Annotated in this window: 57 protein-coding genes, 1 tRNA gene and 3 pseudogenes (2 of these 61 running past the window's edge); 29 read left to right on the forward strand and 32 right to left on the reverse strand. The window is 67.5% G+C overall.

Annotation, left to right across the window (positions count from 1 at the left end):
• Both FXF75_RS13795 and FXF75_RS13800 read right to left on the reverse strand, forming a co-directional pair.
• Positions 1-784 carry the 5' portion of a branched-chain amino acid ABC transporter permease gene (locus tag FXF75_RS13795; protein WP_163522440.1) on the reverse strand. It extends 380 nt beyond the left edge of the window, so 784 of the gene's 1,164 nt are visible here — the first part of the coding sequence; its start codon is at positions 782-784; its stop codon lies off the left edge, out of view.
• A gap of 39 nt (positions 785-823) precedes the next feature.
• Positions 824-2,173 carry an ABC transporter substrate-binding protein gene (locus tag FXF75_RS13800; protein WP_163522657.1) on the reverse strand — a complete coding sequence of 450 codons (1,350 nt, stop codon included), beginning with the start codon at positions 2,171-2,173 and terminating at the stop codon, positions 824-826.
• Between the two features lie 217 nt (positions 2,174-2,390).
• Here FXF75_RS13800 and FXF75_RS13805 point away from each other — a divergent pair, with 217 nt between their 5' ends.
• From FXF75_RS13805 to FXF75_RS13820, 4 genes are all read left to right on the forward strand, one after another.
• Positions 2,391-3,302 carry a branched-chain amino acid ABC transporter permease gene (locus FXF75_RS13805; protein ID WP_163522441.1) on the forward strand — a complete coding sequence of 304 codons (912 nt, stop codon included), beginning with the start codon at positions 2,391-2,393 and terminating at the stop codon, positions 3,300-3,302.
• A gap of 1 nt (position 3,303) precedes the next feature.
• Positions 3,304-4,182: an ABC transporter ATP-binding protein gene (locus FXF75_RS13810; protein WP_163522442.1), complete on the forward strand. Its 879-nt coding sequence runs from the start codon at positions 3,304-3,306 to the stop codon at positions 4,180-4,182.
• Between the two features lie 49 nt (positions 4,183-4,231).
• The gene (locus tag FXF75_RS13815; protein WP_163522443.1) at positions 4,232-4,948 is read left to right on the forward strand and encodes an ABC transporter ATP-binding protein; all 717 of its coding nucleotides are present in this window, start codon (positions 4,232-4,234) and stop codon (positions 4,946-4,948) included.
• A gap of 134 nt (positions 4,949-5,082) precedes the next feature.
• A complete protein-coding gene (locus FXF75_RS13820; protein WP_163522444.1) occupies positions 5,083-5,355 on the forward strand; it encodes a HalOD1 output domain-containing protein in 273 nt (90 codons plus the stop codon).
• A 24-nt stretch (positions 5,356-5,379) separates the two neighbouring features.
• Here FXF75_RS13820 and FXF75_RS13825 read toward each other — a convergent pair whose 3' ends face one another.
• Entirely contained in the window at positions 5,380-7,041 is a 1,662-nt protein-coding gene (locus FXF75_RS13825; RefSeq protein ID WP_163522445.1) for an AMP-binding protein, read from the reverse strand.
• A gap of 235 nt (positions 7,042-7,276) precedes the next feature.
• Between FXF75_RS13825 and FXF75_RS13830 the strand changes: the two genes are divergently transcribed.
• Positions 7,277-7,738, forward strand: coding sequence for a thiamine-binding protein (locus tag FXF75_RS13830; RefSeq protein WP_163522446.1), 462 nt, complete (start codon positions 7,277-7,279; stop codon positions 7,736-7,738).
• Positions 7,739-7,794: 56 nt separating this feature from the next.
• On the opposite strand, the pseudogene FXF75_RS13835 reads toward FXF75_RS13830, so the two are convergent.
• Both FXF75_RS13835 and FXF75_RS13840 read right to left on the reverse strand, forming a co-directional pair.
• A pseudogene (locus FXF75_RS13835) lies at positions 7,795-8,566 on the reverse strand (SDR family NAD(P)-dependent oxidoreductase).
• A 92-nt stretch (positions 8,567-8,658) separates the two neighbouring features.
• Entirely contained in the window at positions 8,659-9,810 is a 1,152-nt protein-coding gene (locus FXF75_RS13840; protein WP_163522447.1) for a phosphotransferase family protein, read from the reverse strand.
• 161 nt (positions 9,811-9,971) lie between these two features.
• Here FXF75_RS13840 and FXF75_RS13845 point away from each other — a divergent pair, with 161 nt between their 5' ends.
• Positions 9,972-11,186: an acyl-CoA dehydrogenase family protein gene (locus tag FXF75_RS13845; protein WP_163522448.1), complete on the forward strand. Its 1,215-nt coding sequence runs from the start codon at positions 9,972-9,974 to the stop codon at positions 11,184-11,186.
• Between the two features lie 42 nt (positions 11,187-11,228).
• Here the strand turns inward: FXF75_RS13845 and FXF75_RS13850 are convergent, their stop codons facing one another.
• From FXF75_RS13850 to FXF75_RS13865, 4 genes are all read right to left on the reverse strand, one after another.
• On the reverse strand, positions 11,229-12,398 hold the full coding sequence (locus FXF75_RS13850) for a zinc-dependent alcohol dehydrogenase (protein WP_163522449.1): 1,170 nt from the start codon (positions 12,396-12,398) through the stop codon (positions 11,229-11,231).
• 230 nt (positions 12,399-12,628) lie between these two features.
• Complete coding sequence (locus tag FXF75_RS22720; protein WP_240334651.1) at positions 12,629-12,838, reverse strand: HAD family hydrolase; 210 nt, start codon at positions 12,836-12,838, stop codon at positions 12,629-12,631.
• Entirely contained in the window at positions 12,784-13,533 is a 750-nt protein-coding gene (locus FXF75_RS13855) for an HAD family hydrolase (protein ID WP_309221821.1), read from the reverse strand. Before FXF75_RS13855 ends, FXF75_RS22720 begins: the two co-directional genes overlap by 55 nt.
• A gap of 2 nt (positions 13,534-13,535) precedes the next feature.
• Positions 13,536-15,095: a class I adenylate-forming enzyme family protein gene (locus tag FXF75_RS13865; RefSeq protein WP_163522450.1), complete on the reverse strand. Its 1,560-nt coding sequence runs from the start codon at positions 15,093-15,095 to the stop codon at positions 13,536-13,538.
• Positions 15,096-15,226: 131 nt separating this feature from the next.
• Here FXF75_RS13865 and FXF75_RS13870 point away from each other — a divergent pair, with 131 nt between their 5' ends.
• Complete coding sequence (locus FXF75_RS13870) at positions 15,227-16,003, forward strand: SDR family NAD(P)-dependent oxidoreductase (protein ID WP_163522451.1); 777 nt, start codon at positions 15,227-15,229, stop codon at positions 16,001-16,003.
• A gap of 289 nt (positions 16,004-16,292) precedes the next feature.
• The gene (locus FXF75_RS13875; RefSeq protein WP_309221822.1) at positions 16,293-18,815 is read left to right on the forward strand and encodes an MMPL family transporter; all 2,523 of its coding nucleotides are present in this window, start codon (positions 16,293-16,295) and stop codon (positions 18,813-18,815) included.
• Between the two features lie 128 nt (positions 18,816-18,943).
• Here FXF75_RS13875 and FXF75_RS13880 read toward each other — a convergent pair whose 3' ends face one another.
• The 9 genes and pseudogenes from FXF75_RS13880 to FXF75_RS13920 all read right to left on the reverse strand — a co-directional run bounded on the left by FXF75_RS13880 (position 18,944) and on the right by FXF75_RS13920 (position 26,538).
• Complete coding sequence (locus FXF75_RS13880; protein WP_163522452.1) at positions 18,944-19,618, reverse strand: PKD domain-containing protein; 675 nt, start codon at positions 19,616-19,618, stop codon at positions 18,944-18,946.
• Between the two features lie 146 nt (positions 19,619-19,764).
• Positions 19,765-20,505, reverse strand: coding sequence for an adenosylcobinamide amidohydrolase (locus tag FXF75_RS13885; protein ID WP_163522453.1), 741 nt, complete (start codon positions 20,503-20,505; stop codon positions 19,765-19,767).
• Positions 20,492-21,553 (reverse strand): aminotransferase class I/II-fold pyridoxal phosphate-dependent enzyme, encoded by a 1,062-nt coding sequence (locus FXF75_RS13890; RefSeq protein WP_163522454.1) that lies wholly within the window; start codon positions 21,551-21,553, stop codon positions 20,492-20,494. The genes FXF75_RS13885 and FXF75_RS13890 overlap by 14 nt, the downstream gene beginning before the upstream one ends.
• A complete protein-coding gene (locus FXF75_RS13895; RefSeq protein WP_163522455.1) occupies positions 21,540-22,595 on the reverse strand; it encodes a nicotinate-nucleotide--dimethylbenzimidazole phosphoribosyltransferase in 1,056 nt (351 codons plus the stop codon). The genes FXF75_RS13890 and FXF75_RS13895 overlap by 14 nt, the downstream gene beginning before the upstream one ends.
• Positions 22,592-23,161: an NTP transferase domain-containing protein gene (locus FXF75_RS13900; protein WP_375335538.1), complete on the reverse strand. Its 570-nt coding sequence runs from the start codon at positions 23,159-23,161 to the stop codon at positions 22,592-22,594. Before FXF75_RS13900 ends, FXF75_RS13895 begins: the two co-directional genes overlap by 4 nt.
• Complete coding sequence (locus FXF75_RS13905; RefSeq protein WP_240334688.1) at positions 23,146-24,039, reverse strand: adenosylcobinamide-GDP ribazoletransferase; 894 nt, start codon at positions 24,037-24,039, stop codon at positions 23,146-23,148. Before FXF75_RS13905 ends, FXF75_RS13900 begins: the two co-directional genes overlap by 16 nt.
• Positions 24,036-25,012: pseudogene (gene cbiB / locus FXF75_RS13910) on the reverse strand (adenosylcobinamide-phosphate synthase CbiB). The gene FXF75_RS13905 and the pseudogene cbiB overlap by 4 nt, the downstream one beginning before the upstream one ends.
• Positions 25,009-25,632 carry an HAD family hydrolase gene (locus FXF75_RS13915; RefSeq protein WP_163522456.1) on the reverse strand — a complete coding sequence of 208 codons (624 nt, stop codon included), beginning with the start codon at positions 25,630-25,632 and terminating at the stop codon, positions 25,009-25,011. Before FXF75_RS13915 ends, cbiB begins: the two are co-directional and overlap by 4 nt.
• 240 nt (positions 25,633-25,872) lie before the next feature.
• Positions 25,873-26,538 (reverse strand): plastocyanin/azurin family copper-binding protein, encoded by a 666-nt coding sequence (locus tag FXF75_RS13920; RefSeq protein WP_163522457.1) that lies wholly within the window; start codon positions 26,536-26,538, stop codon positions 25,873-25,875.
• Positions 26,539-26,737: 199 nt separating this feature from the next.
• On the opposite strand from FXF75_RS13920, the gene FXF75_RS13925 reads away from it, so the two are divergent.
• The 3 genes from FXF75_RS13925 to FXF75_RS13935 all read left to right on the forward strand — a co-directional run bounded on the left by FXF75_RS13925 (position 26,738) and on the right by FXF75_RS13935 (position 28,521).
• The gene (locus FXF75_RS13925; protein WP_163522458.1) at positions 26,738-27,202 is read left to right on the forward strand and encodes a hypothetical protein; all 465 of its coding nucleotides are present in this window, start codon (positions 26,738-26,740) and stop codon (positions 27,200-27,202) included.
• The gene (locus FXF75_RS13930) at positions 27,202-27,876 is read left to right on the forward strand and encodes a hypothetical protein (protein ID WP_163522459.1); all 675 of its coding nucleotides are present in this window, start codon (positions 27,202-27,204) and stop codon (positions 27,874-27,876) included. The genes FXF75_RS13925 and FXF75_RS13930 overlap by 1 nt, the downstream gene beginning before the upstream one ends.
• A gap of 117 nt (positions 27,877-27,993) precedes the next feature.
• Complete coding sequence (locus FXF75_RS13935) at positions 27,994-28,521, forward strand: hypothetical protein (protein WP_163522460.1); 528 nt, start codon at positions 27,994-27,996, stop codon at positions 28,519-28,521.
• Positions 28,522-28,527: 6 nt separating this feature from the next.
• Here FXF75_RS13935 and FXF75_RS13940 read toward each other — a convergent pair whose 3' ends face one another.
• Together FXF75_RS13940 and FXF75_RS13945 are read right to left on the reverse strand one after the other, a co-directional pair.
• Positions 28,528-29,730, reverse strand: a complete 1,203-nt coding sequence (locus FXF75_RS13940) for a Xaa-Pro peptidase family protein (RefSeq protein ID WP_163522461.1) — start codon at positions 29,728-29,730, stop codon at positions 28,528-28,530.
• 81 nt (positions 29,731-29,811) lie between these two features.
• Entirely contained in the window at positions 29,812-30,153 is a 342-nt protein-coding gene (locus FXF75_RS13945; protein ID WP_163522462.1) for a hypothetical protein, read from the reverse strand.
• Positions 30,154-30,243: 90 nt separating this feature from the next.
• Between FXF75_RS13945 and FXF75_RS13950 the strand changes: the two genes are divergently transcribed.
• A complete protein-coding gene (locus tag FXF75_RS13950) occupies positions 30,244-30,789 on the forward strand; it encodes a redoxin domain-containing protein (RefSeq protein ID WP_163522463.1) in 546 nt (181 codons plus the stop codon).
• A gap of 3 nt (positions 30,790-30,792) precedes the next feature.
• Here the strand turns inward: FXF75_RS13950 and FXF75_RS13955 are convergent, their stop codons facing one another.
• Positions 30,793-31,311 (reverse strand): DUF21 domain-containing protein, encoded by a 519-nt coding sequence (locus FXF75_RS13955; RefSeq protein ID WP_163522464.1) that lies wholly within the window; start codon positions 31,309-31,311, stop codon positions 30,793-30,795.
• A gap of 81 nt (positions 31,312-31,392) precedes the next feature.
• Positions 31,393-31,830, reverse strand: coding sequence for a GNAT family N-acetyltransferase (locus FXF75_RS13960; protein WP_163522465.1), 438 nt, complete (start codon positions 31,828-31,830; stop codon positions 31,393-31,395).
• A 143-nt stretch (positions 31,831-31,973) separates the two neighbouring features.
• On the opposite strand from FXF75_RS13960, the gene FXF75_RS13965 reads away from it, so the two are divergent.
• Positions 31,974-32,543: a PepSY domain-containing protein gene (locus FXF75_RS13965; RefSeq protein WP_163522466.1), complete on the forward strand. Its 570-nt coding sequence runs from the start codon at positions 31,974-31,976 to the stop codon at positions 32,541-32,543.
• A gap of 1,207 nt (positions 32,544-33,750) precedes the next feature.
• Here the strand turns inward: FXF75_RS13965 and FXF75_RS13970 are convergent.
• Positions 33,751-33,824: transfer RNA gene (locus FXF75_RS13970), tRNA-Tyr, on the reverse strand.
• A gap of 445 nt (positions 33,825-34,269) precedes the next feature.
• Between FXF75_RS13970 and FXF75_RS13975 the strand changes: the two are divergent.
• The 3 genes and pseudogenes from FXF75_RS13975 (at position 34,270) to ftsZ (ending at position 36,545) form a co-directional block, all read left to right on the forward strand.
• Positions 34,270-34,940: pseudogene (locus tag FXF75_RS13975) on the forward strand (zinc ribbon domain-containing protein).
• Positions 34,941-35,126: 186 nt separating this feature from the next.
• A complete protein-coding gene (locus FXF75_RS13980; RefSeq protein WP_163522467.1) occupies positions 35,127-35,309 on the forward strand; it encodes a ribbon-helix-helix domain-containing protein in 183 nt (60 codons plus the stop codon).
• A 3-nt stretch (positions 35,310-35,312) separates the two neighbouring features.
• Complete coding sequence (ftsZ, locus tag FXF75_RS13985) at positions 35,313-36,545, forward strand: cell division protein FtsZ (protein WP_163522468.1); 1,233 nt, start codon at positions 35,313-35,315, stop codon at positions 36,543-36,545.
• Positions 36,546-36,757: 212 nt separating this feature from the next.
• On the opposite strand, the gene FXF75_RS13990 is transcribed toward ftsZ, so the two are convergent.
• Positions 36,758-37,729, reverse strand: a complete 972-nt coding sequence (locus FXF75_RS13990; protein WP_163522469.1) for a TIGR00269 family protein — start codon at positions 37,727-37,729, stop codon at positions 36,758-36,760.
• A gap of 295 nt (positions 37,730-38,024) precedes the next feature.
• Here FXF75_RS13990 and FXF75_RS13995 point away from each other — a divergent pair, with 295 nt between their 5' ends.
• Together FXF75_RS13995 and FXF75_RS14000 are read left to right on the forward strand one after the other, a co-directional pair.
• On the forward strand, positions 38,025-38,474 hold the full coding sequence (locus tag FXF75_RS13995; RefSeq protein ID WP_163522470.1) for a hypothetical protein: 450 nt from the start codon (positions 38,025-38,027) through the stop codon (positions 38,472-38,474).
• 147 nt (positions 38,475-38,621) lie between these two features.
• The gene (locus tag FXF75_RS14000; RefSeq protein WP_163522471.1) at positions 38,622-38,837 is read left to right on the forward strand and encodes a hypothetical protein; all 216 of its coding nucleotides are present in this window, start codon (positions 38,622-38,624) and stop codon (positions 38,835-38,837) included.
• Between the two features lie 14 nt (positions 38,838-38,851).
• On the opposite strand, the gene FXF75_RS14005 is transcribed toward FXF75_RS14000, so the two are convergent.
• From FXF75_RS14005 to FXF75_RS14015, 3 genes are read right to left on the reverse strand one after another with little or no spacing between them, the layout of a single operon-like run.
• Positions 38,852-39,928 (reverse strand): Brp/Blh family beta-carotene 15,15'-dioxygenase, encoded by a 1,077-nt coding sequence (locus FXF75_RS14005; protein WP_163522472.1) that lies wholly within the window; start codon positions 39,926-39,928, stop codon positions 38,852-38,854.
• Positions 39,919-40,188 (reverse strand): lycopene cyclase domain-containing protein, encoded by a 270-nt coding sequence (locus tag FXF75_RS23505; protein WP_375335542.1) that lies wholly within the window; start codon positions 40,186-40,188, stop codon positions 39,919-39,921. Before FXF75_RS23505 ends, FXF75_RS14005 begins: the two co-directional genes overlap by 10 nt.
• Positions 40,095-40,769 carry a lycopene cyclase domain-containing protein gene (locus FXF75_RS14015; RefSeq protein WP_163522474.1) on the reverse strand — a complete coding sequence of 225 codons (675 nt, stop codon included), beginning with the start codon at positions 40,767-40,769 and terminating at the stop codon, positions 40,095-40,097. Before FXF75_RS14015 ends, FXF75_RS23505 begins: the two co-directional genes overlap by 94 nt.
• Positions 40,770-40,922: 153 nt before the next feature.
• On the opposite strand from FXF75_RS14015, the gene FXF75_RS14020 reads away from it, so the two are divergent.
• The 5 genes from FXF75_RS14020 (at position 40,923) to FXF75_RS14040 (ending at position 45,145) form a co-directional block, all read left to right on the forward strand.
• Positions 40,923-41,519, forward strand: coding sequence for a hypothetical protein (locus FXF75_RS14020; protein WP_163522475.1), 597 nt, complete (start codon positions 40,923-40,925; stop codon positions 41,517-41,519).
• Between the two features lie 111 nt (positions 41,520-41,630).
• Entirely contained in the window at positions 41,631-42,707 is a 1,077-nt protein-coding gene (locus FXF75_RS14025) for a zinc-binding alcohol dehydrogenase (protein WP_163522476.1), read from the forward strand.
• A 90-nt stretch (positions 42,708-42,797) separates the two neighbouring features.
• On the forward strand, positions 42,798-43,175 hold the full coding sequence (locus FXF75_RS14030; protein WP_163522477.1) for a 6-carboxytetrahydropterin synthase: 378 nt from the start codon (positions 42,798-42,800) through the stop codon (positions 43,173-43,175).
• Between the two features lie 3 nt (positions 43,176-43,178).
• Positions 43,179-44,276, forward strand: a complete 1,098-nt coding sequence (locus FXF75_RS14035; protein WP_163522478.1) for a glycosyltransferase family 4 protein — start codon at positions 43,179-43,181, stop codon at positions 44,274-44,276.
• Positions 44,273-45,145 (forward strand): bifunctional 2-polyprenyl-6-hydroxyphenol methylase/3-demethylubiquinol 3-O-methyltransferase UbiG, encoded by an 873-nt coding sequence (locus tag FXF75_RS14040; RefSeq protein ID WP_163522479.1) that lies wholly within the window; start codon positions 44,273-44,275, stop codon positions 45,143-45,145. Before FXF75_RS14035 ends, FXF75_RS14040 begins: the two co-directional genes overlap by 4 nt.
• Positions 45,146-45,263: 118 nt before the next feature.
• On the opposite strand, the gene FXF75_RS14045 is transcribed toward FXF75_RS14040, so the two are convergent.
• The gene (locus FXF75_RS14045; RefSeq protein ID WP_163522480.1) at positions 45,264-46,409 is read right to left on the reverse strand and encodes a site-2 protease family protein; all 1,146 of its coding nucleotides are present in this window, start codon (positions 46,407-46,409) and stop codon (positions 45,264-45,266) included.
• Positions 46,410-46,867: 458 nt separating this feature from the next.
• Between FXF75_RS14045 and FXF75_RS14050 the strand changes: the two genes are divergently transcribed.
• From FXF75_RS14050 to FXF75_RS14060, 3 genes are all read left to right on the forward strand, one after another.
• Positions 46,868-47,263: a helix-turn-helix domain-containing protein gene (locus FXF75_RS14050; protein ID WP_163522481.1), complete on the forward strand. Its 396-nt coding sequence runs from the start codon at positions 46,868-46,870 to the stop codon at positions 47,261-47,263.
• A 400-nt stretch (positions 47,264-47,663) separates the two neighbouring features.
• Entirely contained in the window at positions 47,664-48,311 is a 648-nt protein-coding gene (locus FXF75_RS14055; RefSeq protein ID WP_163522482.1) for a hypothetical protein, read from the forward strand.
• A 166-nt stretch (positions 48,312-48,477) separates the two neighbouring features.
• A complete protein-coding gene (locus FXF75_RS14060) occupies positions 48,478-48,804 on the forward strand; it encodes a hypothetical protein (protein ID WP_163522483.1) in 327 nt (108 codons plus the stop codon).
• A 171-nt stretch (positions 48,805-48,975) separates the two neighbouring features.
• Here FXF75_RS14060 and FXF75_RS14065 read toward each other — a convergent pair whose 3' ends face one another.
• Positions 48,976-49,776 carry a methyltransferase domain-containing protein gene (locus tag FXF75_RS14065; RefSeq protein ID WP_163522484.1) on the reverse strand — a complete coding sequence of 267 codons (801 nt, stop codon included), beginning with the start codon at positions 49,774-49,776 and terminating at the stop codon, positions 48,976-48,978.
• 137 nt (positions 49,777-49,913) lie between these two features.
• Between FXF75_RS14065 and FXF75_RS14070 the strand changes: the two genes are divergently transcribed.
• Together FXF75_RS14070 and FXF75_RS14075 are read left to right on the forward strand one after the other, a co-directional pair.
• The gene (locus tag FXF75_RS14070) at positions 49,914-50,594 is read left to right on the forward strand and encodes an AzlC family ABC transporter permease (protein ID WP_309221823.1); all 681 of its coding nucleotides are present in this window, start codon (positions 49,914-49,916) and stop codon (positions 50,592-50,594) included.
• Positions 50,595-50,936 (forward strand): AzlD domain-containing protein, encoded by a 342-nt coding sequence (locus FXF75_RS14075; protein ID WP_163522485.1) that lies wholly within the window; start codon positions 50,595-50,597, stop codon positions 50,934-50,936. It begins immediately after the preceding gene.
• An 88-nt stretch (positions 50,937-51,024) separates the two neighbouring features.
• On the opposite strand, the gene FXF75_RS14080 is transcribed toward FXF75_RS14075, so the two are convergent.
• Positions 51,025-51,795 (reverse strand): CPBP family intramembrane glutamic endopeptidase, encoded by a 771-nt coding sequence (locus FXF75_RS14080; RefSeq protein WP_163522486.1) that lies wholly within the window; start codon positions 51,793-51,795, stop codon positions 51,025-51,027.
• A 223-nt stretch (positions 51,796-52,018) separates the two neighbouring features.
• Positions 52,019-52,849 carry a deoxyribonuclease IV gene (locus FXF75_RS14085; RefSeq protein ID WP_163522487.1) on the reverse strand — a complete coding sequence of 277 codons (831 nt, stop codon included), beginning with the start codon at positions 52,847-52,849 and terminating at the stop codon, positions 52,019-52,021.
• A gap of 137 nt (positions 52,850-52,986) precedes the next feature.
• On the opposite strand from FXF75_RS14085, the gene FXF75_RS14090 reads away from it, so the two are divergent.
• Positions 52,987-53,307 (forward strand): hypothetical protein, encoded by a 321-nt coding sequence (locus FXF75_RS14090; protein ID WP_163522488.1) that lies wholly within the window; start codon positions 52,987-52,989, stop codon positions 53,305-53,307.
• A 9-nt stretch (positions 53,308-53,316) separates the two neighbouring features.
• Here FXF75_RS14090 and FXF75_RS14095 read toward each other — a convergent pair whose 3' ends face one another.
• On the reverse strand, positions 53,317-54,443 hold the 3' portion of the coding sequence (locus tag FXF75_RS14095) for an LLM class flavin-dependent oxidoreductase (protein WP_163522489.1). The gene runs 1,783 nt beyond the window's last position; 1,127 of the gene's 2,910 nt are visible here — the last part of the coding sequence; its start codon lies beyond the right edge, outside the window; its stop codon occupies positions 53,317-53,319.

A 54,443-nucleotide genomic window follows, 5' to 3' on the forward strand; every position in this document is an offset into this window, starting at 1 on the left:
TCGCCCACGAGTGGCGCGTCACGTCGATTCCGAGCGACCGGGCGCGCTCGGGGTTCTCCCGAATCGCCATGCAGACTCGCCCGAACGGCGACCGGACGATTCGCCAGAGCGCGTACATCGACGCCGCGAAGGCCGACAGGACGACGAAGTAGAACGCGAGGTAGTCGTCGATGTTCATGAACGTGAACGTCCACCCGAACAGGTCCACCTCGCCCATGGCCCGGAACGAGATGATGAGTCCGTCGTCGCCGTTCGTGGCGAGCAGTTCGGTGGCGGTCTCCCCGAGGTGCAGGATTTCGGCGAACTGGCCGGTGATGTCCTGCAGGAGGACGACGAACACCGCCATGCTGAACGACAGCGTAATCATCGCGAAGTATATCTCCTCCAGTTGGACGCTGAGGTAGCCGACGGGAATGGCCAGTAGCGTCGCCGTCACCACCCCAAGCAGGACGGCGAGCGCGAACGTCACCAGCACGCTGGCCCCGCCGAACAGTTGCTCGACGCCGACGAGCGGACCGACCACGTTGAACACCTTCGCCGTCGCGTACGCCGCCACCGCGAGGAACATCGCGTGGCCGAACGAGAGCAGTCCCGTGTAGCCGTAGAGGAGGTTGAACGCCGTTCCGAAGATGGCGACGAGGAGCATCGTGATGAGCAGCGAGGTCTCGACCGGTCCGAGGAACAGCGGTGCGCCGACGAGCGCCGCGGCGACGACGACGCCCGCGACGACGACCCCCAAGTCGCGGTCTCGGACGCGGTCACGTACCGTATCTGTGTAGCTCATGTGTAGGTAGCGTGTGCCTGTGAACCGGGAGTCCGGCGCTCAGACGCCCGGCGGCAGGTTGGTGTCGGCCTGACTCAGGAGGTCGGTGAGCGTCTTGCGGTCCGCGCTGATGGACTGGGACGGTTGGAGTCCCACCCCGTCGTACGGGACGTCGTCCTCGCTACTGGTGGTCCCGATGACGGTCGGTGCCTGCGCCTGATGGGAGTCTGCGTCTATCGTTATCGGCCCCCGCGGGTCGTTCTGGAACTGCATCCCCTCCAACTGCGAGGCGATGTCGTCGGGGTTGGTACTCCCGGCGTTCTCCATGGCCCGCTTGTACATCCAGAGCGCGGACCACGCGCTCGGTCCGGTGAACGACGGGATGCCGATGGTGTCGGTGTTCGCGTACTCCTCGTTCCAAGCGTTCAGGAAGCTCTTGTTGTTCTCGTTGTCGTACGTCGAGTGCCAGTACCACGAGGAGTAGCTGACGCCCTCGGGCATGCTGTTGCCCAGCGCCTTGAACACGGTCGGGTCCGCCCCGAGCGTGTCGAAGACGTCCGTGGCCTGCTCGAACAGTCCCTGCTGGGTGGCCTGCTGGACGAACGTGACCGCGTCGCCGCCCCAGAACGAGGTGAACACCAGTTCCGGGTTCGCGTTGGTCACCGTGTTTATCTGTGGCGTCATGTCGCCCGCACCCACCTCCGGGAACTGGCTGGCGACGTACTCGTAGTCGGCCCCCATCGCGTTCGAGAACGCCTTGAAGTACTCCCAGCACTGCTGGCCGTACGCGTAGTCGGGTCCGAGGTTGGCGACGCGCGTCACGTCGAGGTTCTCGTTCGCGTACTTCGCCATCGCGTACGTGTTGATGGCGGTGTTCGCGTTGGTCCGGAAGTGAACCGGCGTCCCCTGCGCGTTGTCGCCGTACGTGTCCTCGTCGTGCTCCGTGATGAACGGCGTCCCGATGTCGGTCAGCGTCAGCGGCACCCCGAGCTGTGCGACAGTCGGCGCGGTCGAGAGCGTCACCCCCGAAGAGGTCAGACCAATCATGGCGGCGACGCCCTGCCGCTGGACGAGGTCCCGGAAGTGCTGGTTCGCGGTGGAGGCGCTGTTCTCGTGGTCGCGGACTATCAGTTCGACGTCCCGACCCATGATGCCGCCCGCCTCGTTTATCTTCTTCACCGTGAGTTCGGCGGCAGCGACCGATGCCGACCCGAGCGACTGCCCGAGTCCCGACAGCAGGTAGACCGCTCCGATTTTGATTGGCCCGTTCTGTCCCGCGACGGTCCCCACCGGTCCGGTCAGTCCGGCCACGCCGGTCGCTCCGGCCGCGCCGAGGAACCTGCGGCGATTCCACCCCGTCGATTCGCCCTTCTCCTCCCGTCCGACACGGGGAGTGCCATCTGTTGTCATGAAACCCACGAATCGTTGATGGTAGATGTGAACATATACCTTCGCCTGAGTACGAGGGCCGCCCTGTCTCTATTCTATCACTCGCCGCCGCAACGTTTATCCGTCCGGTTACGCTCATCCAACCGCATCCCGTCCCAATAGTAAAACGGCGGTATTCGCCATCCAGAGCGCCCGAGGGCGGCGAAACGTTTAATCCCGTTCTCGTCGAGGTGTGTTCATGGTTAGCATCGACCTGATTGCGGATCAGGTTATCACGGGACTCAGCATCGGCGCGCAGTTGTTCCTCGTCGCCATCGGACTGAGCCTCATCTTCGGCGTCCTCGACGTGCTCAACTTCGCTCACGGGGCGCTCTACATGATTGGCGCGTACGTGGCCGTGACGCTGGTCAACGGTCTCGACGTTCTGGGTCTGAGCGTTCCACAAATGGGGTTCTGGCCGGGGGTGGTGGCCGCGCTGGTCGTCGTCGGAGTACTCGGCGCGGTCATCGAGGTGGGATTCATCCGCAGGCTCTACGGCCGACAGGAGGAGGTACTCGACCAACTGCTGCTGACCTTCGCGTTCGTGTTGATACTCACCGACCTCACCCGCGTCGCCTTCGGGACGGGCCAGTTCGTCATCGCGCCGCCGCCCGAACTTCAGGGCACCGTCCGGTTCACGAGTTCGCTCGCGGCCCCGACCTACCGGGTGTTCCTGATACTCACGTCGATAGCCGTGCTCGGCGCGCTGTTCGCGGTCCTCCGGTTCACCAACGTCGGTCGCCTCGTGCGGGCGACGTCGAGCGACCGCGACATGGCCCGCCTGCTCGGTATCGACGTCTCGCGGCTCTACACCGGCGTCTTCTTCGTCGGGGCGGTCCTCGCCGGACTGGGCGGCGCGCTCGCGGCGCCCGTCGGGGCGGTGAGTCCGGCGATGGGCAATCAGGTCATCATCAACGCGTTCGTCGTCGTGGTCATCGGCGGTCTCGGGTCGTTCACGGGCGCGTTCGTCGGCGCGTACGTCATCGGACTGCTCATCGCCGTCGGGAGCATCGTCATCTCCGGGGCGGGCCAGTTACTCCCGTTCCTCGCGATGATAGCGGTCCTCGTACTCAAACCGCAGGGGCTGTTCGGGACCGAGGAGGGGGTCTGACGTGACGACAGTCCTCGAAACCGAACACCTGACGCGGGAGTTCGGCGCGCTCGTCGCCGTGGACGACGTCAGCGTGGCGATAGACGACGCCGACATCACCAGCATCATCGGCCCGAACGGCGCGGGCAAGACCACGTTCTACAACCTGCTCGCCGGGCAACTGGACCCGACCGAGGGCCGCATCGCCATCCGTCCGCGCCGGGCGGACCCGGTGCCCGACGGCGGGACGACGGCGGACGCCGACGGCGGGACGACGGCGGACGCCGACGGCGGGACGGACGCGAACGCTGGAACTGCGACCGACCCCGATGACGCCGGACTGGTGGACGTCACGGGGATGGAACCGTTCGAGATAAACCGTCTCGGACTCGCCCGGGCGTTCCAGATAAACAACGTCTTCGAGCGCCTGACGGTGCTGGAGAACGTCCGCGTCGCCCGAATCAGCCGCGAGGGTCGGACCCTCGACGTCACGTCCGTCGCCGCCAGCGACGACGAACTCAACGAGCAGGCCCGCCGCGTCCTCGAACTGACCAACCTCGAAGGCGTCGCCGACACCCGATGTGCCAACCTCTCGCACGGAGACGTCCGGAAGGTCGAAATCGCGCTCGCGCTGGGGACCGACCCGTCGGTGGTCCTGCTGGACGAACCCACCGCCGGGATGAACGCGACCGAGACCCGGCGGATGGTCGAACTCATCGGCGAACTCGACGAGACCACGGACACGACGTTCCTCGTCACGGAACACGACATGGAGGTCGTCCTCGGCATCTCCGACCGCATCCTCGTGTTCGACAACGGGCGACTCATCGCCGACGGCACTCCCGACGAGGTGATGGCCGACGAGCGCGTCCGCGAGGCCTACCTCGGGGGTGAGGGGTGATGACGACGCCGAGCGGCCGAGCGGGGCCGGGGTCGGGAGGTGAGGAGTGATGGCGATACTGGAGATGGAGGACGTTGACGTCTACTACGGGAACAGTCACGTCCTGTTCGACCTCTCGCTCGACGTCGAGGAGAACGAGGTCGTCGTCCTGCTCGGGCGGAACGGCGCGGGCAAGACGACCACGCTCCGGAGCATCGTCGGGTCCGTGCCGCGGCGCGAGGGACGCATCACCTACCGCGGCACCGACATCGCCGACGCCGCGGTCGATAGAATCAGCGGGATGGGCGTCAAACTCGTCCCCGAGGACCGAAGGATATTCCCGACGCTGACCGTCCACGAGAACCTGCAGGTGGCGGCCGAGACCGCCGGAGACCCCCGTCCGGTCGAGGAGATGTACGACATCTTCCCGACGCTCGACGACCTCCGCGACAGTCTGGGCCGGGACCTCTCGGGGGGCGAACAGCAGATGCTCTCGGTGGGCCGAGCGCTCGTCCAGAACCCCGACCTCCTCCTGTTGGACGAACCCACCGAGGGTCTCGCGCCGGTCATCGTCGAGGACCTGCGGCGCGTGTTCCGCGAAATCGTCCGAGAGGACGTGACCGTCCTGCTGACCGAGCAGAACGTCCAGTTCGCGCTGGACCTCGCCGAGCGCGCCTACATAATCGAGAAGGGGTCGAACGTCTGGGAGGGGAGCGTGCCCGACCTCCGCGAGCGCGACGACCTGCTCGAAGAGTACCTCTCGGTCTCGGTAGCCGAGTCCGACTGACCCCGTCGAAATCGTTCGACACCGAGAAGGCCCGAGGGGTTCGGCGAGCGAGACGGGCGGTTCAATCCCCGATTACGGACGCCCCGTCACCAGTAACCCACACTTATGAGTGGAGCTATTGTATGGCTGGCAGAATGTCCGACGAACCCGAGAGCGAGATTATCCACCGACAAATCGATACGGACCAACCGGAACCGGCGACCGAGGTCGCGGAGATAGTCGCGGATATCGAAGGCAAAGATTCGACGGAGATTTCGAACCTGTGGGAGTGTACGGACGAAGTCCTCCAGCATCTGTTCTCCAATCCGCCGAATGCGGAGGCCCAGATGCAGGTCGAGTTCAGTTACGAGAGCTACCGCATCACGGTGGAACAGGACGGAACGACGGAGTTCATAAAGACCGAATAACCCACCGCGAGGCCGACCGCCGAACTACTCCTCGGTCTCGCGGTCTCGGAGCTTTCGGCGCTGAATCTTGCCGGTCGTCGTCTGCGGGAGTTCGTCGAGGAACTCGATTTCGCGGGGGTACTCGTGCTTGGCGAGGTCCTCGCGGACGAGGTCCCGAATCTCCTCGCGGAGCGCGTCGTCGGGGGTCGCGCCGCCGACCGGTTGCACGAACGCCTTGATGATTTCGCCGCGTCGCTCGTCGGGGACGCCGACGACGCCGACCTGTTCGACGTCCGGGTGTTCGAGGACGGCGCTCTCGACTTCGCCGGGACCCACGCGGTAGCCCGCGGTGATGATGACGTCGTCGTCGCGCGCCTTGAACCAGACGTAGCCGTCCTCGTCGCGGGACCCGAGGTCCCCGGTCAGGTGCCACTCCGTGCCGTCGGGCGCGGTGACTGTCGCGTCCGCGGTCTTCTCCGGTTGGTTCCAGTACTCCTCGAAGACGACCGGGTCGCCGTCGCGTCGAACCGCTATCATCCCGACCTCGCCCCGCGGGCGGCGCTCGCCGGTCTCCGGGTCCACGATTGCGACCTCGTGGCCGGGAACTGGCTTGCCCATGCTCCCCGGCCGGGCCGGGAACCAGTCCCGGCAGTTCGACACCAGCAGGTTGGCCTCGGTCTGGCCGTAGAGTTCGTTGACGGCGACGCCGGACAGTTCCTCGTCGGCCCAGTCGAGAATCTCGGGCGTCAGCGGTTCGCCGCCCGAGCAGACCGCCTTCAGGTCGAGGTCGTACTCGTCGGCGGGGTCCTCGACCTCCATCAGCATCCGGATGGCGGTCGGCGGGAGGAAGGCGTCGGTGACGCCGAACTCCGCCAGCAGTTCGTAGGCCGTCTCGGCGTCGAACCCGCCCATCGGGTAGCCGACGACCGGGCGGCCGTGGTGCCACGCCGGGAAGACGAGGTCGCCGAGCGCGCCAATCCACGCCCAGTCGGCGGGGGTCCAGAACACCGACTCCGCGACGTCGCGCTCGAAGTACATGTAGAACGCCGGGCAGTGACCCAGCCACACGTCGTGGGTGTGGAGGACGCCCTTCGGCGGTCCCGTACTCCCGCTGGTGTACATGACGATGGCGGGCGTGTCCGCGTCGGTCTCGGCGACTTCGAACTCGGTCGGCCGGTCCTCGTGCAGCGCCTCGAACCGCTCGACGTCGGTCGGCGGGTCCGCGGCATCGACCGCCACGACGTGGTCGAGGTCCGGGCAGTCGTCGCGCACCGCCAGAACCGTATCGAGGACCGACTCGTCGGCGACGACCGCCCTCGCCCCCGAGTCCGCGAGGCGATAGCGGAGCGCGTCGGTCCCGAACAGGACCGACAGCGGGAGCGAGACCGCACCTAACTTCCAGCACGCGAGGTGGGTGATGGGGTTGGCGGGCTTCTGCGGGACGACGACCGCCACGCGGTCGCCGCGTTCGACGCCGCGGTCGGCCAACCCGCGGGCGACGGCGTCCGTGCGCTCGTCGAGGTCCCGGAACGTGTAGGTCTCCCGCGACCCGTCCGGGTACGCCTGATGCAGCGCGGGCCGGTCGAGGTCCTCGTGCTTGCCCAGCGCGTCGTGAGCGATGTTGTAGTCGTCCGGTATCTGCTCCCACGAGAACTCCTCGCGGGCCTGCTCGTAGGTCGGAGCGTCGAGCGTGATGCGCCAAGACATGTTGGTTCTCCGAGTATCGGAGTCGGGTACGACGGGGGCGGTCTAAAAGGTGGGGATTGGTAACAGGCAACTTGGGACGTCGAACGGTACTCTCACCGGAACGGGAGGGGAGAAGCGACTCGACGTGTCCAATAAATCAGTGGCGGTCACCGGTCCCGAGAAAAGACTATGTAAACGATTGCCGTATCTACCCCGCGCACCACGAACCCGAGAGCCGGTGGTGTGAGGAGGGACGATGACCGCAATAGCACGTCTAGAAATCATCCCGGTACGGGAGGGGAGTATGGCACCGTCCATCGCCAGAGCCGTCGAGATGCTCGACCAGTTCGACGTCTCCTACGAGACGACGGCGACGGACACCATCATCGAGGCCGAGTCCATCGACCAAGTGTTCGACGCGGTCCGGGCCGCGCACAAAGCGATTCCGGACGAGCGCGTCGTCACGTCTATCGAAATCGACGACGTGAGGGGACGCCGACAGCGCGTCGGCGACCGGGTGGCGTCGGTCGAGCGCGCCCTCGGCCGTCCGCCGCGACGAATTCGGGAGTCACCCCAACAGCAAGCGCCGAGCCAACAGTCGGCAACCGCAGGGGGAACACAGGGGTCCCAACAGAGTCAGCAGCGCTACAGTAGCAGGTCCGGCCGACGGACATCCGAACGGCGACCGACACCGACGACGTCGAGTTCGACGTACTGACGGTCCGGACCGCGTTCGGTCACTCGGCGACTATTCTTTCCGCGCCGGTCGGCGCGTCAGCGCGCGGTCCACCCGCCGTCCACCGCCAGACACTCGCCGGTGACGTACGAGGCGGCGTCGCTGGCGAGGAAGACGGCGGGACCGGCGATTTCCTCCGGGTCGGCGAACCGCGCCATCGGCGTCCGGTCCACGATGGACTGCCGGAGTCGCTCGTTCTCCTGCAGTTCCTCGGTGAGGTCGGTGCGGACGTACCCCGGCGCGAGCGCGTTGACCCGCACGTCGGGTGCCCAGTCGAGCGCCATGCTCTTCGTGAGACCGACGAGACCGTGCTTCGAGGCCACGTAGGGGTGCTGGCGCGGCAGGCCGACGAGTCCGCCGACGCTGGCGACGTTGACCACGGTCCCGCCGCGCTCCGCGAGGGAGTCGGCCGCCGCCCGCGCGCAGTCGAACGCCCCGCCCAGATTCACGTCGGTCGTGAAATCGAAGGCCTCGGCGTCCACGTCCTCGGGCGGCCCGAGCGCGGCGTCGGGGTTGATACCGGCGTTGTTCACCACCGCGTCCACCCCGCCCAGTTCGTCTTCGACTCGCTCGAACAGGTCGCTGACGGCCCGCTCGTCGGTCACGTCGGTCGGGGCGACGAGCGACGACGCGCCGCGGTCGCGCACGTCCGCGACGGCGTCCTCCACCGCCGCCTCGGTGCGGGCGGTCGGCACCACGTCGGCCCCGGCGTCGGCGAACCCCCCCGGCGATGGCCCGGCCAATGCCGCGGGTGCCGCCGGTCACGACGGCGACGGTTCCCGAGAGGTCGAAAGCGTCGAGCGTTGGCATGCCTCCAGCGTCGGCGCGCGACGGCAAAACGGTTTGGTCGTTGTGGGGGTGTCCGGCGGAACGTCGGCGAAGGTCGGTTGGAGGAGGAGTCCTCAGAGCGGTTCGTCGCCGTCGATTATTCGCTTGGCGCGCCGGGCGAGGTCCGGGACGCGGTGCTCCATGGCCGGGTACATCGGGTCGTCGCTGTTGCCTTCGAGGTACCGCCGGTAGAACATCTCGCCGAGCGCCGCGAGTTTGTACACCGCGAGCGACCGGTAGAATCGGTCGTGTTCGTACTCGATGCCGGTCTCCCGCTCGTAGCGCTCGACCAGTTCGCGGCGGGTCGAGTAGCCCTCCGACTCCATGAACGTGGCCGTCAGTTCCGGCGTGGCCGGGTCCGGGTCGTCGGGGTCGCGCCAGTACGACAGCATCCACCCGAGGTCGGCCAGCGGGTCGCCGAGGGTCGCCATCTCCCAGTCGAAGACGGCGGCGAGTTCCGGCGGCGTGCCCGGCGCGAACAGCACGTTGTCGAGTTTGTAGTCGCCGTGGACCAGCGCGTGTTCGTGGTCGGTCGGGCAGTTCTCCGCCAGCCAATCGCCGACCGACCGGAGTTCGGGCACCGTCCGCTCGTCGGCGGTCCGCTCAAAGGCCCAGTGGAGTTGCTTGGTCCAGCGCTCGACCTGTCGTTCGGTGTAGCCCGGCGGGTGGCCGAACTCGCCGAGTCCCACCTCCTCGTAGTCGAGCGCGTGAATCGCCGCGAGGGTGTCCACGAGTTCCTCGCCGACGCGTCGGCGGGCCTCGGGCGTCCCGAAGCGGTCGGGTTCCGCGTCCCGGAGAACGTCGCCCTCCACGCGCTCCATCACGTAGAAGTCGCTGCCGACCACCGAGTGGTCCTCGCAGGCCAGCACGGTCCCCGGCACCGGGACGTCGGTGTCCTGTAGGGCGTCCAGCACCCGGTACTCCCGCAACACGTCGTGGGCGGTCTCGGCCGTCTCGCCGGGCGGCGGTCGCCGGACGACGAGTTCCCTGTCGCCCCACGTCACGAACAGCGTCTCGTTGGAGTGGCCCTCCTCGTGGTGCCGGACGGTGTACGTCTCGGTCTCGCCCAACTGCTGGGCGAGATAGTCCCGGAGCGCGCTCCGGTCGACGAGTCGTTCGAAGTAGTCGCGTTCGCGGTCGCTCTCGGAGCGGTCTCCCCCGTCATCGCTCGCGGAGCGGTCTCGGTCGGTGTCGGTCGTGGAGTGGTCGCGTTCGTCACCTGTCATGAGTTCGTCCTGCGGTGGTCGGTCGGCGGTTCCGCGGCCCGCGCCGTGTTCTCGCGCGGCCCGGACGTTTCGTGTCGATTGTACGTACAACTCCGGTAAAGAACTTACGAGGGTAATAGAATCGGGGAAATATTTTTACATCGTTGTGGAGAGGTTGGAGTATGGAGTACGACGACCCCGAGCGAGGCCGAGCGGTGGCCGAGCGCGTGCGTGAGTTCGTCCGAGAGGAGGTGATTCCCGTCGAGCGCGAGTACCTCGGCGAGGGGCCGGTCCCCCGCGACGCCGTCCGCCAACTCCGCGAGACGGCGCGCGAGTACGACGTGTACGGCCCCCAGATACCCGAGGAGTACGGCGGTCTGGGGATGGGGTTCCGCGAGATGCTGCCCGTCTTCGAGGCGGCCGGGCGGAGCCTCCTCGGCGCGACGGCCATCCGCGCGAACGCGCCCGACGAGGGCAACATGCACACCCTCGAACTGGTCGGCACCGACGAACAGAAAGACGAGTGGCTCCGACCGCTGGCCGAGGGCGAGGCCCGGTCGGGATTCTCGATGACCGAACCCATGCAGGGCGCTGGGTCGGACCCGAAGATGATTCGCACGAGCGCCGAGAAGGACGGCGACGAGTGGGTCATCGACGGCCACAAGTGGTGGACAACGCAGGGGAGCGAGGCCGACGTGCTGCTGGTGATGGCCCGGACCGACGAGGACGCCCACCCGTATCAGGGCTGTTCCATCTTCCTCGTCCCCGCCGACACGCCGGGCGTCGAAATCGTGCGCGACATCCCGCACCTCGGCGGCGGTCTCACCGGCGCGAGCCACGCCGAAATTCGGTACGAGGACGTCCGCGTGCCGGAGGAGAACCTGCTCGGCGAGGAGAACGCCGGGTTCGCCATCGCCCAGCAGCGCCTCGGCCCGGCGCGCCTGACCCACTGCATGCGGTTCTCCGGGATGGCCGAGCGCGCCCTCGACGTGGCGAAGGCCTACGCCGAGGAGCGCCGCGCCTTCGACGGGACGCTCTCGGACAAGCAGGCGCTCCGGTTCGAAATCGCCGAGGCCGAGACCCGCCTCCACGCCGCCCGGTCGATGGTCCGCCACGCCGCCCGACAGATAGACGCGGGCAACGAGGCCCGCATCGAGGTGGCGATGAGCAAGACGTTCGCCGCGAACGTCACGCAGGACGCCATCGACACCGCGGTCCAGATATGCGGCGGCAACGGCATTGGCAAGGACCTGCCGCTTGCGGACTTCTACGAGAACGTGCGCCAGTTCCGCATCATCGACGGCGCGGACGAGGTCCACAAGCGGGTCATCGCGCGCGACGCCTTCGAGGACACCGACCCGAGCGAGGTCGAACACCTGCTCCGGTTCGGCGAGTGAGGTCGGCGAGACTGCGGGTTCGCTTCCGGTCGCCGCGGTCCCTCAGGGCGTCAGCACCGTCTTGATGCATCCGTCTCTCTTGTCCCGAAACGTCTCGTACATCTCCGGTCCCTTCTCCAGCGGTTCTCGGTGGGTGACGACGAATGAGGGGTCGATGTCGCCGTCCTCTATCTTCTCCAAGAGCGGGTCGAGATAGCGCTGGACGTGGGTCTGGCCGGTCTTCACGGTCAGGGCCTTGTTCATCAGCGGACCGACGGGAACGTTGTCCGCGTGTCCGAGGTAGACGCCGGGAACCGAGAGCGTCCCTCCCTTCCGACAGCACCTGATAGCCTGCCGGAGGACGTGCGGTCGGTCGGCCTCCAGATGCGCCTGCTGTTTCACCTCGTCCGCGACCCCCATGAGACCGGTGCCGTGGGCCTCCGTCCCGACCGCGTCGATGCACCTGTCCGGACCACGGCCCCCGGTCATCGCCATCAGGCGGTCGTAGACGTCCTCGTCCTCGAAGTCGATGGTCTCGGCGTCCCCGTGTTCTCGCGCCATCTGCAGTCGCTCGGTCACTCTGTCGATGGCAATCACGCGGCCGGCACCGAGCATCCACGCGCTCTGGACGGCGAACTGTCCGACCGGACCGCAACCCCAGACCGCGACCGTGTCGTCCGCCTCGATGTCGGCGTTCTCGGCGGCCATGTACCCCGTCGGGAAGACGTCCGAGAGCAGGAGGACCTGTTCGTCGGACAGGTCCGAGTCCACCTTGACCGGGCCGACGTCGGCGAACGGCACCCGCAGGTACTCCGCCTGTCCGCCGGCGTAGCCGCCCATCATGTGCGAGTAGCCGAACAGACCGGCGGGCGACTGGCCCATCATCTCGCGGGCTATCTCCTCGTTCGGGTTCGAGTTGTCACACAGCGAGTAGAGTTCCTCCTCGCAGAACCAACAGGAGCCACAGCTAATCGTGAAGGGCACGACAACGCGGTCGCCCTCCTCCAGGTTCTCGACGGCGCTCCCGACTTCGACGACCTCGCCCATCGGTTCGTGGCCCAACACGTCGCCCTCCCGCATCGTCGGCACGTACCCGTCGTAGAGGTGGAGGTCCGACCCGCAGATTGCGGTGGCGGTTATCTCGATTATCGCGTCCCGGGGATTGACGATTTCGGGGTCGGGAACGTTCTCGACGCGGACGTCCTCCTTCCCGTGCCACGTGAGCGCCCTCATCGGTCCCCCTCCCGCCGCTCGCGCCCGCCGGTTCCCGCGACGGGATTCGTCGTGCGGAGGGACTCGGTCTCGCCGTCTGCTCGTCGCGGTGCGGACCTCGTCGTTCGTAATAGCAGGGCGTCTGTCATGGTGAATCGCGTTCACAATCGACACAAACGGTCCATTAAAGATGGTGGCTGGTCTCCGAGGCGACGCGATGTCGTCACGCGGCTCCGGCCGGCAACGTCGCCTCAGTCGAGCGAATCACGAACGCCGACGATGTCGAGAATTTCGCGGAGGTCGTCCACCCGGTAATCGACCGCCGGACCGTCCTCGGCCCCGTAGGCGACGGTCGCAAGTCCGACGTCCTTCGCGCCCGCCACGTCGTGCTCGTACCGGTCGCCTATCATGAGCGCCTCGTCCGCCGCGACGTCGGCCTCCCGCAGGGCGGTCTCGAACATCCGGCGTCGGGCTTGGTTCGCCCGACCATCTCGGAGGTCGTAATCGAGTCGAACCGGTCGCGGACGCCGAACGTCTCCAGAATCCGCAGTCCCTCCTCGGTGTCCACGTCGCTGACGACGCCGACGTGGCGGTCGCTGTCGGCCAGTCGCTCGATTGCCTCGACCGCACCGGGTTCGGGCCGCAGGGTCTCGGTCGTCACCGCCTCGAAGAGCGGGAGCCACTCGTCTTCGGGCACCGCCTCGCCGACGATTTCGGCCACGGCGCGGTCGTAGCCGGTCCGCGCAGACCGGAACTCCGTCCCCTCGCGCTCCCGGAAGTACGACCCGACCGCGGCCCGCCACGTCGCTATCGCGTCCTCGTGAGCCTGCGAACGAGAGTTCGTAGGGCCGTGTCCTGCGGCGTCGTCGTGAGCCTGCGAACGAGGGTTCGTAGGGCCGTGTCCTCCGGCGTCGTCGTGAGCCTGCGAACGAGGGTTCGTAGGGCCGTGTCCTCCGGCGTCGTCGTGAGCCTGCGAACGAGGGTTCGTAGGGCCGTGTCCTCCGGCGTCGTCGGGCGAGCGCTCGGGGACGTACTCCTCGACCAGTCTCTCGACGAACGCCTCGTGGGCGCGCCGGACGGACTCGGGGTCGAGAATGACGCCGCCGATGTCCCAGAACACCGCCCGGTAGTCCGCCGTCGGTTCGTCGCCCGACACGGTCAGCTCTCCTCGTCCTCGACCAACTTGAACTTCTGGACCTTCCCGCTCGCGGTCCGGGGCAACTCCTCGACGAACTCGACCTCGCGGGGGTGTTTGTACTCCGCGAGGTTGTCCAGACAGAACTGCTTGAGTTCCTCCGGGGTCACGTCTGTCTCCGGTGTGGGAACGACGAACGCCTTGACGGTCTCGCCCCGGCGCTCGTCCGGGATGCCGACCACGGCGGCGTCGGCCACCCCCTCGTGCTCGAAGAGCAGTTCCTCGACCTCACTGGGGTAGACGTTGTACCCCGCCGTGTTTATCATGTGCTTCTTCCGGTCGATGATTTCGTAGTAGTTGTCGGCGTCGCGCCGCGCGACGTCGCCGGTCCGGAAGTAGCCCGACTCGGTGAACGCTTGTTCGCTCGCCTCGGGCAGGTCGTGGTACCCCTTCATCACCTGCGGCCCGCGGACCAGCAGTTCGCCCTCCTCGCCCGGCGGCACCTCCTCGCCGCTCTCGTCCACTATCTTGCAGTCGGTCATCCGGAGCGGTTGTCCGATGGTCCCGAGTTTGTGGCCGAACGTCGTCCCCGCGCCGGTGTGGGTCGCCGCCGTCGTCTCGGTGAGACCGTACCCCTCCCACGTGTCCACGCCCGCGACCGACTCGAACTCCTCTTGGACCGCGACCGGCATCTTCGCGCCGCCCTGTCCGGTCTCGCGCAGACTCGACAGGTCGTACTCCCCGAACGCCTCGTGGTTGACGAGGTCCACGTACATCGCCGCGACGCCGATGAACCCCGTGATACCTTCCTCCTCGATGGTCCGCATGGCGTCCTCGGCGTCCCACCGCGAGGGGTCGCGGACGTAGACCGCGCCGCCCCGAATCAGCGTCTGCCACGTCGAGTGGACGAAGCCGGTGATGTGGTACAGCGGCAGGACCGCGAGACTGCGGTCCTCGTCCGGTTCCACGTCTACCAGTTCGAACCCGGAGAACGCCTGCGCGCGGAGGTTGCGGTGCGTGAGCAGGACGCCTTTGGGCTGGCCGGTCGTCCCGCTGGTGTACGGTTGGAGCGCCACGTCCTCGCTCTCGCGTTCGACGGTGGTCGGGTCGCCGTCCACCTCCGGGAAGGGCACGTCTCCCTCGGGGACCGCGTCGGGGCCGCCCACCGTGACGACGGTCGGACTGCGGTCGGTCTCCCGGAGGGCCTCGGTCAGGTGTTCGCGGAGCGCGGCGTGGGTGACGACGACCGAGGCCTCGGTGTCGCGGAGTTGGTGGCCGATTTCGCGGGCCTTGTACTGGGGGTTCATCGGGGACGCCACCGCCCCGGCCTTCAGGGTCCCGAGGGTGGCCACGACGTACTCCGGGCAGTTCGGTAGGTACAGCAGGACCCGGTCGTCGGGTCCGGCCCCGAGTTCGCGCAATCCGCCGGCGAACCGCGCCGAGCGGTCCCGTAGCTGCCGGTGAGTGATTTCGGTGCCGTGCATTTCGAGCGCGAGGTCGTCGGCGTGGCGCTCCGCCGTCTCGTCGTGCAGTCGCGCGACGTTGCCCGAACGCGCGTCCTCGCCGAACGCGGACTTGTCCATGGGACATAATGACTAGCATCGTAGATTAAGATAACGATTGCAAACACCACCCCATATTTATTAACAGCGGGCGAGAATCGTGGCACGTAGTTAACAATGGTAATAACAACCAACTCCGCGGAGGGTCGCGCATGAGAGACCAGTTCGGCGTCGCCGACGACACAGTCATTGTCACGGGCGCGTCGAGCGGCATCGGGCGGACCATCGCCGAGCGGTTCGCCGACGACGGCGCGAACGTCGTCGTCTGCTCGCGCGAACTGGAGAACGTCGAACCGGTCGCGGAGGGCATCGAGGACAGCGACCGCGAGGGAAGCGCGCTCGCGGTCGAGTGCGACGTGACCGACCGCGACGCGGTCGAGGCGCTGGTAGACGCCACCGTCGAGAAGTTCGGCGGCATCGACGTGTTGGTCAACAACGCCGGGGCGAGTTTCATGGCCCCGTTCGAGGACATCAGCGAGAACGGGTGGGAGACCATCGTGGACATCAACCTCCACGGGACCTTCCACTGCACGCAGGTCGCGGGCGAGCGCATGCGCGAGGACGGCGGCGGCGCGGTCATCAACCTCGCCAGCGTCGCGGGCCAGAAGGGGTCGCCACACATGAGCCACTACGGCGCGGCGAAGGCAGGCGTCATCAACCTCACCTCGACGCTGTCGTTCGAATGGGCGAGCGACGACGTACGGGTCAACTGCATCGCGCCCGGGTTCGTCGCCACGCCGGGCGTCGAGAGTCAGATGGGCGTCAGCGCCGACGACCTCGACCGCGACGAGGTCGAGCGCCGCATCGGCACTACCGAGGAGATAGCCGACATCGCCCAGTTCCTCGCCAGCGACGCCGCCTCCTACGTCGTGGGCGAGACCATCACCGCGGCCGGGGTCCCGCGCATCATGGAGACGCCCGACGTGTAACTCCGAGGGTTCGTCGTTTCGTTTTCAGCGTAGTCACTCCCGCTCCGGTGTAGTCGTCGCCGACGCGGGAACCGGCGGCCGAAATCTGTTATATAAATATTTCCCACAGTTGCGTCGCGGACAACTGGGGGGGCGCTTTATACGACGGACCGGGTCCACGTTCCGACGAGAACACGATGAACCGGAAGCAGAACCACAGCGAACCCCGCGCCGCGGTTCCGATGCGCGACGGGGTCTCGCCGGAACGGTATCGGCAGCAGGTAACCGTCGCTCACGGGCGGGGGTCGGAGTGAAGGGCGTCTTCTCGAAGACCGCCCGGTTCGTCACCGAGCACAACCGGGTCGTGGTCCTCGTCATGCTGTTGCTGACGGCCGGAGTGGGTGCCGGTGTCACCCAACTGCAGCTTTCGAGCGAGACCGGCGGAAGCGACGCCGTCGGCGACACGACGGTCGCACAGAAGTACGATTACATCCAGAAACACTACGCCGGGGGAAACGAGAGTAACGCGACCCCGGCGGCGGTCTACGTCCGCGACGACGACGGCAACGTCCTCTCGAAGGCGTCGCTACTCGACTCGCTCCGGTACCAGCGAACCGTCCTGAAAAACGAGACGGTCGCCGGAGCGCTCCCCGAGGACGGCGGCGTCCTCGGCGTCTCGAACCTCGTGGCCAAGCGAGCGGCCGGGGACCCCGACGCCTCGCTCGACGAGCAGATTTCGGCGCTCGAATCGGCGAGCGAGAGCGACGTTCGGACGCACCTCCAGCAGACGCTCTCGGAGGGGTCGGCCGCCCTCCGACTGCTGCCGAACGACTACGAACCCGGCACCGCGAGCGCGACGAGTCGCCGGATGGTCTTCCGGTTCCGGACCGCGCCCGAGAGGTCCGGCGGGCAGACGCAGGGACGACCCGAAACTCGCGCGCTCTACGAGCAGGCGACCGAGACGCCGAATCACTTCACCATCGGCGCGCACGCCCGGAGCGTCTCGAACCAGCAGTTCCAGCAGGACACGTTCGAGTTGATACTCCCCGTCGCGCTGGTGGCGATTCTCGGCGTCCTCGCGTTCTCGTACCGCGACATCGTCGACGTCGTCGTCGGGTTCACCGGGGTCGTCCTCTCGGTCCTCTGGATGTTCGGCATCCTCGGTTGGCTGAAGATTCCGGCCGGAATCACGCTCATCATCGGTCCCGTCCTCATCGTGGGACTGAGCGTCGATTACGGACTCCACGTCTTCATGCGTTACCGCGAGGAGCGCGGCGAAGACGAGGGCATCCGCGAACCGATGGCACGGTCGCTGTCGGCGGTCGCCGTCGCCGTCGGACTCGTCACGGTGACCACCGCGGTCGGCTTCATGTCGAACGTCACGAACGAGTTCACCGTCATCCGCGACCTGTCGGTCGGCATCACGCTCGGCGTCGTCTCGGCGTTCGTCATCTTCGTGACCATCGTCCCGGCGCTGAAGGTGAGCGTGGACGGTCTCCTCGAACGGGTCGGTCTCGACCGACGCAAGCAGTCGCTCGGGAAGACCCGACTGCTCGAACCGGTTCTGGCGAGCGGTGCCGACCTCGCGCGGAGGGCCGCGCCGGTCGTCGTCGTAGTCGCGCTGGTGGCCGGCGCGGCGGGCGGTCTCGCGTGGACCGACCTCGACCGCAAGACGTTCCAGCAGGACGACGGCGAAATCGCCGAGTGGAAGCAGAACCTCCCCGGCCCGCTGGCGTGGGAGGTCACCGACTACGACCGAAACAGCCGGTTCGTGGACGCGCACTACCGGTCGGCCGACGAGAGCGAGCGCCGCGAGTCGCAGGTACTCGTCGAGGGCGACGTGACCGACCCGGAGACGCTCGAACGCCTCCGGGACGGCCGCGAGCGCGCCGCCGAGAGCGACGTCGTCTTCCGGCAGTCCGGGTCCGTACCCCTCGTCAGTCCCGTCACCGTGATGGAGTCGGTGGCCGCGCGAGACGAGGCGTTCGCCGAGACGTTCCGCGAGACCGATACGGACGGCGACGGCGTCCCCGACCGGAACCTCGAATCGGTGTACGACGCGCTCTACGACGCGGCCCCCGAGGAGGCGAGTCGGGTTATCGAGCGGACCGACGGCGAGTACCGGTCGCTCAGGATGGTCGTGCCGATTCGACCCGACGCCCGCTACGAAGACCAGAAGACCGAGATGCGGGCCATCGCGGCCGCGGTCGAGGACCGCGGCGAGTCCGTCGGCGCGACCGCCGTCGGGTCGGCGACCGTCAGCGCGGCCGAGTCGGCCCAGACGGCCGAGAGCATCCTGACCACGCTCGTCGTCGCGCTCGGCGCGGTGTTCGTCATGCTGATGCTGGTCTACCGAATCGCCGAGGGGAGCGCCTCGCTCGGCGCTATCACGGTGGTTCCCATCGCGCTCGTCACCGCACTCGTAATCGGCGGGATGCACCTCCTCGCCGTCCCGCTGACGCTGCTCACGTCGCTGCTGATGAGCCTCGTCATCGGACTCGGCATCGACTACAACATCCACGTCAGCGACCGGTTCGCGCACGAACTCGACCGCGGCCGCGACGCCTACGGCGCGCTCCGGGAGGCGGTCACCGGGACGGGCGGCGCGCTGCTCGGCAGCACGCTCACTTCGACCGGCGCGTTCAGCGCGCTGCTGCTGTCGCCGTCGCCTTCGCTCCGGAGTTTCGGGACGCTAGTCGTCCTCGCGCTGACGCTGTCGTTCGTCGTGAGCATCTTCGTCCTGCCGAGTCTGCTGTTCGTCTGGACGCGCTACGTCCGCTCGACTCCGAACACGGAGCCGGCGGGTCCCACGCCCGCGGGACAGCAGGACTGACCGCGAACGACGACCGCTCGCCGTTCGCCCGCTTCGGCCCTCCTCCGTTCCCCACTGTGTCATCCTCCGCAGTCGCCACGGCTATGCCGCGTCGGCTGTCCGATGACGGTCAGCCCCGCGTCACTCGGTCAGTTCTGGAACGTCACCGTGTCGGAGGCGGTCCGCCCGCGCGAGTCGGTGACCTCCAGTTTGACGGTGTACTGGTAGCCGCTGGCGAACTGTTCGGTGAACGTCGGTCCGTCGGCGTACTTGCCGAAATCGTCCTCGGGGATACCGTCGTTGCGGTAGTACCACGTGTAGCTCTCGATTGACCCGCGGGGTGCCGACGAGTACCGACCGATGAACGTTCGAATGTCCGGGTCGCCGGTGGCCGGTTCCTCCTCGATGCGGGCTATCGGCGTGACTACGGGACGGGCGAAGAAATCGACGACCGCCGAGTCGGTGTTGCCGTCGGCGTCGGTGACCTCCAACTTGACCGAGTAGGGGTAGTTCGCCCAACTCTCGGTGAAACTCGGTCCGCTGGCGTACTCGCCGTATCCGCCCCCGACCGACTCGTTGTTTCGGAAGTACCACGTGTAGCTCTGGACGTCTCCGGACGAACTGCTCCCGTCGAACGTAACGTTCTCGCCCTCTTCGGGCGGGAGCGCGTCCGCTTCGATGACTGCGGTCGGCCCGGCGGCCGCGACGTCGCCGGTCGCTACTACCGACCCGGCGAGACCCAGTCCGGCGGCACCGACCGTCTTCAGCGCCGTTCGGCGCGAGCAAGACCCCTCAGCGTCGACGGATTCGTCTGCGTCGGTCATGTTCCATCCTAATATACAACACATAGGAATACAAACTTTTCTCCTAAAATATTTGTACTAAAGTAGGTGGTCTACCTCTGCGCGCCCTGCCTCCTCGGGGTCCCCCGGTTCGGCGCTCGTGGGACTGCTCGGTCGGGTATCCCCTCTCATAGCTCGAACACCTCCGCACGCCGGTCGGTCTCCGTACCGTAGTCGGCGTCGGCGACGGACTCCGGAATCGTGGCGTCGGTCGCGTCGCCGTAGCGCGATTCGAGACCGGCGCGAACCGCCTCTCGGACGCAGGCCCGCGCGCAGGCCCCGACTTCGGTGGCGCTCCCGGAGAACGTGGTTTCCTCGCCCGCGGGGTCGCAGGCCGCGATTACGGCGTCGCTCGTCGTCCCCGGAAAGCCGGTCTCGGCGAGCAGCGTCGCGGTCTTGGTCTCGACGGCGACCGCGAGCAGGTTGGGGAGCGCGCCCGGCGCGAGCGCCCGGTCGGTGCCGACGACGACGTTGACCGTGCCGATTTCGGGGTCGGAGTCGGGGGCGGAACCGAGGTCGGTCGCATCCGAATCGGGGTCCGACGTTCGACTCCCGCCGGGGTCCATCGGGAGCGCGGCCGGATTGGAGACCCCCGCGGTCGCCACCGCCGAGACCGGCCCGCACCGCGCGCCGCGGGCGTGGCGCAACTCGACGCCCGTCAGGAGCGCGGGACCCGGGTCGTCGAACCCCGCTGCACGCCTGCGCTCGGCGAGGTAGGCGTCGAGGTCGGTCCGGTCGAACCCCTCGGGCACCGAGACGTTGTATGCCGCGTCGGCCCGCCACTCCCCGCCGTCCCACCCGGTCGAGAGCCAGCGCGCGCCCTCGCGGCCGACTCGGAGGACGGCCTCGCGGGTCTCAGTCTCGAACATCCGCCAGCACCTCCAGCAGGCGGTCGTTCTCGTCGGGCGTCCGGACCGCGACCCTGACGTGCGAGTCCAGTCCCCGGAACGTGGTCGCGTCCCGGACCGCGACCCCTCGCTCGCGCGCCGCCGCGACGAGTTCCGCGGGCGACTGCTCGCCGCTCCCCGGACCGCCTCCGCGGAGGTCCAGCAGGAGGAAGGGTGCCGACGAAGCCGACAGCGGCGGCCCGTCGGGGGCGTAGACGCCGAAGTCGTCGCGGAGCGCGTCGGCCATCCGGGCGCGCTCCCGGCGGACGCGCTCGCGGGTCTCGGCGACGAACGCCGACCGCCCCAGACAGTGCGCGCCGACGCGGGCCGCGGGCGTCCCGAGGCTCCACGCCCGCCGGGCGGTGGCGAGGTCGTCGCCGAGGTCGCCGGTCGCCGCCGCGAACCCCGCCCGGAGACCCGGCAGGCCGAAGAGTTTGGTCAGCGAGCGCGCGACGACGACGCCGTCGCTGCCCGCGAGCGAGGGCCGGTCGGTGAACCCGAGGAACGCCTCGTCGGCGACGAGCAGGGCGTCGGCCTCCCGGCACCGCACCGCGAACTCGCGGAGCGCGTCCGGGTCGTAGGCGTCGCCGGTCGGGTTGTTGGGGTTGCAGACCACGGCCGCGGCGTGGTCGGCGGGGTCGGCGTCGAGCAGTTCGTCGTGAGGGACGAACTCGGGGTCTCCGCCCTGCAGGCGAATCTCGCGGGCGTACTCGCCGAAGCTCGGGTACGGGACCAGCACGGAGTCGCCGGGCGAGACGCGGGCGGCGAACGCGAGTCGGAGCGCGGCGAGACCGCCCGGCGTGGGGACGACGTCGCCGGGGTCGCAGTCCGCGAAGTCGGCCGCGGCTTCCCGGAACTCGGGGTAGTCGTCGTTCGGGTACGACCGCGCGGCGCCGAGCGCGTCGGCGTAGACCTCGGCGACACCCTCGGGCGTGTGGGGGTTGGTGTTCGCGCTGAACTCCAGCAGGTCCGGGTCGTCGCTCCCGCCGTGGGGCACGCGGTCGGTCTCCCGGACGCTATCGGGGTGCATCGCCGGTCTCCGGGTCGGTCGGGTCGGCCTCGCCGTCCAGCAGGTGGTCGTACACCGACTGAATCCGGTCGCGGACGCGGGCCATCTCGATTCCCTCGCGGTCGGCGAGCGCCAGCGCGCCGCCCATGCCGACGCCCTCCTTGGCCTCTCCGGCGACGTACCGCGCCATCGCGGGGGAGTCTGCCGCCTCGAACCCGGGGTCGGTGACGGTCAGGTCGAGGTCGAAATCGACCGCCGCGGCCCGGAGGTCGGCGGCCGGGTCGTCGGCGACGAACTGCGTCGTGGCCAGCGAGAGGGGCGCGTCGAGTCCGGCGTGGCGCGCCAGCGCCGCGACAGCGACCATCTGGGTGCCCCCGGCGAGCGTGACGCGGGTGCCCGACCGGGCGGCCCCGACGACGAATCCGGCGGCGCTGGCCTGCACGGGGTCGCCCGCGCGACGGACCGCGAGGCGCGGGTCGCCCGCGGCGTCGCCCGGTTCGAGTCCGCTCGCGTCGAGCGCCTCGGCGACGACCTCGCGCTTCTGGTCCACGGGGTTGTCCGGGAGCGACGACGAGACGCCGAACTCCTCGCCCAGCGCGGTCAGCACACCGAGCGCGGTGGTGGTGCCGCCGGGAATCGTCTCGGCGACAAGCACCTCCTCGTCCGGAATCCGGCGACCGAACTCCCGGGCGGCGGCGAAGGCCCCGGGCGCTGTCGAGACGGGGTCGGACGCCCGAACGTCCTCGCCGGGTCGCGCGCCGACCGTGACCGTGGGCGCGGCGGTGGGTTCGGCGAGTCCGGCGTCCACGACCGTCGTCTCGAAGTCCGCGAGTTCGCGGACCGCGCGGGTCGCGACCGCCGGGGTCGGGCACCCCGAGGGACTGACGGGGACGACCGGCGAGCGGACCGGTTCGCCGTACTCCAGTATCTCGGCGTCGGCGCTCGGCGTGTGGACCATCACCTCGGGGTCGGCCCCCGCGGCGCTCAGTCCGTCGATTTCGGCGGTCCGGGTCGTCCCGGCGAACAGCACCAGTCTCGTCGGAGAGTTTCCGTTCTCGCTCATAGCAACTCCTCCGCGAGGTCGGCGTCAGACAGTCGATTCACGTTCACGGCCAGTCGTGCGTCGTAGGTCTCGTACATGGTTTCGGTTTCGGTGTCTGGTTCGGCGACGACGTTGACGCCGGTCGGCGCGAGTTCCCGGCCCTCGCGCTCGAACGTCGTGTCGATGCTCGCGCCGAGCGCGCGCTTGAGCGCGGCCGGGACGCAGACGGTCAGCGACCCCTCGGAATGGCTCCGGAGGACCGCGTTCACGGCGTCGGCGTCGAGCAGCGGCAGGTCGGCGGCCGCGGTCAGGACCGGCGGTTCGACCGCGTCGAGCGCGGTCTGCAAGTCCGCGACGTACCCCTCGCCGGGCGTCTCGATGGCGGACAGCGAGTCGCGGTTTTCGGCGAACTCGCGGGTCTCGGGCGCGTGGGGGGAGACGACCGCGTGGACGGTCTCGGCGTCGCTCTCGGCGAGGGCGTCGGCGACCCGGGCGACCATCGGCCGCCCGCCGACCTCGAACAGCGGTTTCTCGGTCGGGGCGTCGAGTCTGGTTCCGCGTCCGCCGCACATCACGAGAGCGTCCACGCGACCACCCCCAGATGGAGACCCGCGATGCGGGCGAGTTCGTTCGTCGCGCCGAACACGTCGCCGTTGACGCCGCCGAGGTTCGCTCGCGACCAGCGCAGGAGCGCCAGCGCGACGCCGACTGCCCCGCCGAGGGCGGCGGCCGAGGCGGCGACGAGACCGGCGGCGGACGTGCCGAGAGTCGCGGCGCGGACGCCGACGACAGGCACGGCAGATGCGCCGATGGCCGCGCCCGGAGCGTCAAGGGCCGCGAGGAGGACGCCGAGACCGACGACCGGAACCGCGACCGCGGCCGGAGCGACCAGCGCAGACGGGTCGTTGTCGGTGAACGCCGACCCGAGTCCCTCGAACGCGGGGTCGCCGAGGCAGGCCAGCGCGGCCATCCCGAACTTCGCGCCGACCTCCGCGGCGACGACCACCGTCACGGCCGCCGCGACGGGGAGTCGGGCGAGCGCGAGCGCGGCGAGCGCGAGTCCGACGACGACGAGACCGAGCGCCAGCACCGCGCCGACGCCGACCTCGGTGTCCTTCAGCACCGCGCGGCGCGCGTCCGGGTCGCCGTGGACCGCCGCGGCGTCGCCGAGGTCGGCCACCCCGTCGGCGTGGTTGACGCCGGTGACGGCGTAGAGCGCGAGCAGGTAGCCGAACGCGGCGGTCGGGTCGGGAACGGGTCCGAGTCCGGACAGGAGGAACGGCGTCGCGGCCAGCGCGCCCACGACCCATCCGGCCAGCGGGAACGCCGCGGGGGTCTCGCTGAACGCGGTCCACGCCGCCTCGCTCCGGCCGGTCGGAATCCGGGTGAGGAAGCCCAGCGCGCCCTTCGTCGCGGTCAGGCGGCGGCCGACGAACTCGCGGGTCCGACTCGCGACTGCGGTCAGAGCCACGCGACCACCTCCGGCAGAAGCACGCTGGAGACCCCCGCGAGGAGTCCGGCGAACAGGAAGGCCAAGACGCCCGCGACCGAGACGACGCGAATCGCGGCCCGCGAGGTTTCGACCGAGGGCAGAGCGCCGCCGGGGTTCAGCACGTAGACGCCCGGCTTTTCGAGGCGCGAGTCCACGACCGCCGCCAGCGTCGCCATCGGCCACCCGGAGTTGGGCGAGGGCGGAGCGTCGGCCCACCGGCGGGCGGCGAGGAGCGAGGCGGGGAGCGACGCCGCGAGCGCGAGCAGGACCGCACTCGCGCGTGCGGGAACCCACATCACAACATCGTCGAGGCGGGCGCTCGCGGTCCCGTGAGGCTTGGCGGGGTAGCCCAGCATCGAGTCGAGGGTGTTGACCGCCTTCACCCACGCGGCGGCCGCGGCCCCGGCAGCCAGCGAGAACGGGGCGAACAGGGCGAACGCCAGCAGCGGGGCCACCGCGCCGTCGGCGAGGTTCTCGGCCGCGCTCTCGACCGCGGCGCTCCGGACCTCGCCCGCCGAGAGGTCGGCGGCGTCCCGGCCCGCCAACCACTCCAAGCGCTCGCGGGCGGTCGGCAGGTCGGCGTCGGTCGCGGCGACAACCTCGGCGGCCTTCGACGAGAGCATCCGGAGACTCGTCGCGGCGAAGACGGCGAGTCCGGCCGCGGCGACGCCGAGGGCGGGGTGGAGGCGAGTCGCCAGTCCGGCCGCCAGCGCGACCGCCGCGGCCGCGAACAGCGGGAGCGCGACCGCCACGGCGAGACGACCGCTCCCGGGTGCGACCACTCGCGGTCGAAGCGAGCGACCAGCGACCCGAACCACGCGACGGGGTGGAGTCGCCGTGCCGGTTCCGCGACGGCGGCGTCGAGGGCGAGCGCGAACGCGACCGCGGCGGCCGGCGGGAGACCAGCGGCGGCCGCCCCGACCGAGACGCCGCCGGGCGGGTTCATCGCCGACCCTCCAGCCAGTCGGGGAACGCGGTCAGAGGCACGTCCGCGAGGTGGAGCGCCTCGCCGCCGCAGTCCGCGATACCGCCGTCTGTCCGGGGGTCGTCGCCGACGTGGACGAGGTCGGCGACCGGGACGCCGAGGCGGTCGGCGCAGGTCTCGAAGGCCCGCGGGTCGGGCTTGCGCCACCCGCAGGCGACGCTGGTGACGATAGCGTCGAACGCGTCGCGGTCGAGGTCGGAACGAATCAGCGCCGTGCGCGCGAGTTGGGGCACCGCGCAGTTCGAGAGGATTCCCACCGGCCCGCGCTCGCTCGCGGCCTCGACCGCCTCGACCGCGCCCTCGCGCGTCTCGACCGCGGGGTCGAACGCCGAGACGACCGCCCGGCGTGCGGCGTTGGCGGGCGCATCGACATCCCGACTCCCGAGCGCGGCGCTGACGTGGGCCGGAAGCGGGACCTCTGCGCCCTCGGGCGCGTCGACGTGCATCTCGCGGTAGGCCCGGTCCCAGTCGTCGGGGACCGCCACGCCGCGCTCGCGGAGTTCCGCGCCCACGGCCTCGGCGGGGTCGGCGGGGCGCTCGGCCTCGACGAGCGTTCCGAACAGGTCGAACGATACTGCCACTACGTCGTGATTAGTGCAAGCGGACTTGAATCGGTCGGACCGAGGTGAGTTTTGGGGTCACACTTCGCCAACCACTTCGGCGCGCGCTGGCGGGTCGCTCTCGTGCGACCTGCCAACCGCGCGAGGGACCAGGACCGCAAGAGGTTGGGGGGTGCGAGGCCCGCGGTTGTGGTGCGGTAGACTCCTCGGTTCAAGCCTGACTCTAGCTTCTTCCGGTAATCAGCCACACTGCAACCATCCTCAGAAACTTCCTCGTTTAGTAACCACTACAAACTCGTCCACCGAAAATTCACCCCTCAAGTCCGGACCGAACTTCGCGTTCAGCGCCTCCAACTTCGCCGCCGCACTCCCGGAGCGGCCCTCACCCGGCGGTTTTAGACCGGGTTGTCCCTCGGAATCGGGAGTGCCGACGACCACACTGGCGACCATCCCGAACGGTTCGTGGGGCGTGCAGTAGTAGTCGTAGACGCCCGGCGTCTCGAAGGTGTGGGATGCCGACGCGCCGTCCTTGGTGATGACGCCGGTGTCCCACGGGTCGGCGTCCTCGGGGATGCGCCGCGGGTAGTCGGTGGCCGGCGCGTAGGCCGTCGCGGAGTGGTTCGCCGAGACGTTGGTCCACGTGACGGTGCCGCCGACCTCGACGCTGACGATTTCGGGCGCGAAGCGGTTGGTGCCGTCCGGTCCCATCTCGACCTCGGCGCTCTCGGTCACTTCGGGGAGGGTGTAGTCTACGGTGGTCTGCTGGTCGTTCTCGCTGCCCTCGGAGAGGACGCCCGCGCATCCAGCCAGCGCGGTGACGGTGGTGGTCGCGCTGGCGGCCGTCGCGCTCCGGAGGAACTGTCGGCGCTTCGAGTCGGTCATCTGTCCGGAATTCGGAACTGGGACGTAGATAGCTTGCGCCCCCATTCTCGAATATATTTATAATTTATATTAAGCTATTTTTATTATGTGCTAATTAAATAATTAGCTCGTAGTATGGAGAACAAAAAAAGACGCCCACGAATCTGATGGGTTCGAACGTAAGCGGCGGACGTTCCTTCAGACCGTCGCGGCGAGTAGCTTCGTTTCAGTCGGCCTCGGAAACGCGACGGCGGCCGACTCCGAGATGTCCGTAGACGACCTTCTGGTCTCGTTCGACCAGATGGACGCCGAGAGCCAGAGACTGTTCCGTCGCGCTCTGAAGCGCGACGAGGTAGAGGTCGAGTCGCTCCCGCAGGCACTACGGGACTACCCCTTCGTGGCGTATCGTGGTGACGTGTACTCTACCGGCGCGCAACACGTCAGAGACCAGCCGACCGAGACCATCGAACCCGAGGCCGTCGAAGCGGTTCCGGACGACGCGTCGGCCACCGACGCGGCCGACCTCCCGGCCGAAGCACGACGGACGTTCGAGAACGCGCGCTCGAACGGACAAGTCGAAGCAGCGGGTGGCCTCCCGAGCGACCTCTCGTTCGTGGAGTACGTCCGCTTCGGCGACACCGTCTACGAGACGAACTTCGTCCACCGCGAGGGCGACCAGTCAATCGTGTTGGCTCCGAGCGTGGTCGAGAACTTCGGAGGTGAGAACTGATGACGGACGTGACTATCTACCTCTCGCAGAAGGCGTACAACAAACTCGGGACGGAGCCGCTCGACATCGCGTACAACTATCTCGAACACGCGTTCAACGACCTCAGTACCAGTTACACTCTCGAAAAGGGCGGCACCTTCTTCGACGCGACGTACGACTACAACGGTGACGGGACCACCGGAAGCGACACCTGCGTCGACCTCGACGACTTCGGGGCGTTCGTGAGCGACCAGTCCGACAGCGGGAGCAAGGCGAACCACGTCCTCACGTACGGCGACTGGACGTGCAATCCCGCGAGCGACGGTTACCTCTCGTGGTCATCGGACGCCGAGGACGTCGCCCAACTCAGCAAGGACCCCGTCGACTCTCACGAAGACACGACGACGGGCGCACACGCGATTACCGGCGTCCTCCACGAGGTCGGACACAGCCTTCTCGTCCCCGAGTCCGAGATGCAGACCGGCGACTCCCACAAGACAGGGTCGAACCGCCTCGAATTCTACTCGGGGCTGAACTTCACCGGGTACTACGTCACGCCGATGCTGACGAACTACGACAGACAGTTCGTCGGCGAGGACAACGAGTGTGGCGAACACATCGACGACCCCGAAGACGGTGACGCAATCTACCTCGAACACCTCTACTCGAACTGCTTCGACAAGCACACGGAGTAAGAGTCGGTCTCCGTCGATTCGGCGACCGACCGTCGCAGGTCAGGACTCGAACCTACGAGATGGGTCGCAGCCTGACCCTCACAAAACTTATTACGAATATACTCCGTAATTAATACAATGACTGACACGACGAGGCGGTCCTTCGTCGCTGCGACCGGCGCGATAATCGCGGGTTCGCTGGCCGGTTGCACGAGCGTCACTTCCAGCGGTGGCGGTCCGGACGAAACGACTGTGGACACGACCGACGTGTCGCAGACTGCGACGACGGACGACGAACCGTCGTCGGACGCGACCACGACCGGCGACGGGGGCGACTCGCGAACGACTCGGAGCGGCGCTCACCCAGGGAAGCTGTCGATTTTGAACGACACCGACGAGCGCAAATCGTTTGTCGTGACCATCATGAACGAGAACACCGGTGACCGCCGGACGTTAGACGTGACGGTCTCAGCCGGGAAACAGCACGAGATTCCGGACGCCTACCCCATCGTCGAAGAAGGCACCGTAGTTCACAGGACGACCATCGAATCCGACGGAAAACTGGTCGGCGAACGCGATGTGCGGGTGTTCGACTACCACAAGGTCCACGACGTGACCGCGACGGTCACCGAGTCCGGCGTCGAGTGGACCACGGTGGTCCACTGACGCGACTCACTCCACACTGATGATATTCGATTCGAGGTCACGCGGGAAGTAAGTCAGCCAGTCCACGCCGTCCTCCGTGATGGCGATGGTGTCGGAGTGGCGGTAGCCGTACTCGTCGGTGTAGATGCCGGGTTCGATGGTGTAGATGTGGCCCGGTTCCATCTCGGCGTCGCCCTCGTCGCGGCCCTCGCGCTTCTCGCAGTGGTCGGTCCACCCGCGGTCGATGTACGGCGGTTCGTGCGCGCCCAGACCGATGTTGTGGCCGACGTGGTGCTGGGCGAGGTCGGTGACGCCCTGCTCTTCGAAGAAGTCCCAGACCTGCTCGTCCACGTACGACAACTCGACGCCCGGCCCGAGCGCGTCGATGGCGATGGTCTGGGCCTCAAGCATGAGTTCGAAGTAGTGGGCCTGCTCGTCGGTGGGTTCGCCGAGGAACATCGTGCGCTCCAGTTCCGAGTGGTAGCCGTTCACGTTCGCGCTCGCGCCCGTGACCAGCACGTCGCCCTCCTGCAAGCGGCGGTTCGCGGTGTGGCCGTGGGGGAGGGCGGTCTGTTCGCCGGTGATGAACCCCGCCATCGCCGGACCGTCGCCGCGCGTCCGCGGGACGTACTCGTCGCCCAGCGTATCGAGCATCGCCCGCGAGGCCTCCATCGAGGCGCGCTGGCTCACCGTCGCCGGATGCTCGCCGACCTCGGTGAAGTCCGCGAGGTAGCGATGGGCGAGGTTCCCCCACCGCGCGGACTCGCGGACCAGTTCGACCTCGACGTCGGACTTGGCCCACCGCATCCGGTCTATCCAGTTCTGGGTCTCGACGTCCACGAACGCCGAGAGCTTCGGTCCCTCGTACCCCATCACGCCGGGCGCGCCGTCGGTGTCGGTGGCGACCGATTCGACGCCGAGACCCGACAGCATCTCGGCCGCCGTCTCGACCGGGTCGCCGCCGGGGTAGTCGAAGTAGTGGTGGACCGCGTCGATGCGCGGATTGGTCTCGACGCGCTCGACTTCGAGGCGGGGGACGGTTATCTCGACGCGGTCGTCGGTCACCGCGAGGACGACCGGGCGCTCGGTCTGGATGTGGTCGAAGCCGGTCAGATACTCGATGCTTGTCGCGCCGAACCAGACTCCCGCGTCCGCGCCGGTCTCCGCGATGCGGTCGCGGACGGCGGCGAGTCGGTCCTCAAACTCGGTGTCGGGTACACGCGTCGGCATATGGGCCGAACCACGCAACCCTATCGGTTAAACATTGACGTGTGGGCAACCCGGCCGGACTGCCCCGCCTCGTCGTGTGACTCACCCCCGAGGAAGGTTCAGTCCGACGCGGAGTAGGACCGCGTACACCGCGATACCGAAACGGAAGAACAGGCCGAAGACGACCGCGAAGAGCAGCGCGAGACCGACCGCGGCCAGCGCCGCGCTGGCGGTACTCGACCGCAACCGCGACACCTCCACCGCGACCGTCGCCAGCGACAGCAACGCGCCGACGCCGCCCGCGACGTACGCGCCGAGCGAGAGACCCAAACCGAGTCGCCGGTCGAGAAACTCGGTGGTCGCGCCGAGGTCCCGGGCGAGACCCCCGTAGAAGCCGACCAGCGCCACGACGACCAGCGCGTCGGCGAGCAGTGGCGATACCATGCCAAGCGCATTGACTTCGGGTTGTCATAAAGGGGTCGGAACTCGGTGTCTGACGTAAATTTAAACCGCCTTAGGGAGACACGTCGGACGATGGGAGATTCGGCCGGTCCGGCAATCGGTTCGCACGCCCCGGAGTTCACCGCACCGCTGGCGACGCCCGACGGGTCAGTGTCGGACGTCTCGCTGTCGTCGCTGCTCGACGACGGCGCCGTCCTGCTGGTGTTTCAGCCGACCAACTTCGAGTTGGGTTCGTTCGCCGAACGTCACGCACTCGGCGAGTACGACTGGTTCACGGCCGACGACCGAGTCCGAGTCGTCGGGGTCAACCGCGCCAGACCGCGGACCAATCGAGAGTTCGTGGACTACCTCGACGTGACCTACCCGTTCTGCTCGGACCGGGACCTCTCGATAGCCCGGTCGTACGGCGTGACCTATCGGGCGTTTGGAATCGCCCCGCGGGCGCGCCGGGCCTGTTTCTTCGTGGACCGCGACGGCGTCGTCCGGTATCGGTGGGTCGCCGACCGGAACCGCTCCGGTCGCGCCCGTCCGCAGGTTCGGGACCTCTACGAGGTCGTGATGGACGTTCTCGGCAAACCGGACCCCGAGAGCTTCGGCTTCGGAGACGGCGTCCACTGACGGTCACTCGTCGAGATACTGCTCCTCGATGTCGGCGTCGCCGCCGAGTCGGCGACTCGCGCCCCGGGTAACGCCGTCGAACAGCGTCACGAGCGGAGAGAGGACGCGCTGGACGAGCGTTATCGGGCCTGCGATGTCGAGCGCCCACGCCTCGGCGTTGCCGAGTCCGTAGGACTTCGGGATAATTTCGCCGAAAATCAGCACTATCGAGGTGACGACGAGCGTGGCGACGGTCACCGCGATGCCCGGCGGAAACGCGTCAACGAGCAGGACCGTGACGACGCTGGAGATGGCGACGTTCACGAGGTTGTTGCCGACGAGGAGCGTGACGAGCAGTCGGTGGGGGTCGTCGCGCAGTTTCTGGAGCAACACCGCGTGGCGGTCACCTCCGGCCGCGCGGTCGGCCACCCACTCGACGGAGAGCGAGAAGATTGCCGTCTCACTGCTGGAGAAGAACGCACTGAGCGCGAGTAATACGACGACGGCGACGGCGGCGAGCACCGTCGTAGCGAATTGGAGCATCGTTCCCGACCACGGAGGTAAGACCCTAAAGATACCGGGAGACGCTCGTCGGCACACGAGTCCACGTTCGGGGGTCGCCTCTTACTGGCTTCGCTCCAGTCGGTACTGTAGCCACTCCCCGTCCCGACCGACCGTCTCGAACCCGTGTCGCTCGAACAACCGCTGGGACGCGGTGTTCTCGGCGCGTATCTCGGCGGAGAGCGTCCGGTCTCTCCCGTCGAGTGCCTCCTCCAGCGCCGCGGAGGCGAGTCCCCGTCCCCAGAGGCGCTTCTCCCCGATGTAGATACCCACGTCGCCGTCGGCCGCGACGGAGACGACTCCGACCGCCCTCCCCAGATACTCGATTATCAGGTCTTCGCGGCCCTCCGGACGGTTCCGAAACCACTCGACGTGGTCGTGCCACTCCAGTTCGTCGTCCTGCTCGCGGAACCAGCGATAGATGTCCGGGTCGTTTCTCCACCGGTAGATGCGGTCCATGTCCTGACGGGTCGCAGGACGGAGCGATACCGACCGAGGCATACTCCAGACCAACCCGTCCGTCGTCTTATAATTGGTCCCCCTTCGAACCGGCGGTTCGCGGTCGGCGACCGGCGACGCGGAGCGGCCGTCATTACTTTGCGGTAGTCCGCACCAGTATCGACAACGGTCGGTCGGTGAACTGCATGACACGCTATCAGCGGTTCGTCCTCGGACTCGTCGTCCTGCTGGTCGTCGGCGCACCAATCGGTACGGCCGCCCCGAGCGTCGCGTTCGAATCGCCGGAAGAGGGAGCCACGAGTCCCGTATCGACGGTCCGAGAGACCGCCCGAAACGTGACCGCAGTCGATGCGATGGTCGCGGCCGAGAACGAGACGAACGGGACGGCCATCGGCGTGGAACGCGAACGCAAGGACGGGACGCCGGTCTGGGAGGTCGAAGTACTACGGAGGGATGCGGCGCGATTCGAGGTAGACGTCCACGCCGAGACCGGCGAGATACGCAACGTCGAAGGCGGGGGCGTCCTCGGGGGCGGTGCCTCCGAGGGCCTCCTGCCCGCCAATCGGACCCGCAACGTCTCCGAGATGCGCTCGGCCATCGAGGCGGTGGGAGTCGCCCGGAACCGGAGCGCGACGGTGACGAACGTCTCGCGGGTGTCGCTCGAAATCGAGAACTCGACGCTCGTCTACGAAGTCGAGTACTCGACGCCGGACGGCGAGCACGAGGTCCACGTCGCCGCCGTTCCTCGAACGTGAATCGTGAGGCGAAGAAGTCCACACTTCCCGATTTGAACGGGGGACAAGTGGAAAGCGACCTCCACAGACGTACTATCCGCCTGTAACACCACTTCACCGCGCCGACATGGCTTTGCAAACCACCGCAAGCCACGACCCGAGAACTCGAACCTCTCGAACCGAAAATAGCAGTACCGGTAGGGAAAGGCTGGACAGACAATTGCCGCCAAGCGAGGATGACAGTCGAACTATCCTCGAAAGCAGGTCCCTGCTGGTCGAGTGTGCCGCCGCGTGTGTTCACCACTCTCACGGGAGGCCCTGCACACGGCCACGCAGGACCGACACGGCAGTGGTCAGGCCCGGTCTGTGTCGCCACATAGGAGACCACGGCCACAGTCCTCCGGAGAGCGGTAGCTACAGAGCGTCTATCTTTCACCAATCGAACGTAACCCTCGAAGCGGATACGCGGCGGTCTGAATGTAGTGGCATCATCGTTCACGAGCCATCACGGGACACGCGACAACCAGTCGTAGACTACGTTCCCGCCGTAGCGCCACCTGCTTCGGCTTCAGCCTTCATTTCTGTCCGCTTGCTGGAGTCGTCACTGTTTTTCGAGGGCGGGTCTCGATACTGCCCCCATTTGTAGAGAACGTACGTCACGCCCACCACGGTGACGGCAGTGGCCGAGTTTGTATGCTGGCTCCCGACGAGAGACGAGGGAACCGCGAGGAGTGTACTCGCGAGTGTTACGTGCACCGTCCAGACCGGCACCCACCGCGAGCCATCATCTACCATACATAAAAATGTCGGAGCCCAGCAATAAGCGTTCCTCCCTCGAACAATCCGCACCACGTGTTTATCGTTCCACTTCCTCGATGCGTAGTTGTAGTGCAACGACCCACTGGTCCGAAGGTCTGCGTCGGCGTGTGTACTTCTCTTTGCACCGCGTTGGGCAATATGCAAAGGCACGACGGCGCGGACCCCAGTTGGGTGCCTGTTGAGCTACGCAGGTCCTGCGGAAAATCGCACAAGGGCGGCTACTCGGCCAACAAAGAATCGTGAGGCGAAGAAGTCCGCCCTCCCCGATTTGAGCGGAGTGAGACGTTCCGGGCGTGCGGCCTTCGGCCGGTCCGGGACTGCGACTCACAGGTTCAAATCGGCTCGGGGTCGCTACTCTCGCGGCGTATCTCAGTCGCTTCGCTCTTTCGTGTTACGTCGCAAGAAGTAGTCCGCCCTCCCCGATTTGAACGGGGGGCAAGTCGATCTACAGTCGACTGCTCTACCAGTCTGAGCTAAGGGCGGGCACGCAGTTTCACGTAGGTTCCCTGCCAGACTTAAGGGTTATTATTCGGTGAGAGCGCGTCGCCTGCCACCGAGTCACGTCGCCGCCGCGTCTGTCCCACGTCGATACCCCATCCCGGTGTAATTTGCGTCCGACAGTTCGGAGGACAGAGAGTGCCTCCGGTGGAAATCGCCGACCGAACTGCGACCGACCCCAGCGACGAATCGCGTATCGACATCGCCGAGACCGTGCGGTCGCACCGACACACGGCGTTCGGAATCCGGGACTGCTCGAACCCGAGACCTGCGGCGATACTCGGACGAGGTCACACGTCAAATGGCGTTCCGGACGACAGACGGACCGAAACCGTCCGACGGCCGCTCGTCTCCCATCGTCTTCCACTCGTCGGACATGTTTGGGAAGATTGAAATGGGTTGGTCGTAAACCTGTGGGTCGAACTGGCACATGAGCAAGATAACGTTCGCGCGGACGAGGAACTGGTCGAGCGCATCGAGGGCCGCGACGCCTCGAAGAGCGAGATTATGCGGGAGGCGCTCCGCGAGTACCTCGACGCGTCCGACGACGGGAATCGCGCTCGGGACGCGGGCCGCACCGCGGACGCGGACCGGGCGCACGACGCACGCCGGGCGACCACCTCGGCCGGTGGTCACGGCGAGCGCCGAAGTGCCGACAGTCTCGACGATATCATCGCGCAGCGCGTGGACGAACTCGTCGCCGAGCGACTCGCCGCGTGGGAGGCCCAAGAGCGCGAGCGCGGACGCAACCGCGGCGAGCGCGCTCAGGACGTGAACGTCAACGTGACGCTCGACACCGACGCCGCCCGAACCGACGCGTCGGCGGACCGGCACGCGGACGCGTCTGACGAGTTGTCCGACGGACGCCCGCCGGAACGCGCCGCCGACGCGGACCGTCGCGAGCCGTCCGGCGAGACAGAGAACGCCTGCGGACAGTGCGGCGAGTCGCTGTCCGACGACCACGTGTACTGCCCGAACTGCGGAGAGAAGGCCGCGCGACGGGTCTTCTGTGAGTGCGGTGACGAAGTGCGCTCCGATTGGGGGTTCTGTCCGAGCTGTGGCCGCCGAACGCCCGCGGCCGACGTCCTCGACCGGTCGTAAGACAACGTTTTACGACGGGCGTTAACTATTTAAGTTCTGACTATGTGGGTAGTGGCACGTAAGACGGTCGTCTTACACACCGTCCCGAATACGGGAATTGGACCGTGTTGGGGACTCACAGAGTGTAAGACAGGACGCGCTGGAAGTCGCGTGCCGTCTTACTAACAACAGGGGAAATTACAAAACATGGAGCGTGTGACACTGCGCATTCCGAAGCAGCAGATAGAAGAGGTCGAACAGATGGTCGAGACGGGCGAGTTCCCGAACCGGAGCGAAGCGATTCGGGCCGCCGTTCGAGACATGTTGAACGAACACGAAGAAGAGAAGACCGAGCAGACCACGAACAAGCGCTCGTGGGCGAAGGTGTAGACCATGCAGGATATCGTTCAAGACGCCCTCGAGAACGCCGAGGAAGAGAGTCGCGAGATGGACGCTTCGATGGACGGCGACGAGTTCGGGGACCCCCGAATCGTCATCGTCGGCTGTGGCGGTGCGGGCAACAACACCGTCAACCGACTCTACAACATCGGCGTCGAGGGCGCCGACACCGTCGCTATCAACACCGACAAGCAGCACCTCAAGATGATTGAGGCCGACACGAAGATTCTGGTCGGCAAGTCCCTGACCAACGGACTCGGCGCTGGCGGCGACCCCTCGATGGGTGAGCGCGCCACCGAGATGGCGCAAGGGACCATCAAAGAGGTACTCGGCGACGCGGACCTCGTGTTCGTCACCGCAGGGATGGGCGGCGGCACCGGCACAGGTGCGGCCCCCGTCGTCTCGAAGATTGCCAAAGAGCAGGGCGCTATCGTCGTCGGGATGGTCTCGACGCCGTTCAACGTCGAGCGCGCACGCACGGTGAAAGCCGAGGAAGGACTGGAGAAACTCCGCAACGAGGCCGACTCCATCATCGTGCTCGACAACAACCGACTGCTCGACTACGTCCCGAACCTGCCCATCGGCAAGGCGTTCTCGGTGATGGACCAGATTATCGCCGAGACCGTGAAGGGAATCTCGGAGACCATCACCCAGCCCTCGCTCATCAACCTCGACTACGCCGACATGACCTCCATCATGAACCAAGGCGGCGTCGCGGTGATGCTTGTCGGCGAGACGCAAGACAAGAACAAGACCGAAGAGGTCGTCCGCGACGCGATGAACCACCCGCTGCTGGACGTGGACTACCGCGGCGCATCCGGCGGTCTGGTCCACATCACGGGCGGCCCGGACCTCACGCTCAAGGAGGCCGAGTCCATCGCGAGCAACATCACCGAACGACTCGAAGCGAGCGCGAACGTCATCTGGGGCGCGCGGATTCAGGACAACTACAAGGGTAAGGTCCGGGTCATGGCCATCATGACCGGCGTCCAGAGCGCGCAGGTCCTCGGCCCGAGCACCCAGAAGCAGGCCGACAAGTCCCGTCAGGAGATGCGCGACGTGGACGCCCAAGCGTTCGACGCCAGTCAGAACGTCGAAGATGCCGGGAGTCTCGGCGGAACTGGCGGTGCCTCCCGCGAAGCCAACGAGTCTGCGGAGTGGGGAACCAAGAGCGACGGCGGTCAGGACAAAGTCGAGCAGAACAACGGTCTCGACGTAATTCGCTGACTGGGATTCCGTCTTCCGACGAATCGTGCGTTTTGGCTCTTTCTCGCGGTAACTCGAACGCCTAGCGACGCGGCGCTCGTTCGAGAGTTGTGTCTGTTCGTCGCTCGGCAGAATCCGGACCGGTCGCCCGGTGTCGAACGCAGGCCTCAGTGCCTCTTTCCCGACGGACCCGAAGGGTGTTTCATCGAGCGCAGCAGGTGCGGCGGTGAGAATCAGACGGCGTGAATCGAATCGAGGAGCGAGCACTTCCGGCAGACGTCGCGCGTGGTCGATGCGCCGCAGCGCTCGCACTCGCCGAGTTCGGTGTCGCCCTCGTCGCGCGCGCCGAACTCGCTGGCGGCCAGCGACGCGAGTTCCTCGTAGCCCGCCATAATCGAGTGGCGTGTCCCCGGGTGGTTCTCCTCCAGTTTGTGAAGGAGTTCCTGAATCTCACCGCGGTAGGCCTCGCTGGCGTGCGGGCACTCCGTGATGTGGGCGGGGAGGTCTTCGAGGTGCGCGTAGAGCGCGACCTCCTTCTCGGGCACGTCCCGGAGCGGTTTGGCCCGGGGTACGAAATCGTCCTGTTCGCCCCGCTCCTCGAAGTTGCCGAGACTCGCGTCGAAGTGCTTGGCGACCTGCGAGACGTCGCCTTCGAGGAAGTTCATCAGCGCGGTCTGGGCCTCGTCGTCGAGGTTGTGTCCGGTCAGGAGTTTGTCGGCGTCGTACTTCTCGGCGTACTTCGAGAGCAGGTCCCGACGGAACACCCCGCAGTAGGCGCAGGCCGCCATCCCCTCGGGGTCTTTCTCGACCACGTCGTCCATCTGCACGTCGAACTCCTCCTCGTAGGTGACGAGTTCGTGGCGGATGCCCAGTTCGTCGGTCAGTTCCACGCAGGCGTCCACGCTCTCGTCGCGATACCCCTCGATGCCCTCGTGAATCGTGAGCGCGACGAGTTCGATGCGCGGGTCCTGCTCGAAGGTTCGGTAGAGGATGTCGGTGAGGACGACGCTGTCTTTGCCGCCGGAGAGACCGACGACCCACGTCTGTGGGTCCTCGGGCGTGGCGTCGTCGGGAACGAGGTCGTCCTCCCGGATACGACGCCGAACTCGCTTCTCCACGGAAGCGACGAAGTGGTCCTCGCAGAGATGTAGCCCCGAGTAGGCGGCGTGCATCACCGCCTCTCGGCCGCATTTGTCGCAGTCCATCGCGTATGGGTTTCGGTTCCGGGCGTTTGTCGGTTTCGCCTCGGACTGATAAATGATATAGTGCGATAGCAAATCGGCATCGAGCCGCTGTGAGCGCCTCCGACTCCACGGGCGGTACTGACGCGGTTTAGTGGAATCCAATCATTTTCATGATATTTCGGCCACGACCATTACTGAGCGATACCGAGTGGAGGGAAGTCCGGTCGAGTGAAATCGTCCATTCGGAAGGTCGATAGATTCCGACTCCCGACATTGATGGACAGGCTGAAATGACGCTCGCTCTATAGGTGTATTGATGAACCGCCGAACTTTCCTCTCGGGGGTATGTGGCGGGAGTATCGCCACGGGTGGGTGCCTCGGTACCGGAGGGAGTACGCCGTTCGTTACGAACAGTTCGATAGAAGTGACCGACCGAGGGTGCGGGAGCCGAAAGAACACGGCTACACTCGACTACGAGAAGGCGGCGACTCGACTCCACATCGAGGGGGTCCTGTCCGGAACGACGAAGTGTGGCGGTCTGAACTGGTCCCACGCGTACAATCAGGAGTCAAACCGGGTCATCCTCGAAATCCTGCCTACCGACGACGCACAGTGCCCGTCTTGCACTCGATACTACGAGTACAAGGGCACCGCGACGTTCCGCGAGGCGCCGTCGGTCGCGGTCGCGTTCCACTCCGACCCGGACGTACTCGCAGACGTGGGGGCTGTAATCCTGTCCGAGTCGGGGGCGGAGGCGACCCCATGAGTTCCGGGGAGGGGATAGTTCGTTTCAGCCTCGACCGTCCCCTTGACGAGAGAGTCCAGGTCACTATCCGTCCGAGAGAGCCGAATGCGAACCGACGAGACGGCACCCGCCCCGAGGAATAAGACCACCGAGCACGTACGTCGGTCCATGCCCGTGGGTGGGTACGACCCCGAAGACCTCGACGAGAAACTCTCGGACCTGCTGGACGAGACGGGCCGAGACCCCTCGAACTGGTTGACCGCCGAGGAGATAGCCGCGTGGGAGAACGGCGAGAGTCTGGTGGACCTGCTGAGCGAGGAGGACATCCGCGAGTTGCTGCAGGCGGAACGCGACCGTTCCAGCGGTGGCGACGCCGCGAGTTAGCCCGGCGAGCGGAGTCACTCGGCCGACCAGACGCCCTCTCGCAGGTCCATCCACGTGACGACGGCGGTGTGAGGGAGCGTCAGCACCGCCAGTAACACGAGATACAGACCGAGAAGTGACGCCGGATTCGCGTCGGGCGGGGCGACGGACGCGAGACCGGCGAGGACGACCAGCGCCCCGACCGTGTTCGGAAGCGCGTCGCGAGCGAATCCCGCGACCGCGGGGGCGATTCGTCCGCCCGCGAGCGACTCGCCGCCGTCGTTCTCGACGACGAGGAGGCGCGCGACGTGGCGGACCGAGTGCCAGAGGCAGAAGTAGAGACCGACCGCCAGTACCGGCGGGACGACGAGGAAGTACGCCCACAGCAGGGCGGTTTCGAGCGCGTCGATTCGCCACCCGCGGTCGGTCCACCCGCTCCCCCGGACGACCCCGACGCCGACGGCGACCAGCGAGAGCGCGGCCAGTCCGCCGCCGAGCGCGAAGCGGACTTCGGGCCGAAACGCGGCGTCGAGGGTGGTCGCTGTGACGAGGTCGGAGTCGAACAGTCGAATCGTCGCCTCGGCGACCGACCGGTAGACGCCCGGAAACGCCACGAGCGGGACGACCATGGGAATCCCGCCCCGGACCGCGAGCGCGAGCAGGCGCTGGCCGCGGGTCCGGAGGTGGTCGCCGCCGACCGCGAGCAGGACGTAGAGGTCGCCCTGCCCCCAGTGGTAGACGGTCAACAGGAGGAACGAGGCGAACCCGAGGGCGGGGGAGGTCAGCCAGACCGCGAGTGTGACCGCGCCGCCGAGGAGGTAGACCGCGCCGACCGCCGCCAGCGGGCGGGACCCGCCGAGGCGCGCGACCGCGAGGTGGTCGGCCGCGCCGTGGGGGAGTCCGAAGGCGACGAAACTGGCGAGAAACGGGAGGTAGCGCACGACCGGCGGGAGGTCGGCTCCGACGCCGAGGGCCGCCGCGACCGCGACCGCCGCGAGGGCGACCCACGCCGGGACGACCGCGATTCGGAACAGTTCCCCGCCGAAGCCGTCGGGCGGGCCGCCGCCCGCGGAACCGGTCCCGTCCGAATCGCGCTCGCCGCTCACTGCCATCGGCGACGCACCTCCGCGGCGTCCGGAACGCGGGCCGCGACCGCCTCGGCCAGCGACGCGACCGACGGCGGTACCAGTCCCGCGACCGCGTAGGCCGGACCGCGCTCGTCCGCCCGGGCGGTCACCCAGTCGAACAGCAAGAGACCCTGCACGACGAGGAGGTTCGTCAGGACGAAGAAAATCGCCTCCTCGACCGGCAGTCCCGCGACGTGAATCCCGGTCGAGTAGTCGGGCGAAATCGTCCAGAGACCCGTGCCGATGGCGAACCGGTCGGCGACCCAGAGGTACGCCGACGGAACCGCGACCGCGCCGCGACGAGTCGGCGGTAGCGCCAGACGACCGGGCCGCCGACCGCCCAGAGGAACGCGACGACCGGCCCGGCCCAGACGAGTATCATCCCGAGGTAGTAGGTCCGGGTCGCACTCACGGTGAGAACGGCCCCGAGCGCCGCAAGTGCGAGCCACGCGACGGCACCGACGGTCCGGGCGTCGGCCCGTCCGGGCGCGTCGCGGCCGGGAACGCCGGGGTCCACCCGGGGCGCGAGCAGGTGATACCAGAGTCCGGTCGTGACGGTCTGGAGGACGAAGAACAGCCACTCGCCGAGGGGGACGCGGGCGAACCGGGCCGCGACCACGCCCTCGCCGTAGGTCCAGACGCCGCGACCGACGAGATAGCTGTCCCACGGTGCGGTGTAGGCGACCGCGATGCAGACCAGCGCGGCCACGCCCGCGACCACTCGTCGCGGGGCCTCGGTCCGGCGCGCGACCGCGACGGTCAACCCGACCGCGGGGACCGCGAGGAAGGCCGACAGGAACTCGACGTAGGTGAGCGAACCGGTCATCGTGAGAGTCGGACTCGTTCGCGGCGTTCGCAACCGGGTGTCAAAGTCGGTTCGGTAGCTGGTCGGCGGGTAGGGGGACGGCTGGCGAAAATCGAAGCGTGGATGTCGGGGCGAGGAACGGAACTGAGTGGCTTCGGCCCGTAGGACCGACGGATGCGCCGCGTAGCCCAAATCGAAGTCCTCCGCGAGTGGCTCCGGGTCGAGCGAAGCCACCCCGAGGTGGACTGGTTCCCCGTCGAATCGCTGGACGAGCGAGCGGCGCTGGACGAACTGCTCGACCGCAACCCCGGCGCGGCCGCGTTCGTCTGGCGGGACGCCCCCGTGCGGTGGTACGAGACGACCCTCGACCGAGAGGACTTCGCGGACCTCCGCGTGGTCGAGGGACCCGAGGGACTGCGGTGGCGCGCCCTCTCGCCCGACGGGACGATTCACGGCGCGGCCCGTCGAATCGCTGACGGGGACCCGGGCGAGTTGACCGACGAGACGGGCGTGGACGTTTCGACTGTGGTGGAGTTCGTCGAGGAGATGCCCGACGGTCCGCTGGTCCTCTCGACGCGGGAGGGGTGCGTTCCGCGGTACGTGGCCGACGGCAACCACCGCGCGGTGGCGCTGGCGCTCCGGATGCGCTCGGGAGACTTCTCGCCACAGCGCGCGTATCTCGGCGTGGGTGCGAACCGCGTCGTTCGACCCCTCCGACAGCGCCTCTGCGGGGCGGTCGAGGACGCGCTCGATAGTTACTTCGGGAGGTAGTGTTCCGAACAGTTTCCGGGTCCTGGAACGCTCTCGCGCCGGTTGGGGGCCAAAGAGGCATAAGTCGGCCCGTCGTATCCCGGTCGGACGGCCGAGCGCCGTCGGGGGAGCATGCCAGCACGGTCACTCTACTTCACGGGGGACGGAGCGGTGGAGGTGCGCGAGCGCGAGATACCCGACCCGGACGAGGGGGAAGTTCGGGTCCGGGCCGAGCGGTCGGCGGTGAGTCCCGGCACGGAGCTACTGGTCTACCGCGGCGAGGTGCCGTCGGGGATGGCCGCCGACCCGAACATCGACGCGCTGTCTGGCGGGTTCGAGTTCCCGCTCCGGTACGGGTACGCGGTCGTCGGCCGAGTGACGGCGACCGGGCCGGGCGTCGAGAGCGCGTGGGAGGACCGGCGCGTGTTCGGGTTCAATCCGCACGAGAGCCACTTCTGCGCGCCGGTCTCGGACGTGCTGGCGGTGCCCGAGGACTGCTCGGCCGCGGCGGCCACCTTCCTGCCGAACGTCGAGACGGCGGTCAACTTCCTGCACGACGGCGCGCCCAGACTCGGCGAGCGCGCGGCCGTCTTCGGACAGGGCGTGGTCGGCCTGCTGACGACCGCACTGCTCGACGACTGCCCGCTGGACCGACTCGTCACGGTGGACCGCCACGCCCCGCGCCGCGAGCGCTCGCTGGAACTGGGCGCTGACGCCGCCCTCGACCCGGAAGCCACGCTCGGTCCGGACGGGCGCGATTTCGACGGCGGAGAGTCAGACCGGACCGGCGTCGGCGAACGAATCCGAGAGCGACTGGGAGGTCCCGACGAGGAGGCCGCGGGCGCGGACCTGACCTACGAACTCTCGGGGTGTCCGGACGCGCTCGACTCGGCCATCGCGGCCACGGGCTACGACGGTCGGGTCGTGGTCGGGTCGTGGTACGGCACCAAGCCCGCGGAACTCGACCTCGGCGGGCGGTTCCACCGGAGTCGGGTCAGCGTCGAGAGCAGTCAGGTCAGCACCATCGACCCGGAACTCCGGGGCCGGTGGTCGAAGGACCGGCGACTCGCCGTGGCGTGGGACCGGCTCCGCGACCTGAACCCCGAACGGTTCCTGACCCACGAGTTCGACGTCGGCGAGGCGGGGCGGGCCTACGAACTGCTGGACGAGAGTCCGGCGGACGCGCTCGGCGTGACCTTCCGGTACTGACGGAGGGACGGGAGGGTCACCGACCCGCCGGGAGTCCTCGAACCCCGCGACCCCCGACTTTCAAGCCGACGGGCGTCGTGCCGACAGTGAATGTACACCGTCACGGTCCAGCGCGACTTCGTAGCACAGCACTTCCTGACGGTTCCGGACCCCGGTCCCGAGGGCGACCTGCACTCGCACCACTACACCGCGACGGTCGAACTCGCGGGCGAGCGACTCAACGAGTACGGCTACCTCGCGGACATCGACGCCGTGGCCGAGCGCCTCGACGCGACGGTGGACCGATACCGGGACGCGACGCTCAACGACCTGCCGGAGTTCGAGGGGCGGAACCCGAGTCTGGAACACTTCGCGCGCCTGTTCGGCGGTCAGTTTTGGGAGAGTCTCGACGCGCCCGAAGTCGAGTCCGTGACCGTCTCGTTGCGGGAGGACGACGTGGCGCGGGCGTCCCACGAGCGAGCGGTCTGAACGATGCGCGTCGGACTGGTGGTCTACGGCGACCTCGGGACCACCAGCGGCGGGTACCTCTACGACCGGCGACTCGCCGCGGCGCTCCGGGACGCGGGCCACCGGGTCTCCGTCGTCTCGCTTCCCGAACGCGACTACCTGCGAGCGCTCGCCGACAACCTCGACCCCGGAATCCGCTCCGGACTCCGGGGGTTCGACCTGCTGGTCGAAGACGAACTCTGTCACCCCTCGCTGGTCGGCCACAACCGGGCCGTCGGCGCGCCGATAGTCGCCGTCGTCCACCACCTCCGGAGCAGCGAGCGGTGGCCCGCGTGGCGCGAGCGACTCTATCGCGCGGTCGAACGGCGCTACCTCCGGACCGCCGACGCGGCAATCTACGCCAGCGACGCGACGCGGCGCGACGCCGAGCGACTCGCCGGTCCCCGACCCTCGGTGGTCGCCCGGCCCGCGGGAGACCGATTCGACCCCGACGTGGACCCCCGAACTATCGTCGCCCGGGCCGACCGCGACCCCTTCCGAATCGCCTTCGTCGGCAACCTCCTCCCGCGGAAGGGCCTCCGCGTTCTGCTCCGCGGACTCGCCCGCGTCTCGGGGGACTGGCACCTCTCGGTCGTCGGGAACGACGACGCCGACCCGGGGTACGCGGACGACGCACGCGAACTCGCCGAGACGTTCGGAATCGCCGACGCGGTCCGGTTCGAGGGGCGACTCCCGGACGCCGCGCTCGCCGACCGACTCGCCGAGAGCCACCTGCTCGCGGTCCCCTCGCGGTTCGAGGGGTACGGCATCGTCTATCTGGAGGGGATGGGGTTCGGACTCCCGGCGCTCGCCACGACCGCGGGCGGTGCGACGGAACTCGTCACTCACGGCGAGGACGGCTTCCTCGTCCCGCCGGGCGACGCCGCCGCGGTCGCCGCGGCGGTCGAAACCCTGCTGAGCGACCGCGACCGCCTGCGCGAGATGAGTCTGACCGCCAGACGCCGATTCGAGCGCCATCCGGGGTGGAGCGAGTCGATGGCGACCGCCCGGCGCTTCCTGCAGTCGGTCGCTGACGAGTCGGAGCGACTCGGCGAGAATCACCCGAAGGAGACCGAGCCGTGAACTTCCAGCGTTACCTCTCGGCCAAGCGGACCGCGGACGGCCGAGCGCTGAACCGCCGCGTCGAGGAGCGACTCGGCGACGCGGTGTGCATGCAGGACCGCCTGCGTGTACTGGAGGTCGGCGCTGGCATCGGTTCGACCGTACTCCGACTCCTCGACCGGCAGTGGCTCCCCGACCGGGTGACCTACACCGCGCTCGACGTGGACGAGCGAACCGTCGTGACCGCCCGCGAGCGCCTGCCGCCGCGCGCCGCCGCACTCGGCTACGCGGTCCGGCGCGCGGGCGACCGGTTCGTCCTCTCTCGCGAGGGCCGACGCGTCGAAGTCGAGTTCCGAACGGCCGACGCCTTCGAGTTCCTCGCGGAGACCGACGCGGTGTGGGACCTCGTTGTGGCTCAGGCCTTCGCGGACCTCGTCGACCCCGCCGACGCGCTGGCGGCGTTCCGAACCGCGCTGGCTCCCGAGGGACTGGTCTACTGTCCCATCACCTTCGACGGCGAGACGATTTTCGAACCCGTGACCGACGCCGAGTTCGAGGGGCGTCTGCTCGACGCGTTCCACCGCCACCTCGACCGGTCGGGCGACAGCAGAGCGGGCCGACACCTGCTCTCGCTGGCCGCCGCCGGAGACGAGGGCGGCGTTCTGGCGGCGGGCGGGTCGGACTGGGTGGTGCGACCCCGCGGCGAGACGTATCCGGCCGACGAGACCTACTTCCTCGACTGCATCGTGGAGATGGTCGAGAGCGCCGTCCGCGCGGAGTCGGTACTCGACGACCGGCGACTGTCGGCGTGGGTCGCGCGCCGACACCGACAGGTCGAGGACGCGGAACTGGTGTACGTCGCCCACCAACTCGACCTGCTGATTCGGTGAAAACAGCCGCGAGGCGGAAATCGAGCGGAGAAGTACTCTACAGATTTCGACGCGACTGGGGTTTCGGAACGTCGGAGCCTCCACGACTACCGAACGGAATCGCCGCAGGCGACCAGCGTCACATGGCGGTCCGCGGTGCCGCGACGCTCCCCGCTTCCCGGCGAATCTGTAACGCCGTCGCCATCTGCGTCGAAGTGATGACGCCCCGAATCTCGCCGTCGGCTTCCACGATTGCCGCGTCCACCCGGTCGCGGTTCATCAGTCCGTACACGTCGAACAGCGACGTTTCACCGGTAATTCGAGGAACGTTAGTGTCCATCACCTCCTCGACCGTAGTATCCTGCCCGCGACTGCGTTTGAAGTCGTCTACCGAGACGATGCCGGCGACGGTTCCGTCGTCGCCGGTCACCAGATATGTCGTCCGGCCTTCCTCCAACATACGCGTCGCGAGGTCCGCCATCGTGGTGTCTCCGGTGACCCTCTCCGTGTCCGTCGTCATCACGTCAGCGGCGGTGACGCCGTCGAGCAGCGTGTCGAGCGCGACGAGTCGCGATTCGCTCGTCGCGCCCCCGTACACGAACAGCGCGAGGAGCAGGAGGAGCGGACTGAACGAGAGGACTCCCAAGATAGCGAAGCCAAGCGCGAACAGGGCACCGACGCGCGCGGCGGTCCGCGTCGCCGTCGCGTACGGTTGGGACCGAGCGAGGAGCGCGCGGAGGACGCGCCCGCCGTCCATCGGGAACGCCGGCAGGAGGTTGAACACTGTCAGGACCAGATTCGTCACCACGAGCCACCCGAAGACGAAGGTCACGACGGGAAGCGAAGCGGGGACGACGAGGACGGCGGCGTAGGCCACGGCGGCGACGAGAACGCTGGCCGCGGGTCCGGCGATGGCTATCCAGAACTCCTTCTGCCACTCGCGGGGAATCGTCTGGAGATTGGCGAGACCGCCGAGCAACCAGAGGGTAATCGACTCGACCTCGATACCGTACCGTCGCGCGGCCCACGAGTGCCCGAGTTCGTGGAGCGCGACGCTGACGAACAACCCGACCGCCGCCAGACTACCGATGAGCCACGGCGTGTTCCCGGCCCGGAGGTCCGCCGCGTCGAGCGGCGACGGGGTGAACCCGTTGATGATGCCGGTGTAGATGGTAATCTGTTCGCCGCTTCCGATGAGCCACGCCAAGACCGGCAGGAACACCAACAGCGAAACGTTGATTCGAATGGGGATGCCCCAGACCGAGGTAATCCTGTAGTTCCACATTGCAGAAGTATACGAATCGAGATAGGATATGCTTGGTGGCACGTCTGTACCGCCGTACAGCCGCCGACTGAAACGTCTCGGAGGAAAGGTAGGAAGGAGCGTACATATCAGGAAACGAACTGCTCTGGGCTGAGAGTGTGAGCGTTCGACTGCAATCGAGGAGTGGGCACCCTCTCGGAGACACAGTGACGATACGCAACTTGCGGGCCGTTCGTAGAGGACTAGGCTACAACTCCAATTCGGAGCGACACTGGCGTTTGATATATCGGTATCTAGTTTACTATAACCGCGAGCCGGAATTCGGGAGTTCGAGCGAGACCGCGGGAAACTACCGTCCTGCTGGCCGTCGAGGAGAGCGTCGCAGTCGCCGCGAGTGACCGACACGGGGCGATTGCGGAGCAGTGTTGTGCGGACTATACAAATCCTTTTACGTGTTTGGTCCGTAGCGACCGCTAAGAATGGCAGACTCGATGGCCGAATATCTTCAGAGCGACATGGAGTGTGAGGGACTGCTGGAGTGCATCCACGGTCTGAAGGAACTCGACCGAGAGTGCTTTCAGGTCCTCGTCGAGAGCGAAGAACCGCTGACCATCGACGAAGTGGCCGACAAGGTGGACCGCGAGCGTTCGACCGCGTACCGCTCCATCCAGCGACTTCTCCAGTCCGGATTCGTCCAGAAGGAACAGGTGAACTACGAGCAGGGCGGCTACTACCACGTCTACCGGCCGACCGACCCGGACGAGGTGGCCGACGACATGCAGCGGATGCTCAACGACTGGTACGCCAAGATGGGCCAGTTGGTGCAGGAGTTCCGCGACAAGTACGACCAACAACCGGTCGCGGCCGAGAACTGAGCGACGCGACCCACTTCTGTCCCGCCATATTCCCACGTTCTCTCTCGGCATCTGATATCCCGATATCGCTCTCTTCCCGGGGTTCGGCCCACACTTCTCTCGAATTTCGGAACCGCACTCTCCTCGAATTTCGACGGACCACGGGACGCGCTGCGCTCGCGCTCGGCCGCACGCGGTGCAGTTGCGGCCGAGCGCCCGTGCAAGCGGGGAGCGCGGTTGCGGTGCCGTGCAGTGACGGTGCGGTACAGTGCGGTTGGCGTGGCGCTGTACTCCTCGGCTCTAGCAGTAGCTATCTCCTCGCCACCTCCGCCCACCTCTGAGAATTATCGCACACTCTCCGCGAAACCAACCGACGCCCAACACAGCACCGTTAACCCGCCCGAACCCCAACAGTGCGCCAATGAACCGAGACGAAGCCATCGAACGCGTCGAGGAGATTCTCGCCACCGTCGAGAACGAGACGATGCCCGTGCCGGTCCGGGAGCTGTGGGTCTACGGCGACGTAGCGCTGGGACTCGACCCCGTCGAGCGACTCGACGTGTACGTCACCAAGGACATCCTCCTGCGCGGCGACGACGCCGACGCCGCCGAGCGGTTCCGGAAGTCCCACGGCGTCGAAGGCGTCGGCAAGACCGTCCGGGCCGAGTGGGCCGAGCAACACCCCGAACACCTGCGCGCGAACGACAGCGGCCACGTCGCGCCCGAGAAGTGTCTGGCCGCCAACCTCCTGCCCGACGACGAACCCGTCCACCTCGAAGTCTGCAATTCCAGTTTCGAGGACAACGTGACCCAGCGACTCGAAGGAGCCATCGCGCGAGAAGCCTACGAGCAGATTCTGGACCCGCGAGGCGTCTGCCTCTGGGCCGACGGCCAGCGCAGCGACGAGGCCCTCCGCAAACTCCGCGAGAGCGAACTCCCCTTCCCGACGCTGCCCGACGCGCTGGAGATGCTCGGCATGGACGCCGACGAGACCGACGAGGCCGCCGAGGCGGTCGAGTCCTACCGGAAGCGTCAAGAGGGCGCGACGGTCCGCGGCGACGTGGTGTAGGGTCCCCCGACGAATCGTCCGTCGTCACGCCCTTCGAGGCGTGTTCGTTCGTCGGCAGTTCCGATTGTGAGTGCCACAGTTCGAAGCGCGTTCGTCACGGTCAGAGCGACGTACGCGAGACGACCCGACGGAAATTTCATACGTCATCCTATAGAAGATAGCTGTCATGAACTGGCCACTTGTCCTCCGGGGAGTCGTGCAGTACACCGCTCTGTACGGGGGTGGCACGGTCGGTCTGGTCTACTGGGCCACCGAGAGCGACGCGGCGGTCCTCGGTGCGGCGTTCCTCGGACTGATGGGGACGCTGTTCGTCGTCGGAGGCGGAAGCGGGTCGCGCGGGGCGGTCGCGACCGCGGAGACCGAGATTCCGGGGTCCGAACCCCTCGACGAGACCGGCGACACAGTCCTCGCGGTGGGAGTCGGCCGGAACGTCAAAGCGTTCTTCTACGGCGTCGGTCTCGTCGCCTTCAGCGTCGCTCTCTACGTCGTCTGACGTGGAAGTGCCCAATCGCTCGAAGCGATACCCACTCCTCGAAATCGCCTGCAAATCGGAAGGTGCCGTTGCGCTGGACGACTTCGCCGTCCGCCTCGACGGACGAATCCTCGCTCACGTCCACTAACACGCCGATGCGAACGCGATATCGACGGCGACTGTTCTCCGACCTCAGACCGACCCGACGGTGACGTAGAAGGGGACGACCTCGGCCCGGCGGTACTCGCCCGCGCTCATCTGCTCGACGACCTCGCGGCCCATCGCGCGCCAGTCGCTCCGGAGGTCGTCGTACTCCGCCACCGAGAGGTCGCCCGCGAGCAGGGTCGCCCGGTCGTCGGCCAGTCCCTCGCCGCTGGCCTTCCGGCGGGCCGAGCGCAGGTCTCGCTCGGCGTAGGGCGGTTCGACCGTCCGGGAGTGGTAGTGCTGGCGGGTGGTCACGTCCGCCAGTCCCGCCTCCCGGAACGCCTCGCGGGTCCCCTCGCCGCCGAGGGTCACGTCGGTCTCGACGCCGCGGAGGTACGCCCGGCGCGCGCGGGCCGCGAGACCGTCCTCGGACTCGACGGTGGACTCGACCGACACGCCGCCGTTGTCGGGTTCGACCGCCGCCACGAGGTCCGAGGAGACCCGCCGGAACTCCCGGACCGCGGCGGCGGGGTCGGGCAGGTTGATGAGCAGGGCCTGACAGACCACGAGGTCGAAGCAGTCGTCGGGGAAGGGGAGGCGGAGAGCGTCGCCCGCGACGGTCTCGATGCCGGTCCGGTCGCGGGTCACCGCGAGCAGGTCGAGGTCGGCGTCCGCCCCGACCACTTCGCCGGGCGTCTCCTCGGCGAGGACGCGGGAGAGTTCGCCCGTGCCGCATCCAACGTCGAGGACGCGCTCGCGCGATTCGAGTTCGAGGTCGGCCAGCGCCTCGCGGTCGTCCCACATGCCCCGGCGCGTGTCTCGGAGGTAGTCGGCGGAGAACTGTCGCACGGCTGAATCTGGTCGGTGGTTGTCGCGGGAGAGTGAAAAGCGGGGCGGTCCCCGGCGACTCGCTCGCCGGGCGCTCGGTCCGAACGCCTCGCCGGAAAACCAAGGATGATACCGTTCGGCCCGCCTACGAACGCACAGTGTCATCTCCACGCAGCGACTTCACCTCTGGTGTTCGAGTCGCCCTCCCGATTCTCCTCGGTATCGTTCCGTTCGGGATGGTGGCGGGCGTCGCCGCGATTAGCGCGGGCATCCCCGCGGTCGAAGCGGTCGCCATGTCGGTCGTCATCTTCGCCGGGGCCTCCCAACTCGCGGCGGCCGAACTCGTCGGCCGGAATGCGCCCGCCGTCGTGGTCGTGTTCACCGTCCTCGTCATCAACCTCCGGATGATGATGTACAGCGCCTCCATCGCGCCGTACTTCCAGCGCGAATCCGCTCGGTGGAAGGGCGCACTGGCGTACCTCCTCACCGACCAAGCCTACGCCGTCTCGCTGTTACGGTTCGAGAACGACGACGACGTCTCCCGGCGGTGGTACTACCTCGGCGTGGGGAGTGCGCTGTGGGTGACGTGGCAACTCGCGACGGTCGTCGGCATCGTCCTCGGCGCGAAGGTCCCGGACAGTTGGCGACTGGAGTTCGCTGTCCCGCTGGTGTTCCTCGCGGTACTGGTCCCCGCGGTCACCGACCGAGCGACCGGTGTCGCCGCGCTCGTCGGCGGCGCGGTCGCAGTCGCCGTCAACGGACTGCCGTTCAATCTGGGACTGATAACCGCCGCCGTCGTCGGCATCGCGGCCGGACTACTGGCCGAGGAGGTGGCGTAGATGGCGACCGACTACGGGTCGGCGACGCTGTGGCTGGTCATCCTCGCGGCGGGCGTCGGGACCTTCCTCATCCGGTTCTCGTTCATCGGACTGTTCGGTCTCCTCGACGACGTTCCCGAGGGCGTCGAGCGGGCGCTCCGGTTCGTCCCGGCGGCGGTCCTCTCGGCGCTGGTCGTTCCGCAGTTGGTCGTCTCGGACGGGACCGTCGCGCTCTCGGTCGGGAATCCCCGACTGCTGGCGGGCGCGTTCGCGGCGCTGGTGGCGTGGCGGACCGAGGACGTTCTGGCGACGCTCGTGGCCGGGATGGCGAGCCTGTGGCTCCTGACGTTCGTTTTCGGATAGCGGACCGACGAGTGTACTCGCAAGTTCGCCGCACACGTCGGTCCTCTTCGCGAGAACTCGTCCCGGTCGTATCACACTACCACGGAACTCACGCGGCGATGATGTCGAACTCGAGCAGAAGGTACGCCGACGCGAAGATAGACGCGTTGTAGAGACCGTGAACGGCCATCGCGACGGGGAGCGAATCGGTGGACGCGTACAGCCAACCGAAGGCGAGACCGACGAGGAAGATGACGAAGAGGGTGACTGCGATACCGAGCGCGGACGGCACTACCACCAGTGTCGGCAGATGAATCGACATAAAGAGGACTCCCGCACCGACGACAGCGCCGCGGACCGAGAACGCTCCGGCGAGGTATCGCTGAATGACTCCGCGGAACAACAACTCCTCGGAGGGACCGATAATAAGGACGGAGAGCGGAATCATCACCAACAGGAGTAGCTGCGTATCGGCCGACGATTGAAGGATGCTCGGGGGAGCGAGGGGGACGCCAGCGAGCGACGCTACCCCGATGATACTCGACCGGAGCGCGAACAACGCCACGGTCCCACCGAGTACGTACTGTACGAGCGTTCGGGTATCGGGAACGGAGAGGTCGAGAAAGTCCAGTCCCCGCCCACTCAGTTTCAGAAATCCTGCGCCGACGACGACGAACGCCAGTTCACCGAGAACCGTCGCCCCGACGGTCCGCTCGATACCGGACAATCCGAGGACTGCGGGCAACGTGAAGACGCCGTTCACCACGACGGCGACGACCGTCAGGCCCACGGCTACCAGTCCCCGTATCCATCGCGTCCCGTTCGAGGACTCTGGGTCGGCTGCTGCTCTGTCGCTTGGTTCGTTCTCCGATAACCCCATACCAGTGACAGAATTAGGAAATTACTTAGAATTTGTCATTCGGCGGTAACTGCCTCGGCGAGCCGTAGCATTCGAAAAGAACGGTGTCTGTCGTCGGCAGAGCGCCGTGCATCGCGCGGGCAAGCCGAACAGCCGTAGCGGACGCGGTACCGGTTCGTAGCGTCGTTGTAGTCCCGCGAAAAAGTCGCGTCCGACAGACCGGCGTTCGGGACCGAGCGAACGCTCAGTCCTCCCGCAGTTCTCGGACGCGCTCGATGTTCCACGCGAAGCCCTTGCCGTCCTCGTGGGGCGTTTCGAGGACGAGCGGCACGTCTTCGAGGTCCGGATGGTTGATGAACGCGCGCATCCCCTCCTCGCCGATGAGACCCTCGCCGATGTGGGCGTGTTCGTCCTTGTTCGTGCCGCACTCGTGCTTCGAGTCGTTGAGGTGGACGCACTTCAGGTGTTCCAGTCCCACCACGTCGTCGAACTCCGCGATGGTGTCGTGGACCGCCTCCTCGGTCGAGAGGTCGTAGCCCGCCGCGAAGGCGTGGGCGGTGTCGATGCAGACGTCGAGGTCCTGCTCCGAACGGGTCAGCACCTCGTGGAGGTGTTCGAAGTCGCCGCCGAGTTTCGTCCCCGACCCGGCGTCGCTCTCGATGAGGACCGTCACGCCGTCGGGGATGTCCAGTTCGTCTAACGCGGACGCGGCGTTGTCGAGTCCGCCGTCCACGCCCGCGCCGGTGTGCGCGCCGAGGTGGACGTTGACGTACGGGATGTCGAGTTTGTCCGCGGCGTCGACCTCCTTCTGCATCGAGTCGATGGACTTCGCCCGGAGGTCGTCCTTGGGCGTGCAGAGGTTCACGAGGTACGACGAGTGGATGACCCACGGCCCCACGTCGTTCTCGGCAGACAGCGACCGGAACTGTTCGGCCTCCTCGTCGCCGATGTCCGGGTCCTGCCACACCTGCGGGGAGTGGGTGAATATCTGTCCGCAGTTGCCGCCGTCCTCTATCTGCTCGTCTACCGCGTTGTAGACGCCGCCAGCGATGGATTCGTGCGCACCTACTCTCATGTGTTCGAGGATGGATGGAGGGGTGATAGGCGCTTCGGAACCGGGGACCGACTACCGGAGGACCGGCGCGCCGACTCGCTGTCGTGGGTCGAGGTGCCAGCCCCCACTCTTATTGACCTCCGAACGCTACCCGGTGTGTGCCCATCAGCCTCGAAACCTTCGAAGGAGGCGGGGAGCGCTACTCCGTCGAGAGGCGAGTGCTGACGTTCCTCAGGGAGAACGACGAGCAGGCGTACAACGTCTTGGAGATTACCGAGGCGGTGATGGACACCGGATGGTCCGAGGCCAACGTGGACTACCCGGTCGGCGACGGCGACGACGACCTCATCGGTTGCATCGTCGACGTGGCGACCGTGAGCGCGATTCTGGACCGACTCGTGGACCACGGTGCGCTGGAGCGGAGAGTCCTCGATACCGGAGAGGGCGAGCGGAGTTACTACCGGACGAGAGCGACGTGACTCCGGGGGCTACAGTTCGGGCGGTCGCTCCTCGATGACGGGGTAGTCGCCGAACAGGTCCTCGCGGTCCGGGAGGCGGCCACCGTCGTCCTCGGCGACGGTCGTGTAGTTCAGGAAGTACTCGTAGCCGAGGTTGTCGTCGAACTGATTGCCCGCCCACGTGCCGCCGCCCAGCGAGAGCGTGAAGTCGAGGTCGTTGTTGCCCGCGCCTGCGAGACACAGCGACGGCTGGTTGACCAGTACCCGACCCACGTCGATGGCCTTCCCCATGCGCTCGGCGCGGTCGTCCTCCGAGGTGTGAATCGTACACGAGTGACCGATACCCTCGTACTCCACGATGGACTGGGTCAGGTCGAGCGCCGCGGAGAAGTCCGGCGCTTCGTACACCGTCAGGACGGGCGCGAGCTTCTCGCCCGAGAGCGGATAGCGTTCGCCGACGCCCTCGCCGTCCACCACTAGGAAGTCGGCGTCCGCGGCGCGGTCGATGCCCGCCATCTCGGCCAAGGTCCCGGCGTCCGAAGCGATGGCCCGCCGGTCGAGGTGGCCGTCGCGGAAGAGCGTCTCCTCGACTCGGTCGCGTTCGGCGTCGTCGCAGTAGTACCCGCCCGCGACTTCGAGCGCCGTCCGGAGTTCGTCGGCGACCGACGACTCCACGACGAGCGAGTTGACGTTGACGCAGGTCGCGCCGTCGTCCAGCGGCTTGCTGACCGCGACGAACTCCGCGACCTGCGCAATATCGGCGGTCCCGTCCACCACGCTGACGACGTTGCCCGCGCCGACGCTGTAGTTGGGCGTCCCCGACGACTGCCCGGCCTCGACGTTGTTCTGCGAACCGGTGACCTGCAACAGGTCGGCCCGTTCCATCAGCGCGTGGGCCTTCGCCTTGTCTATCTCACCGGGAATAACCTGCACGAGGTCGGCGGGCGCGCCGACCGCCGCCAACTCCTCGCGGACGTACTCGACCAACTCGGCGCAGGCGCGCCGCGTCTGAGGCGACGGCGAGAAGACGACGGCGTTTCGTCCCTTCAGCGCGAGCATCGCCAGTTGCGGCACCGTCGCCACGGGGTTGGTCGAAGGCGTGAACGCGCCGACGACGCCGACCGGCTTGGCGATTTCGCTGACGCCGCGTTCGGGGT

The sequence above is a fragment of the Halorussus sp. MSC15.2 genome, assembly GCF_010747475.1.
Taxonomy (GTDB): domain Archaea; phylum Halobacteriota; class Halobacteria; order Halobacteriales; family Haladaptataceae; genus Halorussus.

Bases quoted from the DNA above. Each gene is read 5' to 3' on its own strand.
- FXF75_RS13800 (WP_163522657.1), bottom strand. From the start codon at position 2,173: ATGACAACAGATGGCACTCCCCGTGTCGGACGGGAGGAGAAGGGCGAA.
- FXF75_RS13805 (WP_163522441.1), top strand. From the start codon at position 2,391: ATGGTTAGCATCGACCTGATTGCGGATCAGGTTATCACGGGACTCAGC.
- FXF75_RS13815 (WP_163522443.1), top strand. From the start codon at position 4,232: ATGGCGATACTGGAGATGGAGGACGTTGACGTCTACTACGGGAACAGT.
- FXF75_RS13820 (WP_163522444.1), top strand. From the start codon at position 5,083: ATGTCCGACGAACCCGAGAGCGAGATTATCCACCGACAAATCGATACG.
- FXF75_RS13825 (WP_163522445.1), bottom strand. From the start codon at position 7,041: ATGTCTTGGCGCATCACGCTCGACGCTCCGACCTACGAGCAGGCCCGC.
- FXF75_RS13830 (WP_163522446.1), top strand. From the start codon at position 7,277: ATGACCGCAATAGCACGTCTAGAAATCATCCCGGTACGGGAGGGGAGT.
- FXF75_RS13840 (WP_163522447.1), bottom strand. From the start codon at position 9,810: ATGACAGGTGACGAACGCGACCACTCCACGACCGACACCGACCGAGAC.
- FXF75_RS13845 (WP_163522448.1), top strand. From the start codon at position 9,972: ATGGAGTACGACGACCCCGAGCGAGGCCGAGCGGTGGCCGAGCGCGTG.
- FXF75_RS13850 (WP_163522449.1), bottom strand. From the start codon at position 12,398: ATGAGGGCGCTCACGTGGCACGGGAAGGAGGACGTCCGCGTCGAGAAC.
- FXF75_RS22720 (WP_240334651.1), bottom strand. From the start codon at position 12,838: ATGTTCGAGACCGCCCTGCGGGAGGCCGACGTCGCGGCGGACGAGGCG.
- FXF75_RS13865 (WP_163522450.1), bottom strand. From the start codon at position 15,095: ATGGACAAGTCCGCGTTCGGCGAGGACGCGCGTTCGGGCAACGTCGCG.
- FXF75_RS13870 (WP_163522451.1), top strand. From the start codon at position 15,227: ATGAGAGACCAGTTCGGCGTCGCCGACGACACAGTCATTGTCACGGGC.
- FXF75_RS13880 (WP_163522452.1), bottom strand. From the start codon at position 19,618: ATGACCGACGCAGACGAATCCGTCGACGCTGAGGGGTCTTGCTCGCGC.
- FXF75_RS13885 (WP_163522453.1), bottom strand. From the start codon at position 20,505: ATGTTCGAGACTGAGACCCGCGAGGCCGTCCTCCGAGTCGGCCGCGAG.
- FXF75_RS13890 (WP_163522454.1), bottom strand. From the start codon at position 21,553: ATGCACCCCGATAGCGTCCGGGAGACCGACCGCGTGCCCCACGGCGGG.
- FXF75_RS13895 (WP_163522455.1), bottom strand. From the start codon at position 22,595: ATGAGCGAGAACGGAAACTCTCCGACGAGACTGGTGCTGTTCGCCGGG.
- FXF75_RS13920 (WP_163522457.1), bottom strand. From the start codon at position 26,538: ATGGGGGCGCAAGCTATCTACGTCCCAGTTCCGAATTCCGGACAGATG.
- FXF75_RS13925 (WP_163522458.1), top strand. From the start codon at position 26,738: ATGTCCGTAGACGACCTTCTGGTCTCGTTCGACCAGATGGACGCCGAG.
- FXF75_RS13930 (WP_163522459.1), top strand. From the start codon at position 27,202: ATGACGGACGTGACTATCTACCTCTCGCAGAAGGCGTACAACAAACTC.
- FXF75_RS13935 (WP_163522460.1), top strand. From the start codon at position 27,994: ATGACTGACACGACGAGGCGGTCCTTCGTCGCTGCGACCGGCGCGATA.
- FXF75_RS13940 (WP_163522461.1), bottom strand. From the start codon at position 29,730: ATGCCGACGCGTGTACCCGACACCGAGTTTGAGGACCGACTCGCCGCC.
- FXF75_RS13945 (WP_163522462.1), bottom strand. From the start codon at position 30,153: ATGGTATCGCCACTGCTCGCCGACGCGCTGGTCGTCGTGGCGCTGGTC.
- FXF75_RS13950 (WP_163522463.1), top strand. From the start codon at position 30,244: ATGGGAGATTCGGCCGGTCCGGCAATCGGTTCGCACGCCCCGGAGTTC.
- FXF75_RS13955 (WP_163522464.1), bottom strand. From the start codon at position 31,311: ATGCTCCAATTCGCTACGACGGTGCTCGCCGCCGTCGCCGTCGTCGTA.
- FXF75_RS13960 (WP_163522465.1), bottom strand. From the start codon at position 31,830: ATGCCTCGGTCGGTATCGCTCCGTCCTGCGACCCGTCAGGACATGGAC.
- FXF75_RS13965 (WP_163522466.1), top strand. From the start codon at position 31,974: ATGACACGCTATCAGCGGTTCGTCCTCGGACTCGTCGTCCTGCTGGTC.
- FXF75_RS13980 (WP_163522467.1), top strand. From the start codon at position 35,127: ATGGAGCGTGTGACACTGCGCATTCCGAAGCAGCAGATAGAAGAGGTC.
- ftsZ (WP_163522468.1), top strand. From the start codon at position 35,313: ATGCAGGATATCGTTCAAGACGCCCTCGAGAACGCCGAGGAAGAGAGT.
- FXF75_RS13990 (WP_163522469.1), bottom strand. From the start codon at position 37,729: ATGGACTGCGACAAATGCGGCCGAGAGGCGGTGATGCACGCCGCCTAC.
- FXF75_RS13995 (WP_163522470.1), top strand. From the start codon at position 38,025: ATGAACCGCCGAACTTTCCTCTCGGGGGTATGTGGCGGGAGTATCGCC.
- FXF75_RS14000 (WP_163522471.1), top strand. From the start codon at position 38,622: ATGCCCGTGGGTGGGTACGACCCCGAAGACCTCGACGAGAAACTCTCG.
- FXF75_RS14005 (WP_163522472.1), bottom strand. From the start codon at position 39,928: ATGGCAGTGAGCGGCGAGCGCGATTCGGACGGGACCGGTTCCGCGGGC.
- FXF75_RS14015 (WP_163522474.1), bottom strand. From the start codon at position 40,769: ATGACCGGTTCGCTCACCTACGTCGAGTTCCTGTCGGCCTTCCTCGCG.
- FXF75_RS14020 (WP_163522475.1), top strand. From the start codon at position 40,923: ATGCGCCGCGTAGCCCAAATCGAAGTCCTCCGCGAGTGGCTCCGGGTC.
- FXF75_RS14025 (WP_163522476.1), top strand. From the start codon at position 41,631: ATGCCAGCACGGTCACTCTACTTCACGGGGGACGGAGCGGTGGAGGTG.
- FXF75_RS14030 (WP_163522477.1), top strand. From the start codon at position 42,798: ATGTACACCGTCACGGTCCAGCGCGACTTCGTAGCACAGCACTTCCTG.
- FXF75_RS14035 (WP_163522478.1), top strand. From the start codon at position 43,179: ATGCGCGTCGGACTGGTGGTCTACGGCGACCTCGGGACCACCAGCGGC.
- FXF75_RS14045 (WP_163522480.1), bottom strand. From the start codon at position 46,409: ATGTGGAACTACAGGATTACCTCGGTCTGGGGCATCCCCATTCGAATC.
- FXF75_RS14050 (WP_163522481.1), top strand. From the start codon at position 46,868: ATGGCAGACTCGATGGCCGAATATCTTCAGAGCGACATGGAGTGTGAG.
- FXF75_RS14055 (WP_163522482.1), top strand. From the start codon at position 47,664: ATGAACCGAGACGAAGCCATCGAACGCGTCGAGGAGATTCTCGCCACC.
- FXF75_RS14060 (WP_163522483.1), top strand. From the start codon at position 48,478: ATGAACTGGCCACTTGTCCTCCGGGGAGTCGTGCAGTACACCGCTCTG.
- FXF75_RS14075 (WP_163522485.1), top strand. From the start codon at position 50,595: ATGGCGACCGACTACGGGTCGGCGACGCTGTGGCTGGTCATCCTCGCG.
- FXF75_RS14080 (WP_163522486.1), bottom strand. From the start codon at position 51,795: ATGGGGTTATCGGAGAACGAACCAAGCGACAGAGCAGCAGCCGACCCA.
- FXF75_RS14085 (WP_163522487.1), bottom strand. From the start codon at position 52,849: ATGAGAGTAGGTGCGCACGAATCCATCGCTGGCGGCGTCTACAACGCG.